Origin of the sequence: Streptomyces sp. 135, from assembly GCF_020026305.1 — a bacterium.
In the GTDB taxonomy this organism is placed as follows: domain Bacteria; phylum Actinomycetota; class Actinomycetes; order Streptomycetales; family Streptomycetaceae; genus Streptomyces.
The window spans coordinates 3,135,940-3,192,107 of sequence record NZ_CP075691.1 but is presented as its reverse complement, the minus strand read 5'-3'; the positions used below and the strand labels follow the sequence as shown (position 1 = coordinate 3,192,107).

Here is a 56,168-nt window from a genome sequence, read left to right as displayed (position 1 = left end):
TGGACACCGACGTCCTCGCCGGTCTCGAAGCGGGCATGGAGACGTTCCTGGTGCTCACCGGCCTGACGTCGCGGCGCGACATCGACAAGTACCCCTTCCGGCCGTCCACCGTCGTGGACTCCATCGCCGACCTGGTCGACCGCGTCTGACCCCCACGGCCCGCGACCCCGCCCCCTCGCCGGTGCGGGGCCCGGGCCCCCGCCCGTTTGGCCCCGTACCGGGATGCGAAGAGCGTCACCGCGCGTGAACCTCGAAGGACAGGAGGTTCACGATGTGTATACGATCCCTTGCTCTTCGTGGGGCGGGTGCGGCCGTCGTCCTGGCGCTCGCCCTGCCCGTCGGCGCGGCCCGGGCCCACGAGGACGGTGCCGTACAGGCCGAGGTCACCCCGGCCGACGCTCAGGCCGGCGCCACCGTCGAGGTGCGCGTCTCGGGCTGTGAGGGCAGCAGCGGGACGGCCGGGTCCGGTGCCTTCGAGGGGGACGCGAAGCTCACCGGCCGGGGCGGGAAGGACGCGCTGCACGGCAACGCCGAGATCCGGGGCGGCCTCTCCGGTTCGTACGACGTCACCGTCATCTGCGACGGCCACCCCCACCAGGGCACCGGCACGGTCCGGATCAACCAGCGGAACCCGGAGCCCGCCGCCCCGGTGCGCGCCGGGGGCGGCGGCACCGCCCACCTCACCTCGACGGTGTCCGCGGAGGCCGACGGGGCCGACGAGGCGGGACCCGGCACCCGGCACGCCGTGATCGGCCTGATCCTCGCGGGCGTCGCGGCGGTCGCCGTGGCCTTCCGCAGCGTCCGCCGGCGCCGCTCCGAGTGACGGGCGGGACGTGAGCGTGTCCGGCGGCGAACGCCCGTCCGGGTCCGGACGCCTGCTGACCGGCGTCGCCTGGGCGGTCCTCCTGGTGGGCCTCGCGCTGTGGGGCAGCGGCCTCACGAGCCTGCCCGGCGGCCTTTCGGGGCCCGCGACCGGCGACGTGGCGGCGGTCGGCCGCCCCCACGCGGTCGAACTGCCGCCCGCCCACGAGCCGTTGGCGCCCGCCCGGCGCGCGTCGAGTGCCGTCCCTGAAGATCGGCGCCCCGGTGACCGCCCGCGGCCTGGACGCCCGCGGCGCGATCGACCCGCCGCCGTTCGCCGAGGCGGACGCCGTCGGCTGGTACGGCGGCGGCACCCGCCCCGGCGCCCCCGGCGCGGCCCTCTTCGTCGGCCACGTCGACACCGAGACGGACCCGGCCGTCTTCTACGACCTCAGCGCGGCGCGCCCCGGCGAGAAGATCGAGGTGACCCGCGACGACGGCACCGTCGCACAGTTCACGATCGACGACGTCCAGGTCGTCACCAGCGACCGCTTCGACGCGAAGAAGGCCTACGGCCCCCACGAGGAGGGCCGCGCCGAACTGCGCCTCATCACCTGCGGCGGCACCTTCGACCGGGCCACCCGCACCTACACGGCGAACGTGATCGTCTCGGCGTACCTCACGGGAGTGCGGCGCTAGACCCGGCGCCGCCCCCGTCAGGCGACCCGCTGCCCGGCCGGTGACGGGGCCGGAGCGGTCACCTCGACGGCGCTCCGGGCCGCCGCGCGCACCCCCAGGGCGCCGAAGACCGCCGCGAACACCGCCCACAGCAGGGCGTGCGAGGCGAGCGACAGCATGCGGAACTCCCACAGCAGCGACGCCTCGACCGGCACCGGGTCGGGGTTGCCCGGCAGCAGGAAGAGCGCAAGGAGGACGGCGACCGCGGTGAGCGCCGTCGCGATGTGCCGCACCGGTTCGGGACGCGCGACGAGGCGCACGTACACCTGGCGCACGAGGAACATGCCGAGCACGCCGATGGCGACCGAGGCGAGCCAGAGCGCCTGGCGGTCGCCGACGGTGCCCGCGTCGCCGACGCCCGGCGGGTTCGCCGGATAGCGGATCCCGGGCAGGAGCGAGACCGCGAGGAAGGCCGCGCCGCAGAAGGCCAGCGCGCGCGGCCACGGCAGCGCGCGCGGATCCCGCCGGTGCACCGCGGCGTACGCGACGGCGACCAGCACGCCGAGGGCAAGGCCCGCGACGACCGCGGTCACGACCAGGCCGCCGTGCTGGGTGGAGCGGCTGAACAGCTCCTCGTGGTGCTGGATGGCCTGCGCCGCGCCGTGCGCGTGCTCCTCGGCGGCCGAGCGTCTCTCCTCGGCGCGGATCGCGCGGTCCATCAGGGGCTCGGCGAGCAGCAGGGAGAAGAGGCCGGCGGCGAGGCCCGCCGCTCCTCCCGCCACCAGGCCGCGTCCGAGCAGCGGGAGTACGGGTGATGTGGGCATGGTGCTCGTGTCCGTCCGCCCGGTCAGTGGCACGGGGCGCCGAAGAGGTGCCGGCCGTCGTGCGCGAACTCGTGGAGGTAGTCGCCGGTCGCCGAGATCAGCGAGCCGTTGTCCATGAACACGGCGTACAGCGCGATGAGCGCGATGACCGCGGCGGCCGATGCGATCAGCCAGTCGCGGGTCTGCGTCACGGCGGCCTGGCTCGCCGTGGTGTCGGTGTGCGGAGCTGCGGAGTGCAGGGACATACCGGTGGGCCTCCTTCTGGGGTTTCCACGCCCCATGGCAGGAGGACGACGGCTCAGTTCCTGACTTCCGCGTACGAGCGTGCGTACGCGGTCACAGTGGCGGGACCGTCCCGGATTCGCACCGGGTTCCTGTCAACCGTCGCCTCGATGTATGGACTTGTCGTCACGGAGAGTCCCAGCGCGTCGCGTCCCTGTCAACACCCCGCCGGGTCCGGGGCGGTTCCACCGGCCGCCGGGCTCACCTGGCCCGATCGGCGACCCGCTCCCCCCCCCGGGGAGCCGCCGACCGGGCTGGTCCTCGACCGCGCGCGCACGAGCTGCGGGAGGAACCCGGCGCCGGCGCGGGAGGTGCACGGGTGGTCCCGGATTCCGGAACGACCCGCAAGGCCAGGGGCTTGGGCCGTGCAAGAGACTCTAGGGCGAATGCGCGCGGCGGCCTAGAGGCGGCCCTGCGACGGACGGCGCCAAGTGGCCACGCGGTGGGCCCCGCACCCCTCCGTGGCCCGGCCCGCCCTCTCAGGACCGCCCGGGCCGCACCTGCCGCAGCTCCTCGACGCCGAGGGTTCCCTCGATCACCTGCGCGGCGACCACGTCGATGAGCCGGCTCTCCCTGCGCGCGTAACACCGCAGCGCCTCAAAAGCCTCGTCCACCCCCGTGTTCCAGCGCTCGGCCAGGACGCCTTTGGCCTGTTCGATGCGGATACGGCTGTCCAGCGCGCCCTGTAGCTGTGCGGACAGCGTGCGGTACCGCGTGTGCGTGCGGTGGTTGTGCAGGCCCACCGCCGCGGCGTCCGCGAGCACCCGCAGCAGCCGCAGCTCCCGCTCGGCGGGCTCCGTCCCGTGCGCCTGCGACACGAAGACGTTGAGTACCCCGAGGACCGGGCCGCGGTGCCGCAGCGGCACCGTGAACGTCGCCGTGACGCCGTGCTCACCGGCCCGTTCGGCGAACGCGGGCCACCGGGACGCCACTTCGGCGCGGTCGATCCGGACCGGCGGCACGGGCCTGCCCGTCCCGAAGCCCTCGAGACACGGACCGCCCCGGTGCTGCGCCGCCAACAGGGCGCGCACCGCCGCCGGCCGCCTGCTCCCGGTGATGAGGCGGACCCCGCCGCCCCCGCCGGTGTACATCACGCCCGCGCCCTGCGCGCCGAGCAGTTCCACGGAGTGGTCCGAGAGCCGCCGCAGATAGCCCTCGGGGTCGAAATCGTCGGCCAGCGTGTCCGCGCTCTCCACCAGGATCTCCGCGAGCCGCAGTTCGCATGGGTGGTCCCCCATGGCCCTCTCCTCCCCTCTCCGCACGCTCTGCCTACCCTGCCGACGCGCACGGTAACGGCCCTTGGTGACAGCACTCGTGGGGCAAAGGACCGTATGTCAGGATTGAGATACGGACAGTGCGCCCAAGGGGGAGTGGATGTACCGCAAAGACACCCGCCGCGGACATGGTCTCGCGGCCCGGGGGGTGCGGACGGGGGTGGCGCTCGCGGGGGCCGCGCTGCTCCTTTCCGCGTGCTCCTCCTCCGGTGGTGACCCGGAGGAGAAGACGTCGGGCCGGCCTCCGGAGCAGCAGCCGAAGAGCAAGGACCCGTACTGGGTCAACCCGGAGGGGACCGCGGCCAAGCAGGTCGCCTCGTACGAGAAGGACGGCAAGAAGGACGAGGCCGAGCTGATCCGGCGGATCGCCGAGCAGCCGGTGTCCGAGTGGATCGTCCCGGAGAGCGCCGAGGAACAGGCCCGCGGCTTCACCGAGGCCGCCGAGAAGGCGGATCGGGACGCCCTGCTGGTCCTCTACAACATTCCGCACCGCGACTGCGGCCAGTACTCGGGGGGCGGCGCGGCCGACGGCAACGCGTACCGCGCCTTCGTCGACCAGGTCGCCAAGGGCATCGGCGACCGGCGCGCCACGGTGATCCTGGAGCCCGACGCGGTGCTGCACATGGTCGACAACTGCACGCCCGAGCAGTTCCACGAGGAGCGCTACGACCTCCTCAAGGGCGCCATCACCAAGCTCAAGTCCCTGAAGAACACCAAGGTGTACCTCGACGCGGGCAACGCGGGCTGGCAGAACCCCGACTCGCTCTGGGAGCCCCTGAAGCGGTCCGGCGTCGAGCAGGCCGACGGCTTCTCGGTGAACGTCTCCAACTTCCAGACCACCGAGGCCAGTACGGAGTTCGGCAAGAAGCTCTCGGCGAAGATCGGCGGCAAGCCGTTCGTCATCGACACGGGCCGCAACGGCAACGGCCCTTACGACAAGGGCAAGGACCCCTGGTGCAACCCGCCGGGGCGGGCGCTCGGCGAGACGCCGACGACGAAGACGGCCGATCCGCTCGTCGACGCGTATCTGTGGGTCAAGCGGCCGGGGGAGTCCGACGGGACGTGCCGGGGTGGCCCGAAGGCGGGCGAGTGGTGGCCGGAGTACGCGCTCGGCCTGGCGAGGAACGCCTCGTAAGGGTCGCCTCCCTAGGGGCGCGGGGAACTGCGCGCTCAGCCCGCGAAGAGCCGCAGTCGCATCTGCCAGGTTGCTCGGCAGACGCGACTGCGGCTCTCGTGTGGTTGCTCGCGCAGTTCCCCGCGCCCCTTACGGGGCGGCTGCTCACCGGACGTGGACCCAGCGCGCCTTGCTCGGGACGCCCTGGTCGTCCGTCACGAAGAGCATGTACCAGCCCGATTCCACCAGGCTGCGATTCTTCGGAACCGTCACCGTCACCTCGCCCCTCGACTTCTCCAGGTCCAGCGCGATCGACGTCTGGTCGATGTCCGTGACGTGCGTGGACGCGCTGGGCCGGATGAGGCGGGCCGCCTTGATGGCCGAGGAGTGCGTGGTCGGGAAGGTCCCCGAGCCGCCCCGCGCGATGGTCTTCGGGCCCTTGCCGAGGGCCGGCCGCGGACCCTGGTAGAGGTACGGCGGGCTGTAGATCTCGATGCGCTGCTCGAAGACGCCCGGCTTGGTGTTGGCCTTGTCGGCGTAGAGCGAGTCGGAGCCGAAGAACATCACGCGGCCGTCGGGGAGCAGGACCGAACCGGCGTGGTAGTTGCGGCCCACCTCCGGGTCCGCGACCCGCCGCATCTCCCCGGTCCCGGCGTCGTAGATCCGCGCCTGGTGGATGTTGGAGTCGCCGCGCCCGCGGTAGTCCTCCGAGCCGCCGGAGATCAGCACGGTGTCGTCCGGCAGCGTGGACATCTGCGGGTAGCGCGTGCCCTTCTCCAGCGGGGGCCCGTCGACGAAGCGCGGCTCGTCCGCCTTCAGGTCGACGATGCGGGTCTTCTCGCTGGACCTCTTGGACTCGCCCACGCCGCCGCCGCCGACCACCAGGTACTTCTGGTCCTGGGCGGGCGGCAGCTCGACCGTGCCGGAGGTCTCCATGAGCCCCGGGTCGCTCAGGCCGGGGACGCCCCGCCACTTGTTGGTCCGCAGGTCCCAGATGCCGGGCTTGCGGCCGACGTCGGCGGGGCCGTAGCCCGCGTTGGAACCGGAGTAGAAGAGCCTGCCGTCGGTCATCTGGAAGATCGCCGGGTACGTCGGGAACTGCCGGATGCCCTTGGTGTACGTCCACTTCTTGGTCTTCGGGTCGTACACCTCGTTCTTGCCCGGCACCAGCTGGCCGATCTCGTCAAGGCCCGAGGTGGAGAGGATCCTGCCGTCGGTGAGCGTGGTCAGCGTGGGGTACCAGCGCGCCTCGTTCATCGGGTCGACCTTGATGTACCGCTCGGCCACCGGGTCGAACTCGAAGGCGTCCTTGATCCCCTGGAAGTCCTTCTTGTCCAGGGCGAGCTTCTGCGCCATGCCGTAGACGTTGCGCTTGTCGGAGCCCTTCACGCCCTCGACGCGGTAATTGTCCTGGGTCCCCGTCTCGTACTTGGCGCCGCTCCTGGCGGCTTCTACGTAGACCCGGCCGAGACCCGCCTCCGTGCGCAGGAACCTCCCGGTCCGCTTGTCGAAGACCTTCTTCGCCTTCTCCACGAGGACGTTGTCCTGGGAGACGAACGTCTTGCCGTTCTTCTTGCCGGTGAACTTCGTGCCGGCGGGAATCGTCTTCGGCTCGTCCGGGTCCTCGTTGTGGACGATCATCAGGCCGCCGGCCTTGGTGACGTCGCCCTTGAGCTTCTCGTAGCGCTGCGTGCCGCCGGCGATCAGCAGATTGCCGTTGCCGAGCTGGGTGTGACCCGTGCAGAACAGGTCGGTGGGCGTCGGGATCTTCTTGATGGTCTTCTTGACCGGGTCCCACAGCCGGGTGTCGAACTTCTTCTTGTCGAAGTTGTCCTGGTCGTTGCCGGAACCGGCGACCAGCAGGACCTTGCCGGTGTGCAGGAGCGCCGCGTGGATCGTGTTCTGCCGGTACTCCTCGGGGAATTCCACGATGTCCCAGTGGCCGTTGGCGGCCTTGTACTCCGGCTGGTTGATCTTGTAGTCGTGGTACTTCTCGGAGCCCACGCGCCACAGCCACGGGCCGTTCATCCCCGCCAGCGCGAGGACGACCGCCGCGCCAATCGCGATGCGGCGGGCGCGGCGGCGGCTCGAACGGTCATTCATTTCTCACGTCCCCCAAGGGAGATCCGCATCGTCTGCTCCGACGACGCCCAGCTGGGCTTCGGGCGCGGCGCGTGCGGGGCGGCGGTGTCGCGCTGCTGGTCGTACCGCTGGTCGTACCGTTGGTCGCGCTGCTGCGGGAACGTCGGACCGGCGCCCGGCGGGGGGCCCGAAGTGCCGCTCTCCCGCGGCGTCTCGGACTCCTTCCTTTCCTGCCGCATGCCCCAGCGCCACGCGAAGACCGGCGCCGCCGTGATCAGCAGGGCGAACGAGGCCCAGATGATCATCGCCGGGTGGGAGTGGCCGTACAGGAAGGAGGCGGCCATCGAGGCACCGAAGACCACGATGAAGAACAGGTGGATGCGGAAGGTCCCGAACAGCGTGTCCGGGCTCGCCGAGTCGCCCTTGGGGGTCACCACGAACTTGCTCTTGCGGCGCAGGGCCGCGTCGAGCAGGGAGCGCGCGTAGATCGGGGCGGAGAGCGCCGACATCACCATGCCCGCCACACCGCCGGAGCCCTCGGGTTCGTGCGGGGAGACGTTGTGCCTGCGGTTCCAGATGTAGAGGCCGATCTGGAGCGCCGAGGCGTTGCCGTACAGCATCAGCCAGATGGTCGGGTCGATGTTCACGCCGGACGCGCCGAGACCCAGGAAGAGCGCGCAGCTCAGCGCCGCGAGAATCCAGTTCATGGCGGACATCGGGTAGAAGATGACCATCATCGTGTAGTTGAAGAGACGGCCCGGCGGCAGCGAGAACGGCGCCTTCCAGAACTGCTTGAGGATCGTCTCGTACGTCCCCCGCGACCAGCGCAGCTGCTGGGTGAAGAAGTCCGTCCAGGCGTTCGGGCCCTCGCCGACCGCGAGCACGTCGGGCGTGTAGACCGACTTCCACTTCTTGCCGGTCGCCGGGTTCGTGGCGCGGTGGATCTCGAAGCCGGTCGCCATGTCCTCGGTGATCGAGTCGTACAGGCCCCCGATCTGCTTCAGCGCCTTGATGCGTACGGCGTTGGAGGTACCGACGAACATCGGGGCGCCGTAGGCGTTGCCGGCCCGCTGGATCAGCGCGTGGAAGAGGAACTGCTGCGACTCGGCGGCCTTGGTGACGAAGTTGTCGTAGTTGCCGTAGACCTGCGGGCCGATGACGAAGCCGACGTTCTCGTCGCGGAAGAAGCCGAGCATCCGCTCCAGGTAGTTCGGCATCGGGACGTGGTCGGTGTCCACGGAGGCGAAGTAGTCGTAGGCGTCGCCGTGCGCGTCCAGCCAGGCGTTGTAGTTGCCGTGCTTGGTCCTGGCGCGGTGCGGGCCCTTCGCCGTGTTCCACCTCGTCACGCCCTTGCGGGAGAAGTGGTGCACGCCGAGCCGCCGGCAGACCTCCTTGACCTCCGGGTCGTCACCCTCGTCGAGGAGCCAGACGTGCAGCAGGCCGCGGTGGCGGATCCTGACCGCGGCCTCCAGGGTCCTCGTCACCATCTCGATCGGCTCCTTGCCGGGCACGAACGAGGTGAGGAAGGCGACTCTGGTGCCGGTCTCGGGCACCACCGGGACCGGGTCGCGTGCCACCAGCGTCGCGTGCGCGTTGGAGAGCACGTTCATACAGCGGAAGAACTCGATCAGGCCGATCGAGACGAGCATGACGACGTCGAGGACAGGCAGCCAGTCGTTCGCGACGTAGTCCCGCTTCGTCCAGTGTTCGGGCTGGAGCAGCCAGCCGAGCAGGACGAGCGAGAGCAGTGGGGCCGCGCCCAGCATCAGCGCGGCCCGTACTCTGTGCGGCTCCTGCGAGAGCAGTGAGCGGTACCTCACCCGGTAGGGCTTGCCCGGGTCGGGCTGCGTCAGTGGCCCGGCGAGCCGGCTGTAGTGCTCGTAGTCGTACCGCGGCAGGGTCTTCTTGATGCGGCGGAAGCCACCGGTCCTGTGCGGTGGCACTCGCAGCCGGGTCGTTTCTGCCGGGTCGTTCTGCCGCGCCCCCGTCGGCGTCGACGTCATGGTCTTCCCCCCGCACGCGGTCACCCGCGTGTTCTTGGTTCCATCCGCCCGACGGGTTCCCCACGACCCCCACGGACGTGTCAATGGCAGGCCACCGTCCCCTCAGGCAGGGACCGGCACGCCTCCGGTCGCATTGATGCCCCCCTCGACATCGCTTCGTGAGCGGGGCCCCCAGCCCTGCCCCGCCGCGGACGCGGGAGCCCCCAACTGCCCCGTGCCGCCCGCCTCATGAGAGCCGATGACTCCCGAACAGGTTTCTACGCCCTCCAGCATGATCGCAAGGGCGAAACAAGGCGTTTACCGGTCAAACGAGCTATCTGAGGTGTCTCTTGGTGCAGGTGTGCCCAAACGTGTTCGAATGTTGCCGAAGTGTTCCCGTATGGCGCGCTCGGCCCGGAGGGCGTCACCCGAGCGCACGGCCTCCAGGATCTCGCGGTGCTGGCGGCAGGTGATCCTGGGATCCTGCGGTACGTCCACCAGATCCGTGCGGACCTTGTGAAAGGAGTCCCAGAACGCCTCCAGGACCTCGCCGAGGAGCGGATTGCCGAGCCCGCGGTAGAGCGCGGCGTGAAAGGCGCGGTCGGTCTCGGCGCGCACGGCGCCCCGAGGGGAGGCGGCCTCGGCGTCCATGCGGTCCACCAAGGCGTCGAGTTCGGCGAGGTCGGCCGCCGGGACGCGGCCCGCGAGGCGCGCGATCAGCCCGGTCTCCACGGCCTCGCGCAGCTCGAGGAGCTGGAGCAGGCTGTCCTCGCCGCGGTAGTGCCCGGCGACCGTGCGGAACGCGAGGCCCTCGATCATCGGCGCGACCGACATCGGGCCGACGTACGTCCCGAAACCGTGCCGGATCTCTACGATGCCCATGGCCTGGAGTGCCTTGAGGGCCTCTCGTACGGAGTTCCTGCTGACCCCCAGGCGCTCCATCAGTTCGGGCTCGGTGGGGAGCGAGGCCCCGGAGGGCAGCCGGGAATCGAGGATGAGCTTCTTGATCCGCTCCTGGATGTCGCGCGCCATGGCGCAACGGTAGCGGTAGGGGTGGCGTGCCGAGGGCACGGCGAAGGCCCCCGCATGCACGAAGGCCCCCCGCGTGAACGGGAGGCCTTCGCTGTCTGTGCGCCGCCAGGGACTCGAACCCCGGACCCGCTGATTAAGAGTCAGCTGCTCTAACCAACTGAGCTAGCGGCGCCTGCTGACCTGGAGAACTCTACCGGATGTGCCGGGGTGCTCCCGACCACCCCCCGTCTCCCGGCACACGTGGCGAGGGCCCCTGGCGGGCCGGATACATCATTCGGACCGTCAACATGCGGTATCCCCGGACAGTTGAGAAACTGACGGACGTGCAGATTCGCGGACATTCTTTTCAGGAGTGTGAGGGAAATCGCATGGAGGACGCTCCGGTATTCGTGGAATTCGATCCCGAGAGCGACTGCGACTGCCCCGGCTGTATCCACTGGCGGCGCTCGATGGCGCACGCGCTCCCGCTGCGCCTCGGGGGCCACCCGGCGGCGCACGGCGCGCGCCGCGCCCTCGTCCTCGTGGCGGCGGCACGGTCCTCGGCGGCCAGGCGCTGCCGGCCGTGGCCGTGGTGGACGCGGGTGCCCGTCCGACCAGGCCCGATCCCCGGCCGACGCCGGACGGACCGGACACGCCGCGGGGCGGACCGGACACGCCGCAGGGCGGGGTCAGCCCGCTGCATGGCGGCGCGGGCACGTCGGCGGGCTCGACCTACCGGGCGATCACCCGTACGGAGATCATCGAGCGGGCCCAGACGTGGGTCACCGCGCGGGTGCCGTACAGCATGAGCGAGTACTGGACCGACGGCTACCGCCAGGACTGCTCGGGCTTTGTCTCGATGGCCTGGAACCTGAGCGGCAACGAATGGACGGGCACCCTCGACAAGTACGGGACCCGTATTGCCAAGGAGGAGCTCCGGCCCGGCGACATTCTCCTCTTCCACAATCCGGCGAACCCCACCAACGGTTCTCACGTGACGATTTTCGGGGGCTGGACGGACAGTACGCAGACGTTTTACGTGGCGTACGAACAAGCCAGGCCGCATGCCCGTAAACAGGCGACGCCTTATGCCTACTGGGCGAACGCGAACCGCTATGTGGCCTATCGCTTCAAGGGGGTGGAGGGCGCCGCGGAGGACGTGGGGGCCGTGGAGGACCCGGCGGGCGGCAAGGCGAGCGGCGCGGGCTCCGCGGTGACGCCGTACCCGGGTGCCGGGGCCTTCGGGCCGGGGGCGGAAAACAAGTACGTGACGCGGCTCGGCAAGGCCCTGGTCGCCCGTGGCGGCAAGCGGTTCTACCGGTCGGGCCCCGGGCCGCGCTGGACCGAGGCGGACCGCAGGGCGACGCGGGCGTTCCAGCTGGCGCAGGGCTGGCGGGGCGTGGACGCGGACGGGCTGCCGGGGCCGACGACGTGGTCGTACCTGATGCAGGGGAAGGGACGGGACATTCCGGCGGCGGGCGCGGGGGCCGGCGGGAGCGGCGCGGAGGCTCGCCCTGCCTTTCCCGGCAGGGGCGTCTTCCGCCCCGGCCAGTCGCACACGGCGGTCGAGCAGCTCGGGAGGCAGCTGGTGCGGAAGGGCTACGGCAGGTACTACACGGGAGGCCCCGGCCCGGACCCGGTCTGGAGCGAGAGCGACCGACGCAACGTGGAGGCGTTCCAGCGCGCCCAGGGCTGGCGTGGCGCGGCGGCCAACGGCTATCCGGGGCCGGAGACGTGGCGGAGGCTGTTCCGGTGAGGGGCGTGGGCGGGGCCGGGGCCGTGCGGGGGAGGTGGGACAGGCGGGGGCGACGGCGAGCGGGATCGGCGTATGCACGGATGAGGTCGATGCGGGGGCGGGTGCGGGTGGATTCGGCGCGGGTGCGAGTGGATTCGGAGCAGGTGCGGATGAGGCCGCCGGCGGACGTGGGGACGTCGGTGACGCAGGAGGGATCGGCTCGGGGGCCGGTGGGGTCGGCGGACGCATGGGCGGGTTCGGCGCAGGGCCTGGTGGGTTCGGCGGACGTGTGGGCGGGTTCGGCGCAGGGGCAGGCGGAATCGGTTCGCGGGCAGGTGGGGTCGGCCCGCGGACAGGCGGGTTCGACGGACGCACGGACGGGCCCGGCGCACGGGCTGGCGGGCCCGGTGCAAGAGCGAGATCGAGGCACGAATGAGGCGGAGGCACGGATGAGCGCGACGGCAGCTTCACAATCCCAGGCCCAGTCCTTGGCTTCGGCCCAGTCCTTGGCTTCGGCCCAGTCCCTGGCTTCGGCCCAGTCCCCGGTCCCGGCCTCGTCCCAGCCCCCGGTCCAGGTCCAGGTCCAGGTCCAGTCTCCATCCCAGTCTCCGGCCCAGCCCCCGGTCCCGGCCTCGTCCCAGCCCCCGGCCCAGGTCCAGTCTCCATCCCAGTCCCCGGCCCAGGCTCAGCCCCAGTCCGAAGCCCAGGCCCAGTCTCCGGCCCAGGTCCAGTCTCCATCCCAGTCCCCGGCCCAGGCTCAGCCCCAGTCCGAAGCCCAGGCCCAGTCCCCGGCCCAGGCTCAGCCCCAGTCCGAAGCCCAGGCCCAGTCTCCGGCCCAGGCCCAGCCCCAGTCCGAAGCCCAGGCCCAGTCGCAGTCCCAAGCCCAGTCGCAGTCCCAGGGCCAGTCACCGTTCCAGCCCCAACCCCGGCCCCAGCCCAAAGCCCAGCCCAAAGCCCAGCCCCAATTCCCGCAGAGCGGTGCCGTGCGTGAAGCGGTTGCCGTGCGGGCCGGGCGGGTGATTCAGAGTGAGGCCACCACCGAGATCCCCGTCCACCTCCTCTTCCGCGACGACCCGGACGACGTGACGGGCGTCCCGCTGAGGCCCGCCGTGGTGCGGCGCAGGCAGGGCACGGGGGAGCAGCCGAAGGCGGTACGGCGCCCGGCGGCCGCGCCCGCCGAAGCCGTGGCGCGTCCGGCGCCCGACGTCGACCCGCGCTCGTGGAACGTCGGGCGCGGGTGCTGCCGGCCTCGTAAGCGTGCTCGGCAGGTGCGTGCGCCGCCGGGTGCGCGCTCTCGCTGTGGTGGGCGGGGTTCCTGCCGAGCCCGCGCTGCGCGTGACGGACTGCCCGGGCACGCGGGGGCCGGGCTCGGGGCCGCCCAGTGGGCCTCGCTCGCCGGCTCCGGGGCGCTCGGCCTCTTCGGGTTCGGCGGGCTGGCGCGGGGACGGGTCGGCCGGGCGTGGGTGCTGAGCCTCTTCGGCCGCTACCGGGGCACCGTCCGCCGCACCGGCCTGCTGTGGGTGAACCCTCTGCTCCTGCGCCGCCGCGTCGACGTACGCCTGCGGCACTGGCGGAGCGAGCCGATGCCCGCCGTGGACCGGGACGGGGTCGCGCTGCGCGTCGTCGTCCTCCTCGTCTGGCGGGTCAAGGACACCGCGCGGGCGACGCTCGCGGTCGAGGACCACCAGGAGTATCTGCGGGAGTGCGTGGAGGCGACGACCGCACGGGTGCTCTCGCGGCTGCCGGCCGACGCGTTCCACGACGACGCGCCCACTCTGCGCGACGCGGACGCCGTGGGCGCCGCGCTGACGCGGGCCCTCGCCGCCGAGGCGGAGGCGGTCGGCGTCGAGGTGTTCTCGGCCCAGCCGACCCGTATCGAGTACGCGCCCGAGGTCGCCGCCGCGATGCAGCGCAGCCGGGTCGCCGCGCTCGACGCGCGCCATCGCGACACGGTCCTGACCTCGGTGGTCGACTCCGTCGAGGACACCGTGACGCGGCTGACCACACGGGGCCTGGTGGAGCTGGACGACTACGAGCGAAAGGCGTTGGTGAAGGACCTGACGGTGGCGTTCTACACAGGACGCGTCGACCAGCGCTGACCGGGCACCGTGCACAACTGCCCGCCCGTGTCGACGGGTTGCCGTGCACGGCCCGGACGGATCCCCTCCCCGGTTGGTATGGACATGTTCAACTAACGGCAATAATCTGAACTTGGTCTAGACCGCAGTGCGCGCACGTCTCACGGAACTTCCCCATGTTCGGTCAGGAGCGGCACATGCGTAACAAGAAGGTGTACGCGGCCATGGTCGGCCTCACCACGGTCGGCGCGTTCGCGCTCTCCGCCGGTGGCGCCAGCAGCCACGGCTACACGGATCTGCCCGCCAGTCGGCAGATCAACTGCGCCAAGGGCGTGGTGTCCAACTGCGGTTCCATCCAGTACGAACCGCAGAGCGTCGAGGGCCTCAAGGGCTTCCCCGCCGGGGGCCCCGCGGACGGCAAGATCTGCTCGGCGGGCATAGCGGGCTTCAACCAGCTCAACTCGCCGAAGACGCCGAGCGGCGCCGCTTGGCCCGCGACGCAGGTGAGCGGTGGGCAGAACTACACGTTCCGCTGGCAGTTCACCGCCCGTCACCGCACCACCGACTTCAAGTACTACATCACCAAGCAGGGCTGGGACGACAGCAAGCCGGTGACCAGGGCCGCCCTGGACACCACGCCGTTCCTCAGCGTCCCGTACAACAGCCAGCAGCCGCCCGCGACGCTCTCGCACAGCGGCACGATCCCCGGCGGTCGCAGCGGTCACCACGTGATCGTCGCGGTCTGGACGGTCGCCGACACGGCGAACGCGTTCTACGCCTGCTCGGACGTCAAATTCTGAACCTTGCCTGAGGCGCTTCCCCGCACCCCACGAACAGGTTCCGCGTACGCCGTGCACGACCTCACGGCGTACGCGGAGCCGCACGTGGGCAACGGCCACAAGGCAGTGTCAGAGCCGCCACTCGCCCGCAACACCCTCCCGATCTGACGTGACGTCAACTATGGTGCGCGGCCATGGGGAGCACCGGGAGCACGGTCGCGGAACTCGTACAGGCGCGGTGGGAGGACCACCGCACCGGCCTGCGCTGGGCGGACGGCGCGCTGAGCCACCACGAGGTCACGGCGGGCGCCGCGGCCAGGGCCGCGCTCCTCGCCGACCTGCTGTCGAGCCGGGGTGAACCCCACATAGGCGTCCTGCTCGACAACACCCCCGAGTACTCCCTGTGGCTGAGCGCGGCGGCGCTCGCCGGGGTGGCGGTGGCGGGCATCACCCCACCCGGCGCGGCGCCGAACTGGCCCGTGACATCCTGCACACCGACTGTCGGCTGCTCGTCACCGAACAGGTTCGGCTGCCGCTGCTCGACGGCCTCGAACTGCCCGGCGTACGCGTACTGGTGACGGACACACAGGAGTACGGGGCCCTGCTCGCCCCCTACGCCGACGCGGAACCGGAGATCGCGCGGACCGTGGGCCCGGCGAGCCGCATGCTGCTCTACTTCACCTCCGGGTCCACAGGCGCCCCCAAGGCGGCGATCTGCAGCCAGGGCCGCCTCGCGGCGGCGGGCCGCTCCCTCGTCACCCACTTCGGGATCCGGCCGAGCGACACGCACTACATCTGCATGCCCATGTTCCACGGCAACGCGGTGATCGCGGACTGGGCGCCCGCGCTGGCGGCGGGCGCGGGGGTGGCGCTGAGCCGCCGCTTCTCCGCCTCGCGGTTCCTGCCCGACGTACGGGAGTTCGGGGCCACGTACTTCACGTACGTGGGGCGGGCCGTGCAGTACCTCCTGGCCACGCCCGAGCGGCCGGACGACCGGGAGAATCCGCTGCGGGTCGGGTTCGGGACCGAGGCGGGGGCCGTGGACGCGGCGCGCTTCGAGGAGCGGTTCGGGGTGCGGCTCGTGGAGGGCTACGGCTCGTCGGAGGGCGGGGCGGCGATCCAGCGTACGCCGGGGACGCCGCCGGGGGCGATCGGGCGGGCGGCGCCCGGGGACGACCTCGCGGTGGTCGATGCCGTGACGCTGCGGGAGTGCGAGGCGGCGCGGTTCACGGATGACGGTCAGCTGCTCAATGGGCGCGCCGCGATAGGGGAGTTGGTCAACCGGGGGCCGAATCCCTTCGAGGGGTACTGGCGCAACGACGAGGCGCAGGCCGAGCGGGTGCGGGGCGGCTGGTACTGGACCGGGGACCTCTTCTACCGGGACGAGCGCGGGTACCTCTACTTCGCGGGGCGTACGGATGACCGGCTGCGGGTCGACAGCGAGAACCTCGCGGCGGCGATGATCGAGAACATTGTCGCGCGGTACCCGGGGGTGGTGGCCGTCGCGGTGTACGCGGTGCCGGATCCGGTGGCGGGTGATCAGGTCATGGCGGCGGTGGCGACGCCGGAGGGGGTGGGTTTCGATCCGCTGGACTTCGCGGAGTTCCTGCTGGCGCAGCCCGATCTGGGGACGAAGATGATGCCCCGCTTCGTGCGTGTGGTGCGGCGGATGCCGGTGACGGCGACGAACAAGGTGGCGCGGGCGGTGTTGCGGGGGGAGGGGTTCTGCTGTGCGGACCCCGTCTGGTGGCGTCCCTCTGGTTCCGGGTACCGCAGGCTGACGGCTGCGGACGTGGCGGCCCTGCGGGGTCGCTTCCGCGAGCATGGCCGTGAGTCGTTACTGCACCTCTGACGTCCCGGCGGCCTTCCCGCCCCGCGGCGCCCCAAGCACTCGGCGGTATCCCCTCCCCCGCCGCTCCGCGCCGGGTATCTCCCACCCACCCGCCCGTAACTCGGCATCGAGACGCCGAGGTAGAGGCGGGAAGCGCCGCGCACCCGGCGGTATCCCCTCCCCCGCCGCTCCGCGCCGGACGTCTCCCACCCGCCCGTTACTCGGCGTCGAGATGTCGGGGTAGGGGCAGGGAGGGATGGGGCACCGCCCGCAGTCGAATGCGCCCCCCGAGGGAAACAGGGAAACAAGGGCCGATGACGCCCCGCAGCTGCTCGTGCGCGGCCGAGGGAAGACGCGAGCCGACGATGGCCCGCAGTCGTCCACGCACCTGAGGGAGGCATGAGCCGACGCCGGCCCGCAGTTGCGAGCGCGCCCGAGGGAGGACACGAGCCGACGACGGCCCGCAGGCGCTCGCGCGCCCGAGGGGACGTGGGGGTATGTGCGCGCGGAGCACAGTGGTGGTCATGAGGGCGGGCGAAGCAGCAAAGGCCCCGCGCCAAGATGGCGAGCACGGACATACCCCCGCGGCCCCGGCCCCACACGACGCCCCAAGGCGGCCCCCCGCGACCCCGCCCCGCGCCCCCGCCCCCGCCCCCAAGGACGCACCCCACGCCCCCACCCACCGGGCCCCAACCCCTACCGTAAAGCCCATGGTTCGGGACAGCGTGTGGGGCGGGTTGTGGCGGCGGGACTACCTCCTCAGCAGCGCGCCCTGGCGCAGCGCCGCCTACCTCCTCGGCGGCGCCCTCCTCGGCGCCGCCGTGCTCGTCATCGGCGCCGCCCTGACCGCCGTAGGGGCAGCCCTCGTGCTCGTACTGGTCGGCATCCCCCTCCTCACCGGCCTCGCCTTCTCCGGCGTCCCCGTCGCCGCCCTGGAACGCCGCCGCATGCTGCTCATCGACCCCGCCCCGGCGCCCACCCCCACCGCACCCCGGAAACCCCGGGCATCCAGGCCTGGTTCCGGCTCCGCCTGAAGGAGCAGGCGACCTGGCGCGAGCTGGCCCACACCGCCCTGCTCGCCCTCGTTCTGTGGCCCCTGGACCTCCTCGTCCTGGCCTGCACCGTCGCCTTCCCCGCCCTCCTCGTCGCCGCCCCCGCGCACCTCGCCCTCACCGGCGGCCCCGGCCACGACATCCGCCCCGCCAAGCTGTGGGTCGTCGACGCCTACCCGGCGGCAGGCGGCACCGCGCTCCTCGGCCTGCTCCTGCTAGCCGTCCTCGCGCACCCCCTCGGCGCGTACGCTGCCGCCCGCGCCGCGTTCACCCGCCTCCTGCTCGCCCCGCGCGAGGCGGAACTCGCCGCCAGCCTCGCCGAGGTCACCCGCTCCCGGGCCCGGCTCGTCGACGCCTTCGAAGCCGAACGGCGGCGGATCGAACGGGACCTGCACGACGGGGCACAGCAGCGGCTGGTCGCGCTCACGATGCGCCTCGGCCTCGCCCGGCTCGACGCCGCGCCCGGCAGCGCCCTCGCCGGGCAACTGGCCGCCGCGCACGACGAGGCGGGGCACGTCCTGACCGAACTGCGGGAACTGATCCGCGGCATCCACCCGCAGGTCCTCGCCGACTACGGCCTGGCGGCGGCCATAGAGGACGCCGCGGACCGCTCCGCGGTACCCGTGGAGACGGCCGGCGTGGAGACGGCCGGCATGGCGCTGCCGAGGCTTCCCGAATCCGTCGAGTCCGCCGGGTACTTCGCGGTCCGCGAGGCCCTCGCCAACGTCGGCAGGCACAGCGGCGCGACCAGGGCCCACATCACGGCCGCGCACACCGACGGAGTCCTCCGTGTCGAGGTGCGCGACGACGGCCGCGGTGGCGCGGACCCGGCCCGCGGTACGGGCCTGACCGGGCTCGCCGACCGGCTCGCGGTCCTCGATGGCACACTGACGGTCACCAGCCCGCCGGGTGGTCCGACAGTCCTGTCAGTGGAGATCCCGTGCCAACCCCAGCCCCAAGCCTGAGAGTCGTCCTCGCAGAGGACAGCGTGCTGCTACGCGAGGGCCTCATAGGCGTCCTCAGCCGCTTCGGACACGAAACGGTCGCCGCGGTCGGCGACGCGGAGGCGCTGCGGGACGCCGTATCGGCGTACGAACCGGACATCGTCGTCACCGATGTGCGGATGCCGCCCGGCTTCCAGGACGAGGGACTGCGGGCGGCGGTCGCGCTCAGGGCGCAGCGGCCGATGCTGCCGGTCCTCGTGCTCAGCCAGTACGTCCAACGGTCCTACGCCGCCGAGCTCCTGGACACCGGGGACGGCACCGGCGTCGGCTACCTGCTCAAGGACCGCGTGGGCCAGGTCGAGCAGTTCATCGAGGGACTCACGCGGGTCGCGCGGGGCGGCACGGTCGTCGACCCGGAGGTCGTACGGCAGTTGCTGCGGCGGCGGCGCGACCCGCTGGAGCAGCTGACGCCGCGCGAGCGCGAGGTGCTCGCGCTGGTCGCCGAGGGGAAGTCGAACGGGGCGATCGCGGCTGAACTGGTCGTCTCCGAGGCGGCGGTGGGCAAGCACATCGGCAACATCCTGGGGAAGCTGGACCTGCCGCCGGCGGACGGAATCCACCGCAGGGTGCTGGCGGTCCTGGCGTATCTGCGGGGGTGAGCCCCGCTCGTGAGGGACCCGTGGTGAAGGAAGACAAGTCCGCGGCCCCGCTCGTGTGAACGATTACGATCCACTCTCATGACCACGCCCGACCAGACCGACGCCGACGCCACGGCACAGAACGACGAGCCGCAGACGGCAACCCCGGAAAGCGCCACCGCAGGGCCCGAGGGAACCATGCCATCCGAGGGACCCAAGGGAGCTGAGGGACCCACCCCGGCCGCCCGCGCCCGCCGCGCCCGCATCGCCGCGGCCGGACTGCTGATGGCCGCGGCGGCGGTGGTCCTCGCACTGCGTCTGGCGAGCCGCTCGTCGGTGCTGGTCGTCGGGGTCTACGGGCTGCTGCTCATCCTCTGCGGCGTGGTCATCGAGCTGAGCCGCCGCGGCCGCACCAGGCTCGGCACCTGGCTCCTGGCCGCGGGGCTCGCGGCGGCGCTGGTCATGGACGGTGCGGTCCTGTCGTGAACCCCCGCGGCGCGACGGGCGGCGGTATGGTCTCCCGCGGTCCGTACCGCCGGTGGAGGCGGCGCAGCGGACGCGGCGCCCACCAGGCGTGCCGGCCGAGCAGGGCCATGGTGGCCGGCACCAGGAACATACGGACCACGGTGGCGTCGATGAGGACCGCGAGGGTCAGGCCGAGGCCGACCTGGAGGACCGGGGAGAAGCCGCCCGTCATGAACCCGGCGAAGACGAGGGCGAGGAGCAGCGCCGCGCAGCTCACCACGCGGCCGGAGCGGCGCAGTCCCTCGACGACGGCGGTGCGGTGGTCGCCGGTGCGGAGCCGGCTCTCCCGCATCCGGGACAGGATGAACAGCTCGTAGTCCATGGCGAGCCCGAAGGCGATCGCGATGATCAGCGGCGGCGCCGTCAGGCTGAGCGCCCCGAGGCCCTCGCCGCCGAGCAGCGAGGCGCCGTGCCCGTGCTGGAAGACCAGGGTGACCACGCCGAGGGCGGCACCGAGGCTGAGCAGGGTGGTGGCGAGGGTGCGCAGCGGGATCAGTATGGAGCCGGTGAAGGCGAAGAGCAGCGTGAACAGCCCGGCCAGGACGGTGAGCACGGCCCAGGGGGCGCGCTCGGCGAGCATCGAACGGAAGTCGACGAGCCGGGCGGCGTTGCCGGCCACCTCGACGGGTTCGGCGCCGCGCAGGTCGCGTACGCGCTCGACCAGGCGCGTGGCGGTCGGGCCGTCGGCGGAGCCGTGCGGGGTGAGTTCGAGCAGGATCGTGCCGTCGGAGAGGCGGTGGCGTTCGGACGCCGCGATGCCGGGCAGGGCACGGATCTTGCGTTCGCAGTCTGCGGGCGCGCCTGGCCTGATGAGTACCTCGACGGGGCTGGTGTCGGCCTCGGGCGGATAGTGCGCGCGCACGGTTTCGTACAGCTGCCTGGCTTCGGTGCCGTGCGGCAGCTGCCTGGCGTCGCCGATGGCGATCCGCATCCCGAAGGTGGGCGCGGCGAGGGCGACGAGCGCGACCCCGGCGACCATGAGGACGGCGAGCGGCCGGGCGGCGCAGAAGTGGGCGACTCGGGCGAAGACCGCGCCGTCACGCGCCTCGGGCGAGCCCTTGCGGAAGCGGGACCCCGCGCCTGCGTTGAAGCGGAGCCCTTCGTCACGCCCCGAGGCCGGCGCCATCTTCCCGCCGAAGCGGGTCAGCAGGGCCGGCAGCAGTGTCAGGGCCGCCAGCATGTCGACGACGACCACGGCGCCCGCCGCGAGCCCCATGCTGCGCAGGAACGGGCTGGGGAACCACACCAGCCCCGACAGGCTGATGGCGACGGTCAGTCCGGAGAACAGGACGGTGCGGCCGGCCCGGGCGACGGTCGCGTGCACGGCCTCGGCCACGCCCGCGTTCTCCGCGCGGGCGCGTTCCTCGCGGAAGCGGGCCACCATCAACAGCGCGTAGTCCACGGCGAGTCCGAGCCCCAGCATCGTGACGATCTGGACGGCGTACACCGAGATGTCGGTGAGCAGGCCGAAGCCGTACAGGATGAGGAACGCCCCGGCGACACCGCTGACGGTGACGAGCAGGGGGAGCGCGGCCGCGCGCAGTCCGCCGAAGATCAGCAGCAGGACGAGCAGGACGGCGGGCAGGGTGATCAACTCCGCCTTCGCGATGTCCTCCTGGGCCCGCGTCCCCATCTGCTCGCCGAGCAGCGGGCCACCGCTGACCGCCACGTCGGCGGCGTCGATGCCCCGGAGCAGGTCGGCGGCGTCACCGACCGTGTCCTCCTCCGCGTCGTCGTCGAGACCGCCCTTGAGCGTGACGGGGACGAGCAGCGCCCGGGTGTCCTCGGCGACCAGACCGCGCGTGGCGTACGGGTCGGGCACCTCCGCGACGCCGGGCAGGGCGCGCACCTCGGCGACGGCGCGGGCGACCTCGGCGCGTAACTCCGGCCGGTCGACGGCGCCGCCGCCCGAGACGACGGCGGTGATGGAGGCACCGGCCGGGTCGAGGTCCCCGAGAAGGTCGTCGGCGACGACCGACTCGCTGCCCGGCACGTCCTCCACGGTCGAGGTCAGGTCCCCGAAAACCCGGGGGCCGAAGCCGAATCCGAGGACGAGGAGACAGATCCAGACGGCGATCACGGTAAGCGGGCGGCGGGTCGCCGTCCGGGCGAAAGCGGTGAGCATGACGGCTCCTTGAGGACTCCGGGAGGAGCCGGTACGGCACCTCGGGGCGGGTCACATCTCAGAGTCACCGCGGAACACCCCCCACGGATCACCACGCGGAGCGGTCTTGCCCCCTCCCTCGCAAGAGCGATACCTCCCTCACCCGGGCGACGCCGCTCCGCACGGGCGACGCCCCACCCGGCGGGTGCCGCCTCCCCGCCCGGGTGCCGCCTCAGCAGGCGGGTGACCTCCCCGTATGGGCGGCGCCGCCCCAGGCGGGTGGCGCGTTACCGCATGAGTGACGCCTCTCCGCACGGACTATGCCTCCGGGCGCGGGCGACGCCTCCCCGCACAGGTCACGCCCCTCCGCAAGGGAGACGCCTCACCGTAGGAGCGACGCCTCACGGCATGGGCAGCGCCTTCCGGCACGGGTAGCGCCTTACCGGACGGGTCACGCCCCTCCGCACGGGCAACACCTCCCGGGCAGGTGACGCCTCCCCAGGCGGATGACGCCATGCCGCACGGTCACGCCCCCCCGCCCGCGCAACGCCCCCCGCTCACCCCCGGCGGCCCCATCACCTCACCCCCCGACAGGCCCGCCACCCCCCTCCAGCTCGCCGGGGGCCACAAGGCCCGTCTCGTACGCGCAGATCACCGCCTGCACACGGTCCCGCAGCGCCAGCTTGGACAGGACGTTGCTGACGTGGGTCTTCACGGTGTGCTCGCTCACCACCAGGGACGCCGCGATCTCCGCGTTGCTCAGGCCGCGGGCCAGGAGGCGCAGCGTCTCCTCCTCGCGGGCGGTGAGCACCGCCAGCCGCGCGGCGGTCGGTGCGCCGCCCGTGGCCCGCGTGGTGTGTCTGCGGCGCACGATGTCCTCGACCAGGCGCCGCGTCACCGTCGGCGCGAGCAGCGACTCTCCGGCCGCGACGACCCGCACGGCGTGCACCAGGTCGTCCCTGCGGACGTCCTTGAGGAGGAAGCCGCTGGCTCCCGCGTACAGCGCCTCGTACACGTACTCGTCGATGTCGAAGGTGGTCAGCATGACCACCCGGCAGCCGGACCGCGCGCAGACCCGGCGGGCCGCCTCGATGCCGTCCATGCCCGGCATGCGGATGTCCAGGAGGAGTACGTCCGGGTCGTGCCGGCGCACCGCCGCGACGGCCTGCGCGCCGTCACCCGCCTCCGCGACCACCTCGATGCCCGGCTGCGCGTCCAGGATCATCGAGAAGCCGCTGCGCACCAGCTCCTGATCGTCGGCGACCACCACCCGGATGCTCATCCCCCAAGGATGCCGTGGGCAGGCGCGCCGCGACGCGGAATCCGCCATCGGGTGCGGGACCGCTCTCCGCGTGACCCCCGCAGGCGGCGGCGCGCTGATGGATTCCGACCAGCCCGTGGCCACCGGCCTCGCTCGCCGTGCCGCCAACCCCGTCGTCGGTGACGGTGACGCTCAACCAGGCCTCCTGCCAGTCGAGTTGGACCACGACATGGTCGGCGCCGGAGTGCTTCACCGCGTTCGTCAGCGCTTCCTGGACGATGCGGTACGCGGCCACCTCGACGTCCCCGTGCAGCGCGCGCGGCGGCCCGGACCGCGTCAACTCCACGCCCATCCCTGTCCGTCGGACCTCACGGACCACGTCGGACAGGGCGTCGAGCGTGGGTGGCGGTTCGCGTCCGCCCGCGGCGCTCCCGGGCTCCCGGAGCACGCCCAGGATGCGGCGCAGCTGCACCATCGCGTCGCGGCCCGCGGAGGCGATCGCGTCGAACGCGGCCTCCGCGCGCGGCGGATCGGCGCGTACCACCACGGGCCCGGCCTCCGCCTGCACCACCATCAGGCTCACGGCGTGAGCGAGGATGTCGTGCATGTCCCGTGCGATGGTGGCCCGTTCGAGGGCGACGGCGCGCGCGGTCTCGCGCTCGCGCTCCCGCTCCAGACGCCGGGCCCGGTCCTCCAGGGCGGCCGTGTAGGCGCCCTGGACACGGCTCAGGGAGCCGAGGGCGTACGCGCTGACGAGGCTCAGCAGGTGGAAGGGGTATTCGTACGGCTCCGCGCGCTCCTTGAACGCCATGGTGACCGCCGCCCCGACGAGCCACGCGGTGAGCATGACCCGCCGCTGCCAGGGCTTCGCGAGGGCCGCCACGGTGTAGAGCGCGACGAGCCCGCCGTAGACGATGTCGGGCGGCGGCCGGTGGTGGACCGCCATGGCCGGCGTGAAGAACGCGAGGACGCACGCGACGAGGAACGGCGCGCGGCGCCGCCACACCAGCGGTACCGCCGTGCCCGCGCCGAGCAGGAAGCCCGGCAGGGACAGCGCGTCCCCGCCCTCGTCGGGGAAGAGGAACTGGAGCGAGACGGCGAACAGCACGACGGCGGCGACCGCGACGTCGACCACGTACGGATGGGCGGCGCGCAGCCGGGCGGCGGGCAGCCTGGCAGGCCGGGGCGGAGTGGGCATACGGCGGCTCCTCGGGGCGGGAGGCCGTGCCAGTATCGGGCGGGCCGGGCGCCGCCGTCCTCACCGGTGCGGGGGATATCCGTGCACCGGTACGGCGCGGGGGACCGGCTCAGGACTCCAGGTAGCGCAGCACCGCGAGGACCCGGCGGCTGTAGCCGGTCGTCCGGGACAGGCCCAGCTTGTCGAAGATGGCGTTCAGGTTCTTCTCGACCGCGCTCAGCGAGATGTGCAGCTTCTGCCCGATGGCCGCGTTGGTGTGCCCCTCGGCCAGCGCCTCCAGGACGGTGCGCTCGCGCGGGGTGAGGCGGGTCAGCGGGTCGGCGTGCGTGGTGCGGATGAGCAGCTGCCGGACGACCTCGGGGTCGATGGCGGCGCCCCCGGCGTGCACCCGCTCCAGCGCGTCGAGGAACTCCTCGACCTGGGCGACGCGGTCCTTGAGGAGGTAGCCGACCCGTTCGGCGCTCGACGTGAGCAGCTGCGCCGCGTAGTTGCGCTCCACGTACTGGGAGAGGACCACCACACCGATCTCGGGGCGCAGCTCGCGGATGCGCACCGCGGCGCGCAGGCCCTCGTCGGTGTGGTCCGGGGGCATCCGGATGTCGGTGACGACGACGTCCGGGGTCTTCGCCCCGACCTCGGCGAGGAGCGCTTCGGCGTCGCCGACGGCGGCCAGCACCTCATGGCCCTCCTCGGCGAGCAGCCGGACCAGGCCCTCCCGCAGCAGGGTCGAGTCCTCGGCGAGGATTACGCGCACGGCAACTCCGCGGTGATCGTGGTGGGTCCCCCGAGGGGGCTGTCGACACGCAGTGTGCCGTCGAGCGCGGCGACCCGGCTGCCCAGCCCGGTCAGGCCGCTGCCCGAGGGGTCGGCGCCGCCGGTACCGGTGTCCCGGACGAGGACGACGAGGGAGGTCCCGTCCCCGTGTACGCGGACGAAGACCTCGTCGGCCGCCGAGTGCTTGGCGGCGTTGTTCACGGCCTCCGACACGACGAAGTAGGCGGCCGTCTCGACGGCGGATGGCAGCGGTTGCGGTACGTCGTACTCCATGCGCACGGGCAGCGCGCACCGCTCCGACACCCCGCCAAGCGCCTCGCGAAGGCCCAGGCTGTCGAGGGCGGTGGGGTAGACCCGCCAGGCCACCTCGCGCAGTTCGGTGAGGACTTCCTGCGCCTCTTTGTGGGCCTGTTCGAGCAGGGCGTCGGCGCGCTCGGGGGTGCGGCCCCTGCGGGCTCTGCCGAGCAGCATGGCGAGGGCGACGAGCCGCTGCTGGACGCCGTCGTGCAGGTCGCGCTCGACCCGGCGCCGCTCGACGTCGACGGCCCTGACCACCGCGGCACGGCTGGTGGCCAGCTCGTCGATGCGGCGCTGGAGCAGCTCCCGCTCGGAGGGGCCGAAGCACTCGCGGGCCAGGCGCGCGTCCTGCTCGGTGAGGGCGCGCAGGCCCTGCACGGCGAGGAAGAGGAGGGTGCCGCCGAGGACGACCTGGCCGAGTATGTCCACCCAGGTCATGGAGGTGTGGGTGAGCGACGCGGCGAAGATCCCGGCGAGGACCGCGCCGAAGTCGACCAGGCCGACCACGACCGCGCAGAGCAGTCCGGAGTACGTACGGGCCGCGAGGTAGCGCAGGATCTGCTGGTCACAGGCGCGGTGCTCGGGGAAGGCGTCGCGGAAGAAGAGGGAGCGGCGGCGCCGCTCGACCCCGGTGAGCCTGCGGGCGCCCGCGGCGAGCAGGGCGTGGGCGCGGGGGCGGGTGCGCGGCCAGAGCAGGAAGGCGCCGAGGGCGGCTCCCGCGAGGACGAAGTAGAGCAGGTTGAGCACGGCGGTGAGGCAGCCGACGAGCACACCGGCGACCCTGAGCAGGAACGGGGCGGCCACGGGCTGCTTCACGTCGTCCGACACTAGCGGACCCCTAGTCGCGACGGGTGCCGCGGCGGTGGCGGGCCGCGGCACCCGCGGGTGCCCGGCGGCGGGACCGTACGCGCACCGTCACGTACACGGCGACGGCCGCGAGGGCGAGGGCCAGGACGACCTTGGAGAGGACGCCCACGTACGTCCCGACCGTGTCCCACTGATCGCCCAGCCAGTAGCCGGCGAGGACGAGCACGGAGTTCCAGACCAGGCTGCCCAGCGTGGTCAGGGCCAGGAAGACCGGCAGCGGCATGCGCTCGACCCCGGCCGGCACGGAGATCAGGCTGCGGAAGATCGGCACCATGCGGCCGAGGAGGACGGCCTTGGTGCCGTGCTTGGCGAACCAGGCCTCGGTGCGTTCCAGGTCGGAGGCCTTGACCAGCGGGAGCTTCGCCCACAGGGCGTGCATGCGCTCGCGCCCGAACAGCACGCCGATGCCGTAGAGGGCGGCGGCGCCGACCACCGAGCCGAGCGTGGTCCAGAACAGCGCGGAGAACAGGGTGATGACTCCCTGCCCGGCGGCGAAGCCGGTGAGCGGCAGGATCACCTCGCTGGGCAGCGGCGGGAAGAGGTTCTCCAGTGCGATGGCGAGCCCGGCACCGGGGCCGCCCAGGGTGTCCACGAGATCGGCGGCCCACCCGGCGATGCCGCCGGCGGGCTCCTGGGGGAGGGCGAGAGTCATGAGGTCCATAGGGGAGACGCTAGAAAGCGCAGGTCGGCGGCGGTATGGGGGTTGCCGTTGAGTGAGGGTGCGGTTTTCCGCACCCCGGGTGCGGCGGAGGTACGCGAAAGGGCGTCCCCGGAGACCGGGAACGCCCTTTCGACATTCGCAAGTGCGCCGCCAGGGACTCGAACCCCGGACCCGCTGATTAAGAGTCAGCTGCTCTAACCAACTGAGCTAGCGGCGCCTGCTGACACGAAAATACTACCTGGTCCGAAGGGGTGCTCCTGACCACGGCCCGCGGGCCGGTTCAGATGGCCAGCGACAGCAGGACCGGCGCCGCCCCGCGGTTCAGCGTGTCCGCCGCCTCCCGCAGCCGGTGCGCGTGCTCGACGGGCAGGGACAGGGCGAGGCAGCCGACCGAGGAGCCGGCGGTGATGGGCACGGCGGCGCAGACCGTGCCGACCGCGTACTCCTGGAGGTCGAGGACCGGGACCGTGGCGGGCTGGGCGGCGAGGCGGTTGAGCAGGACCCGTTCGTTGGTGATCGTCCGCGAGGTGAGGCGGGCCATCTTGTGGCGGGAGAGGTGATCGCGGCGGCCGTTCACGTCGAGCTGGGTGAGCAGGCTCTTGCCGATGGCGCTGGCGTGCGCGGAGGAGCGGAAGTCCACCCATTCGTTGACCGCCGGGGTGCGGGGCCCGGCTGCGATGTCGGTGACGCGGATCTCGCCGTCGACGTAGCGGCTGATGTAGACCGCGGCGCCGATGGAGTCACGCAGGCCGTCCAGGGTGTGCCGGAGCTTCTCGCGCAGCGCCTCGTCGTGGTGGTCGGCCGAGGCGAGGCGGCTGAGGCACTGGCCGGTGACGTAGACCCCGTCGGCCGTCTGCTCGACGTATCCCTCGCGGCGCAGCATGCGGAGCAGGGGTGCCAGCCGGGTGGCGGGCAGGCGGGTCTCGCGGGCGAGCTCGACGGTGGTCACACCGGAGCCGTGCCGGGCGACCATTTCGAGCACCCGCAGGGCGCTCTGGACGGAGTCGTGCGGCGTGGTCGCCTGGTGCTTCAACGCCACGGCTTCCCCCTGCGTGGAGCGGTTCCGGACGGTCGGGCCCGTCCCACGATAGCCGCCAAGTGGCGCACCAGGAGCGGCTGTTGACGAGATTGGCGGCGCGCTCCGGCCCGTCAGCAGGAACGCGCCACCCTGGCATATGCCAGCGTCATGCCCCAGGCGCGGGGCCTCGGCCGATGTCCCGCGCCTGGGGCCGACGGTCACAGCACCGCGCTGAGGAACTCGCGGGTCCGCTCGTGCTCGGGCTCGGTGAAGATCTTCTCCGGGGTCCCGGACTCGATGACCCGGCCCGAGTCGAACATCAGCACTTGGTCCGAGATGTCCCGCGCGAAGTTCATCTCGTGGGTCACGCAGAGCATCGTGATGTCCGTGGTGTGCGCGATGTCACGCAGGACGTCCAGGACGCCCGCCACCAGCTCGGGGTCGAGCGCGGACGTCACCTCGTCGAGCAGCAGCACCTGCGGGCGCATCGCGAGGGCCCGCGCGATGGCGACCCGCTGCTGCTGGCCGCCGGAGAGCTGCGTCGGGTACGCGTCGCAGCGGTCGCCGAGGCCGACCAGGTCGAGCAGTTCACGGGCGCGCTGCTCGGCCTCGTCCTTGGACAGGCCGAGGACGTTGACGGGTGCCTCGGTGATGTTCCGGAGCACCTTCATGTTCGGGAAGAGGTTGAACTGCTGGAAGACCATCCCGATGTTCTTGCGGACCTCGCGGACGTGCTTCTCGCCGGCCGGGACGAGCTTGCCGTTCTTCTCCTCGTGGGTGAGGTAGTTGCCGCCCACCTTGATCGTGCCCTGCTCCGGCCGCACCAGCGTCATCAGGAGCCGCAGGATCGTGGTCTTCCCGGAACCGGAAGGTCCGATGAGCGTCACGTGCTTGCCGGAGGCGACGGAGAAGTCCAGCTCGTCCAGGACGACGTTCGAGCCGTAGCGCTTGACGACCTTGTCGAAGCGGATCAGCTCGCTGCCGTCGACGGCGGGGTTGGGGATTTCCTGGGAAGTGCTGCTGTCAGCGGACAAGGCGACGCTCCAAAGCTCGCAGAAGGACAGAGGCCGGGTAGGCGATGACGATGAAGGCGACACCGACCACGCTGATCGCCTCGTAGGTGAAGGTCGCCTGGCTGTAGCCCTGGGCCTGGCCCAGCATGTCGAGCGCGCCGATGGCGGCCATCTGCGGCGACTCCTTCAGCATGATGATCACGTAGTTGCCGAGCGCCGGGATCACCCGGCGCACCGCCTGCGGCAGGATCACGGACGTCCAGGTGCGGCGCCTGGAGAGGCTGAGCGCGGTCGCCGCCTCCCACTGGCCGGCGGGCACACCCTCGATCCCGGCGCGGTAGACCTCCGAGGTGTACGTCGAGTAGTGCAGCCCGAGGCCGACGATGCCCGTGGTGAGGGGAGACATGGAGGGGCCCCACTGAGGCACCACGTAGAACAGGAAGAACAGCTGCACCAGCAGCGGGGTGCTGCGGATGAACTCGGTGACGGCGGTGACCGGCCACCGGATCCACTTCTTCTCCGAGCGCTGCGCGATCGCCCAGACCAGGCCCAGCGAGAAGGCGATCAGGGTGCCGAAGAACAGCGCCTGGAGGGTGAGTTCCACGCCGTCCCAGAAGAGCGGCATGAAGTCGTCGACATGCGACCAGTTCCAGTTCACTTGGCAGCCCCCGTACCGGCGACGACGTCGATCGACGACTTGGCGCGCATCCCGCTGAACAGGCCCGTCTTCTCGGGCGCCTGGCCGACCCGTTTCTTGGCGTGCCGCTCCAGGAGCCGCATGCCGCGCGTGAGGACGAACGCGAGGACGAAGTACAGGACGAGCAGCAGCGTGTAGATCGGCGCGCTCTCGTTCGTGACGAGTCGCAGCAGGTCACCGGCGAAGGTCATGTCGGCCACCGCGATGAGGGACACCAGTGAGGTGCCCTTGAGCAGCTCGATGAGCAGGTTGTTGAATGGCGGGATCATCTCCGGCCAGGCCTGCGGGAGTTCGATGCGGCGCAGCCGCTGGAACGGCGTGAAGTTCAGGGCGATGCCCGCCTCGCGCTGCGCGGGCGGCACCGCGGCGAGCGCGCCGCGCACGATCTCCGAGGCGTAGGCCCCGTAGGTGATGCCGAGTGCCAGCACGCCCGCGAACATCGGCTGGAAACTGATGCCGAAAACCGGCGGGACCGTGAACGCGATCCAGTACATGAAGACCAGTGACGACGTACTGCGGAAGATCTCGAAGTAGGCCCCGGCGAGGAACCGCACGATCCAGAGCCGGTTCGTGCGCAGCACACCGATCGGGAAGGCGATCACGAAGGCGAGGGCCGCGCTGAGGAAGGTGACCTGGAGGGTGATCCAGATACCGGGCAGGAACCAGTTCCCGAAGAACTCCGACGACATCATGAGGAGACGCCCTTCACCGGGGGACACAGCTTCCGCAGGGTCAGGTCCGTCATCTCGGCCTCGGTGAAACCGAACGGCTTGACGATCCGCAGCAGCTCGCCGCTCTTCTTGAGCTTGTGCAGCTCCTTGTTGAAGGCGTCCCGGAGGTTCTTCTCGGACAGCCGGAAGGCGAAGCCGCCCGCGCCGTAGGCCGGCTTGCCGTCGACCTCCGGCTGGAAGGGCTTCGTCGCCTCGACCCGCGGGTTCTTCCTGATCACCGTGCGTACGGTGACGTTGGTGCCGGCGAAGGCGTCGACGCGGCCCTGGGCCACGGCGTCGAGCCCCGCCACCTGGTCGGGCAGGACGAGGACGTCCTTCACACCCGCGGCCTTGGCGTAGTCGATCTCCGCGTAGGCGGTGCCGCTCGCCAGCTTCAGGCCCTTCTCCGCGATGTCCTCGTACGTCCTGATGCCGTGCGGGTTGCCCTTCTTCACGATGAAGGAGTCGAGCATGAGGTAGTCGGGGTCGGAGAAGAGGACCTGCTCGCACCGCGTGGGGTTGATGTACATGCCCGCCGAGACCACGTCGAACTGCCGTGCCTGCGTCAGCCCGGGGATCAGCGCCCCGAACTTGGTGGGAACGGCCTTGACCTCGGGCACGCCGAGGCGCGGGAAGATGACCTTGGCGATGGCCGGCGCCTCGCCGGTGACCTCGCCGTCCTCGTCGATGTATCCGAACGGGACCTCGCCCGCGACGCCGATCCTGACCGTGCCGCTGTCACGCAGCCGCTCCAGCAGGTCGCCCCCCTGAACCTTCCCCTCCTCGGGCACCCGGCTGCACGCCGAGAGCCCGAACGCGCCAAAAGCCGCCCCGCCCGCTCCGGTGAGCAGGGCGCGGCGGCGAACCGCTCTGCCAGTGATTCCCTCGTTGTTCCCAAGTGGTGGAGCCATGGGCGCGCGGCTACCCGACTCGACGCCACATATGCCGGTGAATTCCGGCCCCTGATGCGATCGTTGTGCTCCCGGCGTCTTGACCCGGGGAGGAACATGGGATTCATGGCAGACCGATTCATCGAAGTCTCCCTCGCCGAGCGGGGAGTCCAGTGCACGGCCAGGCTGCTGGACGACCGGGCCCCGGTGACCTGCGCGGCGGTGTGGGAGGCACTTCCGCTCGGGTCCGACGTCTACCACGCGAAATACGCGCGCAATGAGATCTACGCCCTCTTCCCGGCTTTCGCGGACCGCGAGCCGCCCCTGGAGAATCCGACAGTCACCCCCATTCCGGGCGATCTCTGCTATTTCTCCTTCTCCGGTACGGAATTGGGGACCCCGGCGTATGGCTACGAACCCGAGGCCGACGTGCGGGCCGGCACCACCGTCGTCGACCTCGCCCTCTTCTACGAACGGAACAACCTGCTCCTGAACGGCGACGTCGGCTGGGTGCCCGGCATCGTCTGGGGGCAGATCGTCGACGGCCTCGACCGCATGGCCGAGGCCTGCAACGACCTGTGGCGCGCGGGCGCGCAGGGCGAGACGCTGAACTTCCGCCAGGCCTAGGCCCCGCTCAGCCGAGCACGGGCGGCGCGACACCGACGCCGCCCGCCTCGTACAACGCGTGCGCAGCCCGCAGCACCACCGTGTCGGCATGCCGCGCGCCCACGATCTGCACCCCGATCGGCAGCCCCTCCTCGTCCACCCCGCAGGGCACGGTCGCCGCGGGCTGCTGGGTGAGGTTGAAGGGGTACGTGAACGGCGTCCAGCCCGTCCACCGCCGGTGCCCGGAGCCCTTGGGGAACTCGGCGCCCGCCTCGAACGCCGTGATCGGCAGCGTCGGCGTCACCAGCAGGTCGTACGCCGAGTGGAAGCGGCCCATGCGGCGCCCGAGATCCACGCGGACGTCGACCGCCGCGAGGTAGTCAAGCGCGCTGTACCGCGCGCCCTGCCCGCAGATCTCCCGCAGCCCCGGGTCGAGCAACTCCCGCCGGTCGGGCGCCAGCTGCTGCACGACGCGCGCCGCCCCGCTGAACCACAGGGTGTGGAAGGCCTCCACCGGTTCCGAGAAGTCGGGGTCGGCCTCCTCCACGTACGCCCCCTGCGCGGCGAGGGACTCCACCGCCCGCCGCACGGCCGCCGCGACGGCGGGCCGCACCGCGACCTGGCCGCCCAGCGAGGGCGAGTAGGCGACGCGCAGCCCGCGCACACCGCCGTCCAGGCCCGCGCGGAAGCTCCCGGCCACCGCCCCGAGCTGGGACCAGTCCCGCGGGTCGGGGCCCGTGATCACCTCCATCATCAGCGCCGCGTCCGCCGCGTCCCGCGTCATCGGCCCCACGTGGGAGAGCGTCCCGAAGGGGCTCGCGGGGTACAGCGGCACCCGGCCGTACGTCGGCTTCAGCGCGAAGATCCCGCAGAACGACGCCGGGATGCGCACCGAGCCACCGCCGTCCGTGCCCAGCGACAAGGGGCCCGCGCCGACCGCCACGGCCACCGCGCTGCCGCCGCTCGAGCCGCCCGAGGTGCGCGAGGTGTCGTACGGATTGCGGGTGATGCCGCTGCGGGGGCTGTCCGTCACGCCCTTCCAGCCGAACTCCGGGGTCGTCGTGCGGCCGATGAACACCGCGCCGTGCTCCCGCAGCCGCGCCACCGAAGGGGCGTCCTCGTCCCACTCGCCCTCCGCGCGGATGGTCCGCGAGCCCCGCAGGGTCGGGCCGCCGCGCAGCAGCAGGAGGTCCTTCACCGACACCGGTACGCCGTCCACCAGGCCCTGCGGCTCCCCGCGCCGCCACCGCCCGGCACTGGCCTCGGCCTGGGCCAGTGCGGTCTGGGCCTCGATCCGCACGAAGGCGTTCACCAGGGGCTGGGTCTCCTCGGCCCGCCGCAGCGCGGCGCGGACCACGTCGACCGGGCTGAATTCGCCCTTGCGGTATCCGTCGACGAGTCGTACGGCGGTGAGATCCGTGAGTTCGGACATCCGGCCTCCTAGTCGTGATCAGTGCCCCGGGACATACCCACGTTCCTTGTCGACCACGTTCCGCAGCGGCCGACCCGCCGCCCAGGACTCGTACAACTCGACGAACTGGGCGCCCAGTTCATCGCGCCAGCCGACCGTGTCGCCGCTCATGTGGGGGGAGACCAGCAGCCCCGGTGCCGTCCACAGCGGGCTGTCCCCGGGCAGCGGCTCGTGCGCGAAGACGTCGAGGGCCGCACCCGCGACCCACCGCTTCGACAGGGCGGCCACCAGGTCGTCCTCGACGACGAGGGGGCCGCGGCCGATGTTGATGAAGTGCGCCGAGGGCTGCATGACGCCGAAGCGCCGGGCGTCGAACATGCCGCGCGTGTCGTCGGTGAGCGGCGCCGCGCACACCACCCAGTCGGCGCGCGCGAGCAGCCGGTCCAGCTCCTCGGCGCCGTGCACCCCCGGGCGCGGCGCGCGGCCCACCAGGGCGGTGGTGACGCCGAGCGCCTTGAGGGTCCGCGCGACGGCCCTGCCGATCGGTCCCGAGCCCACCACGCACGCGCGCGTGCCCGCGACCCGCCGCGACTCGCGGTGGCGCCAGGAGCGCTCGCGCTGGAGCTCCAGGGTGCGCGGCAGGTCCTTGGCCAGGGCGAGGACGAGCGCGGCGACGTACTCCGCGATGGGCTCGTCGAAGACGCCGCGCGCGTTGGTCACCACGGTGTCGCAGGCGGCGAGTTCGGGGCACATCAGGTGGTCCACGCCCGCGCTCGCGGTGTGCACCCAGCGCGGCCGGGAGCCCTCGCCCGGCCAGGCGCGGCGCACCGCGTCCGAGGCGAAGTCCCACACCAACAGCACGTCCGCGAGCGGCAGTCGGGCGGCGAGGCCGGCCTCGTCGGTGTGCAGGATCCGGGCGCGGCCGGTCAGGCTGCCCAGGCGCGGCGGCGGCGTCGGGGGAGCGGCGTCAAGGACGAGCACGGTGGTGGTGGCCAAGGGGGTTCCGCTTCCCTGAAGAGGTACGGCGCAGCCGTCTGAAAGGTGCGGATTGACCACGCTCGCACCCGAACCTACCTTCGTCAACAGAGGCACCGTGGCAGCGGTGCCGCACCCATCCGCTCCTTTCTCCGTGCGCGCGTGCGCACCGCAGGTCCCGGCGCCCTCGCCGGGCAGCTCGTCCCGGCCCCCGGCCGGTCCCTGATCCCACGCACGAACTTGGGGCCTGCTCATGGACGTCTCCTTCCTCGGCGGACCGCACCCACAACGAGGTGTGGGTGTCGTCGCCCCCTTCGACTTCGCCCTCGACCGCGAGCTGTGGCGCTGGGTCCCGGACGAGGTCTCCCTCCACCTCACCCGCACCCCGTACGTGCCCGTCGAGGTCAGCCTGGACCTGGCGCGCCTGGTCAGCGAGCACGAGACGCTCGCCGACGCGGTCCGCGCGCTGACCGTCGCGGAGCCCGAAGTCCTCGCGTACGCCTGCACGTCGGGCAGCTTCGTCGGCGGCACCGCCGGGGAGCGGGCGATGTGCGAGGCCATGACCCGCGAGGGCGCGGTCGCCTCCGTGACCACCTCCGGCGCGCTCCTCGAAGCCCTGGCGGAACTGGGCGCCCGGCGCGTCGCCCTCGTCACGCCCTACACCTGGTCGGTGACGCAGGCCCTGGAGGAGTACCTGGCCGAGGCGGGCGTGGTCGTCACGGCCCGCGCCTACCTGGGGCTGACCCGGCACATCTGGAAGGTCCCCTACCGGGACGTGGCCGACATGGCGCGCCGCGCGGTCGAGGGCGGGGCGGACGCCCTCTTCATCAGCTGCACGAACCTCCCCACGTACGACGTGATCCCGCAACTGGAAGCGGAACTGCGCATGCCGGTGATCTCGGCGAACCAGGTGACGATGTGGTCGGCCCTGCGTCGGCTGGGTACGCGTGCGGTAGGGCCTTATCAGGCACTGATCGACCCGGGGGCACGGCCGGGCGCGAGTCCGCTGAATCCGCCGCCCCCACAGGGCCTGCCCGAAGGACCACCCGCGGGACCACCCGCAGAAGGAGGAGGCTGGACGTGACGGCACTCGGATTTCTCTACCCGGGGCACTCGGCCGAGGACGACTACCCCCGCATGGAGCAGATGCTCGGCAGCGATGTCCGGCTTCAGGTCGTCCACACGGACATCGGCGAGGACGCGCACCGGGTCGACGCGCTCCTGGAGATGGGCTCGGCCGCGCGGCTCGCCGCCGGCGTCGAGGAGCTGCGGCTCTCCGGCGCGGAGGCGGTCGTGTGGGCGTGCACCAGCGGCAGCTTCGTCCACGGCTGGGAGGGCGCGCACGAGCAGGTGCGCGGCCTCGCCCTCGCGGCGGGCCTGCCCGCCTCGTCGACGTCGTTCGCCTTCGCCCACGCCGTACGCGAGGTGGGCGCGGCCCGCGTCGCGATCGCGGCGACGTACCCGGACGACGTGGCCGCGCACTTCACGGCGTTCCTGAAGTCGGCGGGCACGGAGGTCGTCTCGACACGGGGGAGCGGCATCATCACGGCGGCGGAGGTCGGCACCTGGGGCCGCGAGGAGGTCCTCGCGCTCGCCCGCGACGGCGACCACCCGGACGCGCAGGCGCTGCTCCTGCCGGACACGGCGCTGCACACGGCGGCGCACGTCCGCGAGCTGGAGGCGGCCGTCGGCAAGCCGGTCCTGACGGCCAACCAGGTCACGGTCTGGGAGGCGCTGCGGCTCGCCGAGCGCCGGGTGAACGCCCCGGAGCTGGGCTCGCTGTTCACGAGGGAACCGGTGGTCCAGGCCGACGGCGGCACTCCCTAGGGGGCAGGGGCGTCAGGGGCTGAGGATCAGTCTGACCACCGTTAACGTCTGGACCGACCCGGAGACGTAGTACAGGACGATGGCACCCTCGACGGTCGCCTCCCTGCGGTCCTGCTCGCCCCGTACGGGCGTCGAGCCGTGGCCGTACGGGTCGCGGCCGATCGTGCGTGTCAGCGCGGCGCGGAACGCCTCGGGGTCGCCCATCTTGGCGAGGGTGTCGTCCGCGGGCGGCGCGTAGGTGATCCGGTGGGCCCGGCGGTGGCGGGGGCTCACGCCGTTCCCCGCCGCTCGGCCTCGTCGGAGGCGAGCCGCGCGAGCCGCGCCTCGGCGTCCGGATCGGGCACGGCCTCCAGCATCCAGTGCCGCATCACGGCGTGGATCTCGTCGACCCCGGCGGCGTTGATGGCCCGGTCGAACTCCGCGCGCCGGTCCTCGGGCAGGGCGGCGCGGATGTCCGGGATGGTGTTGGGCACCTCGACCTCGACTCCGTCGACCAGTGTCTTCAGGGGATCAGCCATGGCGGCACGGTACTGGTACGAGGCGCCGGCCGGGGCGCGGCCATGGCCCCGGAATAAAACGGAGTGTGCCTCCTGTTGTGCTCTCCCGTACCCACGTGACGTACATACGCAGTGCAGGAGGCACCCCAGTGACAGTGGACCCGACCGGCGACGGCACCCGCGACGACGGCACCCGCGGTGACGGTATCCGGGGTGAGCGGCAGGGCACCGCGCCCGTTCCCCTGTCCGTCCTCGACCTCGTCACCGTCGGCGCCGGGCGCACCGCTACCGACGCGCTGCGCACCAGCGTCGAGATCGCGGGGCTCGCCGAGGCCCGCGGCTACCACCGCTACTGGGTGGCCGAGCACCACTCCATGCCGGGCGTCGCGTCCTCCTCACCGGCCGTGATCCTCGCCCACCTCGCCGCCCACACCGACCGCATCCGGCTCGGCTCCGGCGGCGTCATGCTGCCCAACCACGCCCCGCTCGTCATCGCCGAGCAGTTCGGCACCCTGGAGGCGATGGCCCCCGGCCGCGTCGACCTCGGCCTCGGCCGCGCCCCCGGCACGGACGGCGCCACCGCCGCCGCGCTGCGCCGCTCGGACCGGCTGAGCGAGGGCGCCGACGAGTTCCCGCAGCAACTGGCCGAGCTGACGCGCTTCTTGGACGACGACTTCCCGGACGGCCACCCCTACCGGCGCATCCACGCCGTGCCGGGACCGATCCAGGCGACCTCGCCCGGCGGTGTCCAGTCCCCGCACCGGCCGCCGCTGTGGCTGCTCGGCTCCTCCGGTTTCAGCGCGCGCCTCGCCGGTGTCCTCGGCCTGCCGTTCGCCTTCGCGCACCACTTCTCGGCGCAGAACACCGTCCCGGCGCTGGACCTCTACCGCGAGTCGTTCAAGCCCTCCGCGGTGCTCGACGCCCCCTACGCCCTCATCGGCGTCTCGGCGCTCGCCACGGACGACGAGAACGAGGCCCGCCGCCAGGTCATGGCCGCCGCCCTGAACATGGTCCGCCTGCGCACCGGGCGTCCCGGCCTGGTCCCCACCCCGGAGGAGGCGGAGGCGTACGAATTCAACGAGATGGAGCGGGAGTTCGTCGCGAGCTGGAACGCCAACGTCATCCATGGCACCGCCGACCAGGTCCGCACCGGCCTCGACGACCTCGCCAAGCGGACGGGGGCGGATGAGCTGATGATCACGGGCAACGCGCACGGTGGTGACATCCGTCTGCGGTCGTACGAGCTGATCGCGGACGCGTACGGGTTGCCCCGGGCGTAGCCCCGTAAGGGGCGCGCTCAGCCCCTTGCGGGCCGCACCGGCTGGTGTGCGGGATTGCGCAGACGCGTCTGCCTGTGACGGTGCGCCTGCGTGTGCGGGTGGGACGGGGGTTGCTCGCGCAGTTCCTCGCGCCCCTGGGGGGCGGTCGTCGGCCGTAGGGCCCCGTAAGGGGGCGCGGGGAACTGCGCGCTCAGCCCCTTGCGGGCCGCAGCGGCTGGTGTGCGGGATTGTGCAGACGCGTCAGTTCCTCGCGCCCCTGAAACCACCGCCCCGTAAGGGGCGCGGGGAACTGCGCGAGCAACCCCGCTCGGTCCGCACCCGCGCGCGGCGGGCTGTGGGCAGATGCGTCCGCGTGGTCCCCTGCGGCTCTCAGTGGGCTGGGCGCGCAGTTCCTCGCGCCCCTGACGGGGCGGCGGTCGTGGTGCGCAGCAGTAGGGAGATGCGGTCCGCCGGGACCGGGCGGGAGTAGAGCCAGCCCTGCCCCGTGTCGCAGCCGATCCGCCGCAGCCGCGCGGCCTGCGCCGCCGTCTCCACGCACTCCGCGGTGACCGTGATCCCCAGGCGGTGGGCCAGCTGCACCAGCGCCTCGACGATGACCTCGTCGGCGGGGTTGGTGTGCGTCTCCCCCTCCCCGTACTGGAAGCCCCGTACGAAGGACCCGTCCAGCTTCAGGACCGACACCGGCAGCCGGCTCAGGTAGGCCAGGTTCGAGTACCCCGTGCCGAAGTCGTCGATGGCGATCCGCACCCCCATGTCACTGAGCGCCTGGAGGGCCTGGAGGGGACGGCCCGCCGAGCCCATGACGGCGGACTCGGTCAGCTCCAGCTGGAGCAGCCGGGCCGGCAGGCCCGTCTCGGCGAGGATCTCCGCCACGTCCGCGACCAGGTCGGAGTCCCACACCTGCCGCACCGCCACGTTCACGCTCACGAACACGGGCTCCCGCTCGGGGTGCGCGACCTGCCACCGCCGGGCCTGCCGGCAGGCGGTCCGCAGCACCCAGCGGCCGAGCTGCACGATCGAACCGTCCTCTTCCGCCAATCCGATGAACCGATTCGGCGTCAACAGACCGAACTGCGGATGCCGCCACCGCACCAGCGCCTCGACGCCCCGCAGGCCCTCGTCGTCCAGACCCACCAGCGGCTGGTAGTCCAGGACGAACTCGTCGCGCTCCACGGCGGGCCGCAGCGAACTGGAGAGCGTCTGGCGGGTCATGCGGTGGGCGTTGCGCTCCGGGTCGAAGAGCGTCCAGCGGGCCTTGCCGTCCGTCTTCGCCCAGTACAGCGTGGTGTCGGCGGCCTGCATGAGCCCCGTCGTGGTGGTGCCCGCGGCCCGCCGCTCCACCACGCCGATGGAGGCGGAGACGGAGAGCCGCTGACCGGCGAGGTCGAACGGCTCCTGGAGAGCCTTCAGCGCCGCCTCGGCGAGGTCCGCCAGCTGTTCGGTCCCGGTCGAGTCCTCCACGAGCAGCGCGAACTCGTCACCCCCGAGGCGCGCCACCAGCGGCGCCGTCACCGCGCCGTACCCGGCCCGGTCGGCGCAGCGCGTGAGCCGCTCCGCGACGGCGGCGAGCAGCCGGTCGCCGACCCGGTGGCCGAGGGTGTCGTTGACCGCCTTGAACCCGTCGAGGTCCAGGTAGCACAGGCCGACCCGGCCGGTGCTCGTGTCGTCGTACGCGCCCGCTTCGAGGGCGGCCGCCAGGCGTTCGAAGAAGAGGTTGCGGTTGGGCAGTCGCGTCACCGGGTCGTGCATCTGCACATGGCGCAGCCGGGCCTGCAACTCGCGGCGCGCGCTGATGTCGGCGGCGGAGAGCAGGACCGTCCTGCCCTCGCGCCGCTCGGCGGACTCCGGCATCGGCGTGACCGTGATCTGCACCCACAGCGAGTGCCCGTCGGGATGTTTCAGCCGTCGCGTGCAGCGCAGCTTCGCCTGCCGGCCGCGGAGCACCTCGCGGTACGCGTGCCACGTACGGGCGTCGGAGGCGAGGTCGACCAGATCGGCGGCGACGCACCCATCGAGCCCTCCGGGGCCTGCGCCGAGGAGCGTGCCGAGGGCGTCGTTGGCGCAGACGACCAGTCCCTCGCCGTCGACAACGGCCAGCGGGAGGGGGGCGTGCGCGAAGGCGCCGCGGTAGTCGGCCCGTTCCGGGCCGCGACGTTCTGTGACGACAGGACGGGCTCGGCCGGGTGCAGTGGCCGCCATGGGGGTGGGCCCTTGGGACGTTCCGTTCACCGCTTGCTCCCGCAGTGCAGTTGTTCTCGAACAGGTCTCGTCGGGCGGCGGGCAGGGGGCGGACGGCGGTGTGGGGGCCGGGCCCGCGCTGGAAAGTGTGCCGATCATAGAGGCCCGCCTGAGGGGCTATCCAGCCATGTGACCGGACCGGGTGGGGCCCGTCGGCGATGGCAGATCGTTTCTGCTCGGCAGTGAACTGGTTCCTGCAAGGCCCGATCGCTTGTGGCGTTCCGTGAGCGGTCGGGGTGTCGCCCCGCTGCCCGCCGCTCACCCGGAAGGGCCAGACAAACAGGGCGAAGTTCAACAAAACATCACAAGGTGGGTGGGGTGTCCCGCATTCCGCACCCGGAGGTCGACGTGCCGCGTCAGCTCCCCCCCAGGGGACTCACCCGTGGAGGGAGGAACCCCAGGCCAGGAGGGAACCACCGGCTGCGCAGCACCGCGGCGATGCTCACCTCGCTGACCGCCCTCGCCGCCACCTCGCTCGTCGCGGGGCCCGCCATCGCCGAGTCCGTCGCGGGACCGTGCGCCCTGCGCCGCACCGCCGCGCATCACTCGGAGGGCCTCGACACCTGGAACGCCGCCTATCCGCGCCCGGCCAGGACCCTGGACGCGGTCATGGTCTTCCTGTCCTTCCCGGACTCCCCGCCGCTGACCACGCCCGAGGAGCTGGCCGCCGACCACTTCCCCGCCACCAGCCGCTTCTTCGAACAGGCCTCCTACGGAAAGTTCAGGCTCCAGCCGCATCCGCGGCCCGAGTGGGTGCAGATGCCGCGGAACTCCCTCGCGTACGCGATAAAGCGCGACTGGAACGCCCAGCGCCGCGCCGCCTACCTGCGGGACGCGCTGGCCGCCGCCGATCCGCACGTGGACTTCTCCGGGTACGACATCGTCTACTTCGTCGCGGACCCGGACGCGCCCGGCGTCGACTCGGACGCCACGAAGGTCGTGAACTTCGACCGGCCGATGCGGGCCGACGGCACGGACATCCGGCGCATCGTCACCGTCTTCGAGCGCCACCCGCCGGACCGCAACGTCCTGGCCCACGAGACCGGCCACGTCTTCGACCTGCCCGACCTCTACCACCGGCCGACCGACGGCAAGGGCGACTGGGACACCCACGTGGGCGACTGGGACGTCATGGGCAGCCAGTTCGGCCTCGCCCCCGACCTCTTCGGCTGGCACAAGTGGAAACTGGGCTGGCTGGAGCCGCGGCAGGTGCGCTGCGTGGCGGCGGGCACCGGGCGGCTGACCCTGGAGCCGCTGGCGGCGGAGCCCGCGCGGGGGGCGCTCGGCGGCACCAGGCTGGCCGTGCTCCGTACGGGCCGGGACTCCGCGATCGCACTGGAGGCGCGGACCGCCGCGGGCAACGACCACGCGACGTGCACGGAGGGCGTGCTCGTCTACGAGGTGCGGGGTGAGACGGCCTCGGGGGACGGCCCCGTGAAGGTCGTCGACGCCCATCCGGAGTCGGAGTCCTGCTGGGGCGACTCGGTGTATCCGCAGCTGGCGGACGCCCCGGTGCGGGAGGGGGAGACCTTCACGGTGCCGGGGGAGGCGATCCGCGTCGAGGTGGAGGGGCGGACGGCTTCGGGGGCCTGGACGGTGAAGGTCACGGTGGGCTGACGCCCTCCGGCGCGGGCGAGGCCCCGGCAACGCAAGAAGCCCCTCGCTCTCGCGAGGGGCTTCTTGCTGTCTGTGCGCCGCCAGGGACTCGAACCCCGGACCCGCTGATTAAGAGTCAGCTGCTCTAACCAACTGAGCTAGCGGCGCCTGCTGACGTCGTAGACCTTAGCATCCTGATCGGCGCCAGGAAAAATCGATATGCGGACCGTGGAGGAGGCCACCGAGCGGGCCGCCCGGACGCAGGCCCAGAGCATCACGTCGGGGCCGGGCAGCCAGGGATGGCGGGTGTCGGGGGCCACCAGCCAGCGCGAATCGAGACGGGCGTTCTCGGGTGCGGCGTCCTCGGCGGTGATGTCGGCGGCGGTCGTGAGCGGGGGCACGGTGATGGCGTCGCCCGTGCCGTGGCAGAGCACGGAGGGGACCGCACGGCCCCACTCCTCCCACTCCAGGAGCGAGGGCAGGCGCGGCGCGGTGCCGGGGGCGGCGAACAGGAGCATGCGGCCGCGGTGGGCGGCGACGGGGCCCGAGCCCGGGCCCTCCTCCCATAAGCGGTCGAGCATCCGCCGGCCGAAGACCGCGGGGACGCTCACCACGTCGAAGGCGGACCCGCAGGGCAGGACGGCGGGCGCGGTCGGCCGGGCGCGCCAGTGGCTGAGCGCGCTGCGCGGGTACGTCTCGGCCGAGGCGAGCCAGGCGGCGCCCTCGGCGGTGACGCGGCAGGCGTCGCGGGAGGTCCGGGCGGGGGTGAGGGTGCGGGTGCGGGCGCTCATGACAGGAACGTCTACCGGTAGTGAGCGTCCCCGTTCGGAGAGTTGCCGAAAGCCGGGACAGTGCCGGGCGAAGTGGAGTACCTTGCCCCCGGGCATATGCCGTTCGCACTAACCCTGCCGGTCGGCTCCTCCGCGCAGGAGGTCACGGCCGAACTCGACCATCTTCTTCGCGTAGTCCTCGGTCCACTCGGCGCGCTCCGCGATCGTCGCGGTCGTCAGCCGGTCGAAGCGGCGGGGATCGGCGAGCTGCGCGGCCGCCATTGCCTGGAACTCGACGGACCGGTCCGTAGCGGCGCGGAACGCGTGCGTCAGCTCCGTCGCGCGGTCCAGCAGCTCCCGGGGGTCCTCGATCGACTCCAGGTCGAAGAAGTGCTCGGGATCCGCCGCCGCCTCCGCCGGCTCGAAGAGCAGGGGCGCGGGGCGCATACGCTGCTCGGTCCGGGGCCGCTCGGGCTCCGCCATGGTGTTCCTCCTCGTACGGTGCGTGCCGCCCGCGCGGCGTTGGGCCATCTCCCATTCTCCCCCGCGGCACAAGGGGGCGGCGGCCCCGCCGCCACCAGGGGCGCGGGGAACTGCGCGCTCAGCCCCCGCAGAGCCGCAGCCGCGTCTGCGCGGGGCCCGGCAGATCCGGCGGCGGCGGCTTCCCTTGGGCTCGGCGGCGCCTCCGTCTCCCGCCACCCCCGGCGGGCGCCGCACCCTCACACCGGCCACCTCACCCTGTGCTCCGACAGCCGCGCGAGCACCGCATGGTTCGCCTCCCAGCCGTCCGGGAACTTCACCGTGACGCCCAGCTGAACCGGCTCCGTGGACGGGTGGTCGTCGAGGAGCGCGTCGACGCCCGCACGGCACACCACGATGCACGCGTGCCGGTGCCGCGAGGCAAGGACGCACAGCCGCCCCGTCTCCAAGTGGAACGCCGTGGCGTCCGGGCGCCCCGACAGCGGATGCAGGACGACCGTCACGTCGTACTCACGGCCCTGGAGGCGGTTCGCCGTGTCCACCGTGACGTCCGTGACGCCGAGCTCCGCGAGGGCCGCGCGGACCGCCGCCGCCTGGTCGCGGTGGGCGGTGCCCACCGCGATCCGGTCGGCCGTCAGCGGGGCGGGCTCCGGCCCGCGCTCCGACGTGGCCGCACCGCCCCGGTCCAGCAGGCGCCGCACCACCCGCGCCAGCGCCCGCACGGCCTCCGGGTCCGTACGCGGCGTGTTCCGCGCGGGCAGCTCCAGCAGACCCCAGCCCGCCCGCGCCGCCTCGTCGATCACCCGGTCCGCCGCCGAACCGTCCGACGCCACCGCGAAGTTCAGCGCCCGGTCGCCCGGGCCCGTGCCGCTGCGGAAGGGCGTGTACGGATAGAACGCGCCGGACACCAGCGGCGCCGCCGACGCCGGCAGCCGCCAGGACACCGGAAGGCGGTGCTGCGGCAGCTCGGGGTTGTGGGTCAGCAGCGTCGCCACGGCGGAGGCCGAGGGGTCGTACGACAGGCCCGCCCACTGCTCCGCGCCGACGATCGAGAACGGATCCAGCTGGCCCGGGTCGCCCACGAACAGCGCCCGCTCGAAGAGGCCCGCGACGGCCAGCAGCGCGTCCGACCGCATCTGGTACGCCTCGTCGACAATCGCGTGCCCCCACGGCGCGTCGAGCTGGTCCACCTTGACGTGCGCCCACTTCGCGGCCGTCGAGATGACCACGTCCAGACCGGCCAGGTCACCCGCCTTGGTGGACTTGCGGACGTTCGGCAAGTCGTCGAGCGCCTTGTCGTACGGGTCCGGGTCACTGCTGTGCAGGCGGCCAACCGGAAGCTCCGGGTCCTTCTCGGCGAGGCGCAGCACCAGGTCGTCCACCTGCGCGTTCGTCTGCGCGATCACCATCAGCGGGCGGCCCGCCGCGGCCAGTTCCCGTGCCGCGCGGACCACCAGCGTCGACTTCCCGGCACCGGGCGGGGAGTCGACGACGACGCCGCGGTGCGTGCCGTGCAGCGTGTCGTGGAGGATCGCGTCCGTGGCGCGCGCGGCCTCGGCGCCGGGGTCGAAGGCGTGGCCCGCGGGCGGGGCGAGCTGCATCACAGGGTGTCCTCCGCGGTGACGGGGTCAGGGCTCTCCGCGGCGCCCGACGGCGGGCCGCCGTGGGTCCACGGGGTCGCTTCCGGGTCCGGCAGCTTCGGGCCACCGCGCTGCTCGTGCTCGAACAGCGTCCAGCAGATCCGCTCGCCCTTCTCGGGGACCGACCCCGCGTCGGGCTCCTTGCCGCGGCCCATCTTGTCGACCAGGCGCAGCACGATCGCGTGACCGGGGCCCTCACCCTCGTACGCCACGAACTCGGCCGTCTGCGGCTTGCCCTGGAGCGAGCGGTACACCTTCGTGCGCTCACCGAGGTGCGGGTGGTCGTCCGTGCGGACGGTGACCAGCGGGCGCGGCCTCGGGCTCTTGGCCTCGCTGTACGCCATGACGACCTCGGTCACCTCACCCGCGAAGGCCTCGCCCGCCAGGCGGCGGCCCGCCATCACCAGCGGGTCGTCGAGGGCCTCCTGGGCGTCGAGGCGGGCCTGCTCGCGCTCGCGCGTGGCCAGTTTGTTCGCCGCGGTGATCGCGTCGTCCACGCGGGGCTGCGGGGGCTCGCCCGCCGTCACGCGGTCGCGGTGGCCGGTGAACGACCAGCGGTCGCGGGTCCACCGGTCGGCGTCGTGCGCGGCCACGGGCAGCGTGCACAGGGCGTCCAGGCCGCGCCACACGGCGTCCCAGGTGGGGCGGGTCCTGCTCTCGATCAGGGCGTGGATCTCCCGCTCGGCGGCCGTCAGCCCGGCCAGCCGCGCGTCCGCCTCGACGCCGTCCTGCGCGGCGGCCAGGGCGGTGCGCGCGCGGTCGTAGCGCTCGATGGCGGGGGCCAGCAGGTCGTTGTCGAACGCCGGGTCGGTGGCCGGGCCCGCGGGCGGACACAGCAGCTGGCCGTCCTTGTCGCGCGCCAGTTCGGCGCGGAGCGCGGCCTCGGCGCCCGAGGTGCCCTCCGGGGCCTCGATCCAGGCGAGCAGGGCGCCCAGGTGCTGGTCCTCCAGGCTGGACTGGCCCGTGGCCCAGTGCCGCGAGAGCAGGTCGGTCATGGCGACGAGCAGGGACGAGCCGGGGACGCGGGCACGCTCTCCGAAGTGTGTCAGCCAGCGGCCGAGGAGGGGCACGCGGGGCGGGGCGGGATAGGGCGCGTCGGGGTCCTGCTCGGCGGTGCGGCGAAACCGCATGGAGCGGCCGAGGAGCCGCACGAACTCGATGCCGGCACGGCTCGGGACGATCAGCTGCGGGGCGTCCGCGCACAGTTCGACCTCGACCTTGACGCGCTTGCCGGTCTCGGGGTCGGTCTCACTGCGCTCGGCCGCCTCGACGTCGTCGGCATACGCGTCGATGTACGGCAGGACGGTCTCGGCGAGCCGGGCGAGGAACACGAAGCGCAGGTCGCGGTCGCGGGGCTGCGGTACGACGAGGAGGCGGGGCGCGGTGCGCTCCGTGCCGACGAGCGCGCCCAGCGGTGCGCCCGCCTCGCCGGCGGTGGTCAGCGGGACGAGGACCAGCGGCCGCTGGGAGATGTGCCGGTGGCGCACCGTCGCGCGCGGCTGCGCGCGTCCGGTGCTCACGGCCTCCAGCCGGGCGAGGCTGTCGATCAGCGACACGAGCGGCCTTTCTTCGTCTGCGGGGCGTGGGGGCGCACGGCGGGCGGCGTCAGCGTCACGAAGCCTCCCGTGCACCGGCGCAGCCGCGGCGCCCGCACCCGCCAGCGCCTCGGACCGCAGCGCCGCCGCCCTGCGCAACGTCGCCACCGCCGGGTCGTCCGGGTCGCCCGAGGTGCCCGCGGCCGCCGCGAGGATCTCGCCGATCGTGGTCAGGCCGCCCAGCTCGCCGCGGATCGAGCGGCCCAGGGACGTCACCTCGCCCTCCTCGCGGGCGCGGGTCCGGCAGTGGAAGGCCAGCTCGCAGGCGGCCAGGCACTCGGGGGCGTACGTCGCGGGGACCGCCTCGACCGCCGCCGCCAGCTCGGCGGCGGGGCGGCGCACATCGAAGGTCGTGCCCTCGGGCAGCTGAGCCGCGATGTCCTCGACCCGGGTGAGGCGGGCCAACTGGCGCCTGGTCACCGCCAGTTGCTTGCGGACGTCGATCGCCGACGCCGTGGGGAGGTTCGAGAAGTCCTTGGGGCAGACCAGCAGGACGTCGTGCCGGATGCGGGGCGCCGGGTCCAGGCGCGCGGCCACCCGCTCCAGCGCCAGGGCGTACACCGCGGCCTGGCGGGCCGCCGCGCCCACCTTCGCCGCGTCCGCCGAACCGTCGATCATCGGGAAGGACTTGATCTCCACGACCGTCCAGCCGCCGTCCGGATGGACGACCACCGCGTCCGGCTCCAGGAAGGCGAGGGTCCCCGCGACGTCCAGCGCCAGCATGGGATGGTCGAGGAGCGTCCAGCCGCCGGACTCCGTGGCCTCGCGCAGCGCCAGCGCCGTGCGTGCCGCCCGGCCCTCGGGGCCCGCCGCCGCGAGGTCGGGGACGGCGGACTCACCCGGCACCGGCTCAAAACCGCCGCCGAGGCGCCCGTGCGTCAGCCGCAGCAGCTCCGCGCCGCCGTCCGCCTTGACCCGCGCCTCGAAGGCGTTGCCCCGCATGAACGCGAACTGGGACTGCCCGAAGCCGGAGGGCGCGCCGAGCGACCGGGCGAGCGCCGTCTTGTCCACGCCCGCCCCGTCGAGCAGCGCGCGCCGTCTGCAGCCGGGATTGGCCGCGAGCGCGGCGAGCGCGCGGGCGTCCAGCGGCAGTGCGGGTACGTCACCGCCGCGCAGCTCAGCGAGCCGGTGCCGCAGCGCTGTCCGCCGCGTCGACGGCGTGGACGCTCGGCTCGGCGCCGGGGACGGCACTGTGCTTGCGCTGTCGGGGAAATCGCTCACCCGGCGAAGTCTGGCACTCGCCACTGACAATTGAGGACTCTGGGGCGGACGCGACCGCAGCGGCCCGCGTGAACCGCTCCCGCAGCCGCTCCATCACCGGCCCCGTGAGCCGCTGCACGGGCCGTACGAGCAGCAGCCCGACGCCCATCACGGCGGCGCCCGCGACCGCGTCGAAGAAGTAGTGGTTGGCGGTGCCCATCACGACGAGCGTGGTGATGAGCGGATAGGCGACCGCGGCGGCCCGCACCAGCGGCGAGCGCCCGTGCCGCCACAGCATCACGCCGCACCACAGCGCCCACCCCACGTGGAGGCTCGGCATGGCCGCGTACTGGTTGGTCATGCCGCCGAGCCCGCGCGGCGCGCTCGCCTCGGCTCCCCACCAGCCGTAGTCGCTGTACTGCGCCATGGTGTCGATGAAGCCGTGGCCCGCGCTCAGCAGCCGCGGCGGACACGTCGGCAGGAGCGTGAAGCCGACCAGGCCGATCAGGGTGGAGATCATCAGCCACGCGCGTGCCGCGCGGTAGTGCACCGCGCGGCTGCGGAAGAGCCAGACCAGCACGGCGGGCGTGACGAGATAGTGCAGCGAGGCGTACCAGAAGTCGGCGGGGACGCCGATCCAGGCGTGGGCGGTGAAGAGACGGTTCAGCGGGGTCTCCGCGTCGAGCCGCAGGAACTGCTCGGCCCTGAGGATCCCGACACCGTGGTCGACGGCGCTGGAGACGTCCCCCCGCGCGAGCAGCCGCCCCGCCGAGTACGCGGCGTACACCAGCACGATCAGCGGCAGCTCGGTCCACCAGCGCAACTGGTGCCCGTTTATGCGGCCGGTGCCTGGTACGTCCTTCTTCGGCATCCGGTCGGTCCCCCATCATCTCTGTTCACTCGGTGTGGCCCGGCGCGTCACTTTACGGCGTACGCGAGGACCGCGGGGGTGCCGTCCCCCGGAGGTAGGGGACGCAGGGACCGGCCCAGGGGTTGCCGGGCCGGACGAGGCGTCGATCACGGGTGGGTGATGATGGAGGGGCGGACGCGCCCTGTCCGCGGAGAGCACGAAAAGCTTGGAGAGTCCCCCCATGGCACCCCGCATCCTGCTGGCCCGGCACGGACAGACGGAATGGTCACTGTCCGGGAAACACACCGGCAGGACGGACATCCCGCTCCTCGACGAGGGCCGGCGGGGCGCGAAGCTCCTGGGCGAGCGGCTGCACCGCGCGCCCTACGACGGCCTCCCGGACGTCGAGGTGCGCACGAGTCCGCTCGCCCGCGCGCGGGAGACCTGCGAGATCGCCGGCTTCGGGGACCGCGCCCGCCCGTGGGACACGCTCATGGAGTTCGACTACGGCGACTACGACGGCTTGACCCCGGCCGACATCCAGGCGATGCGGCCCGGCTGGCTCATCTGGCGCGACGGCGTCCCCGGCGGCGAGACGCTCGCACAGGTCTCCGCCCGCGCGGATGAGGTGGTCGAGTGGGCCAGGAGCGCGGACCGCGACGTGCTGGTCTTCGCGCACGGCCACATCCTGCGGGTCATCGGCGCGCGCTGGCTCGGCCTCGACATCGGCTTCGCGGCCCGCATCCGCCTCAACCCGACGTCCCTCTCGGTCCTCGGCTGGGCCTATGGAGAGCCCGCCATCGAGTCGTGGAACGAGACGGGCCACCTGGCCTAGCGGTCCGGGCCTTCACCGGGCGTACGCCTACACGGCCCGCGGCAGCGCGGCGTGCCGCTCCAGGAAGCCGCCCACCCCGGTGGCCCTGCGGTGCGGCAGCAGCACCCGCGCGGTCGCGGCGAGCATCGACTGGATGCGGGACGACTGCACCTCGTCGAGGAGCGCCAGCACCCGCAGGCCCGCCGTCGCCGCCTCGTCGGGGCGTCCCGCGCGCGCCAGGTCGTCGGCCAGCTCGGCGGTGTAGAGCGCGATGTTCCGGGTGAACTGGGGGGTCTGCGCGGAGGCCGTGGCCGCCGCGCGCCGCGCGTGCCGGGCCGCCCGTTCCCAGTCGCCGAGCGCCGACCAGCACTGCGCCTCCAGGCCTTCCAGCTCGGCCGGGCCGTAGAAGCTCATCCACTCCGGGTCGGCGTCCGAGGCCCCCCGCTGGAAGAGGGCGTGCGCACGGGCCAGCGACTGCTCGCAGCCCACGCGGTCGCCGAGCCCCGCCCAGCCCCCGGCCTCACGCAGCGCGAGCAGCGAGAGCAGCCGGTGCGAGCCGCCGTGCCGCGCGGCGTGGGTGCCCGCCTGCGCGGCACGCACGGCCTCCCGGGGGCGCCCGGCGTCGCGCGCGAGGAAGGCGGTGTTGCAGAAGGCGTGCGCCTCCAGGCCGGGGTCTCCGGCGACCCGGGCCGTGGCGAGTGCCTCGGCGTAGTGCGAGCGGGCGTCGTCGAAGCGACCCGAGTCGTGCGCCAACCAGCCCACCGAGATGGCCAGTTCCCCGGCGCAGGCGTGCAGCCGGTCCGAGGCGGACTGCCGGGTGGTGCCCGCGTCGAGCAGGGTGTAGGCGGTGCGCAGCGGGGCGGCGGCGCGCCGGTAGAGGCCGTCGGCGCCGTGCCGGTCGTCGAGCAGCCTGATCTTGCGCACGGCCTCCTCGACCGCGTCTGCCTCGGCCTCGCCGATCCTGCGGCCGCGCCGGGCGGCGGCCTCGGCCGGTCCGCCCAGGGCCAGCCCGATGGGTGCCAGGGACGCGGTGGCCACGGCGGCGGTGGAGCCGGTCATGAATGCGCGACGTTGCACGTCGCTCTCCTCGTGAGTCTGGATCGCGTACGGATCGCAGGCGCGGGGGTCGGACCCGGACGGATGGGACTCGTACAACTGGATCGTGGTGTGCGGCTTGTTCGTGGTGCTGGATCGGTCCGTGGTGCTGGGCCGGTCCGTAATGCTGGGCCGGTGGGGCCCGTGCGGACGGATCACGGCGGGGACGGGCGGCGCCTTGGCGTCGGCGCGCGCTCCCCTGCCGCGGACCTGCGCACGGGGCGCGAACCCCAGGTCGGCCAGCGTCCGGCCCGGGAACATGTGCAGGAACACACGCTCGTAGGCGTAGTTGGGGCAACGGATCTCGCCCGCCTCCACGCGTCCGACGTAGCGCGCGTCGCAGCTGACACGCTCACCGATCTCGCGCGCGGCCCGCCGGACCGCCGCGGCGAACTCGCCGGGCGAGCGCGGTCCGCGCAGCTGCCGGAAGGCAAGGTTCGGTCGCGGGGACTGAGTTGACGATGCCATCGGTGACGACGCCATGGCCGGACCCTCTCGTGCGGAGCGTGCCGGACCGCGCACACGCTGGCGCACTGGACGCGGCACCCGCGCACGGGATTCTCGCGGGGCTGCCCCCTGTTCCGGCGGAGCACGAACGTACCCGCTGTGATGGGTTCGACACACGGTGTTTGGCTACAAACCGGATATCTCACCCACGATCTGCCATGAACTGCCATCCTTTGCGGCGGCGTGCCGCAGTGCCTGTTGACGCAGAGTCGCGTTGAACCATGTGGAGTGGGAGATCCGAACAGCTCCCGCACTCGCGCGGAGGGGTCCCCCTTGTTGGAGATCGGCATGCAGAACAGCGACTCCCGTACGGACAGCGGCACGTCCGCGGCCTCGCAGACGACGGCACGGCACCGGCCCACCCAGGACGGCAGCGCGCCACCCCGCGACGCGGGACCCTGCGACGACGAATGCTGTGACCTCGTCACCGTCCCGGCCCGGCAGGGCCTCGAAGCGGTCGACATCCTGCGCCGCGGCGCGGGCGACACCATCGGCCCCGTCCTGCACGACGGGAGCTGCGACACCCTCGGCTTCCTGGTGCCGCCCGGCACCGCCGACGGCTGGGACCTGCCGGGCAGCGCCTGCACACAGACCTCCGGACGCGGCGCGCGCCTCGTCCCTGAGCCGGACCCCGGGCCCGCCGTCCCCGAACCGCCGGTCGCGGGCACCGGCTGGCTCCTGCCGCCGGGCGGCGAGACCGACCCCGTCACGGACCCCACCGTCCTGCGGGCCGCGCTCGGCCAGGCGGCCCGCACCATCGAGGCCGCCGACAACTGCCGCTGACCGGTCCCCCCACCGCCGCCGGGCCGCTTCGTCCGCGTACGCCGATAATGGTCTGATGGCAAGGAACAGGCGATCCCGGGAAGGGTCCGAGGCCGTCGTCGAGAAGGTGGACGGCGGGCTCGCCGAACTCATGCCCGACCGGGACAGGCCGCGCGCGTGGACGCTGCTCGTGGACGGCGCCCCGCAGTCCCACGTGGACCTCGACGACCCCATGTACCTCGACTTCGAGTACCAGCGCAGGATCGGCCACATCGCCGACCTCGTCGCGCCCGCGGGCAGGCCGATACGGGCGGTGCACCTCGGCGGCGGCGCCTTCACCCTCGCCCGGTACATAGCGGCGACCCGGCCCCGCTCCACCCAGCAGATCGTCGAGCGCGACACCGCGCTCATCCAACTCGTCCGGCGCGAGCTGCCGCTGGATCCGCAGGCCCGCGTCCGGGTGCGCGGCACCGACGCCCGCGAAGGCCTCGCGAAGATCGCCGACGGCTGGGCGGACCTCGTCATCGCCGACGTCTTCAGCGGCGCCCGCACCCCCGCGCACCTCACCAGCACGGAGTTCCTCACCGATGTACGCCGGGTCCTGGCGCCCGGCGGGTACTACGTGGCCAACCTCGCCGACGGGCCGCCGCTCGCACATCTGCGCGGCCAGCTCGCCACCGCCGCCGCGCTCTTCCCCGAACTCGCGCTCGTCGCCGACCCCGCCGTGCTGCGCGGCAAGCGGTTCGGCAACGCCGTGCTCCTCGGCTGCGACCAGGAGCTGCCCGTCGCCGAGCTGACCCGGCGCAGCGCGAGCGACCCGCACCCCGCCAGGGTCGAACACGGGCGCGGGCTGCGGGACTTCAGCGGAGGGGCGGCCGTCGTGACGGACGCCGGCGCGGTCGCCTCGCCGGCGCCGCCGCCGTCCGTCTTCAGGTGACGTCGCGCGTCAGTACGAGTTGATCTCGACCCGGGGCGCGGTGTCGTGCCAGGTGCAGAACACCGAGACCCTGTCCGCGCCCGAGGTGAACTGCACGCGGATCCACGTGTCCTGCTTCCACGTCCGCACCGACCAGCCCGCCGCCGGGGTCGCCGAGACCAGCGTCGCGGACTCCTTGCCGAGGTCGAAGGCGACCCGGCCGCCGTCGGTGCGGTAGCTCCGCACCGTGCCCGTGCCCGTGTCGGTGCCGGTGCCCATGTCTTTGCCGGTGCCGACGGGTGGCGGGGGCGTGTCGCCGCGCGTCGCCTCGGTGCGGGTCTTGGCCGGCGCGGAGGACTTCGGGGCTCGCGGGGGCTTCGTGGGCTCAGCGGACCGGGGCGGTTTCGCGGCCGGTGACGGGTCGGGACGGTGCGTCGAGGACGACAGCGCCTCCGCGCGGTCCTGGCCGCCGCCGTCGGCCGCGAGCGGCAGGGCGCGCGGCGGGTCGTAGGCGGTGCCCGTCAGCACCGTGTGGACGCCCCACCACGACAGCGTGACCGCCGCGCCCGTGGCCAGCGACCATGCGATTGCGTGTACGAATCCTCTGCGCATCGCGGGCCATACTGCACCACGCGGCGCGGCGCTGTCCCCCGAGGACCGCGTTCCTCCGTATGGCGTACGGTGCCGCCCATGGCAAGTGTGCTCGTCGTCGAGGACGACCAGTTCGTGCGCTCCGCCCTCATCCGGCACCTGACCGATGCCTCGCACACCGTGCGCAGCGTCGGCACGGCCCTGGAGGCGCTGCGCGAGGTCGCCCATTTCCGCTTCGACGTGGTGATCCTGGACCTCGGCCTGCCCGACCTCGACGGGTCGGAGGCGCTGAAGATGCTGCGCGGTATCACGGACGTACCCGTGATCATCGCCACCGCGCGGGACGACGAGGCGGAGATCGTACGGCTCCTCAACGACGGCGCCGACGACTACCTCACCAAGCCCTTCTCGGTCGAACACCTGTCGGCGCGGATGGCGGCGGTGCTGCGCCGCGCACGCGGCACGGCCGGTGAGGCGCCGCCGAGCGACGTCCTGCGGGTCGGCGGGCTCCACATCGACCCGCTGCGCCGCCAGGCCGAGCTGGACGGGGCGCGGCTCGACCTGACCCGCCGCGAGTTCGACCTGCTCGCCTTCCTCGCCGGGCGGCCCGGCGTCGTCGTACCGCGCAGGGAGCTGCTCGCCGAGGTGTGGCAGCAGAGCTACGGCGACGACCAGACCATCGACGTACACCTGTCCTGGCTGCGGCGGAAGCTGGGGGAGACCGCCGCCCGGCCCCGCTATCTGCACACCCTGCGCGGCGTCGGCGTGAAGCTGGAGCCGCCGGCCGCGGACTCGCCGCTGTGAGGTGGGCCCTCGTCAAGGTCTGCCTGGCCGTCACGACGATGGTCGTGGTGGCCTTCGCGGTACCGCTCGGCCTCGTCGTCAAGGAGATGGCCAGGGACCGCGCCCTCTCGAACGCGGAGCGGCACGGCGCGGGCATGGGCCCCACGCTCTCCATCACCACCGACCGCGCGGAGCTGACCCGGGCCGTCGCCACGTCCGAGGCGGGCGGCGAAGGGCGGATGGCCGTCCACGTACCGGCCATCGGCGACGCCCCCGCCTTCGAGGTCGGTGACCCGAGGGCCGACGCGCGGGCCGTGGCGGCCACCCGCGAGGAGGGTCGGGCCAGGACCACCGGGGTGCCCGGCGGCTTCGTGGTCCTCCAGCCGACCGCGCTCAGCTCCGGGACGGCGGTCGTGGAGATCTACGTTCCCGAGGCCGAGGTCAGCAACGGCGTGACCACGGCATGGCTGGTGCTCGCGGGCGTCGGCGTCGCGCTCGTCATCGGCTCGGTGGCGGTCGCGGACCGGCTCGGCGTACGCATGGTCCAGCCGGCGAAGCGGCTGGTGGGCGCCGCGCACGACCTCGGGGAGGGGAAGCTGGGGGCGCGGGTACCGGAGGAGGGGCCGACCGAACTGCGGCTGGCGGCGGTCGCGTTCAACTCCATGGCCGACCAGGTCGTCCAACTCCTCACAGGCGAACGGGAGCTGGCGGCCGACCTCTCCCACCGGTTGCGCACGCCGCTCACCGTGCTGCGGCTGAACGCGGCCTCGCTCGGCGACGGTCCGGCGGCCGAGCAGACCCGTACGGCCGTCGAGACGCTGGAGCGCGAGGTCGACACGATCATCCGCACGGCGCGGGACGCGAAGCCGCGGACCGGGGCGGCGGTCGGTGCCGGGGCGGGCTGCGACGCCGCCGAGGTGATCCGGGAGCGGATGGCGTTCTGGTCGGCGCTGGCGGAGGACGAGGGGCGGGAGGTGCGGCTCGCGGGGGTGGAGCGGCCGGTCCGCATACCGGTGGCGCGGGCCGAGCTGGTCGCCGCGGTCGACGCGTTGCTCGGCAACGTCTTCCGGCACACGCTTGAGGGCACGGCGTTCTCGGTGGACGTGCACAGCGGTGAGGACGCGGTGATCGTCCTCGTCTCCGATGCCGGGCCGGGGATCGCCGACCCCGAGGCGGCGCTGGCGCGGGGCGCGGGTTCGGGGGAGGACGGCTCCACGGGGCTCGGCCTGGACATCGTGCGGCGCCTGGCGGAGTCGACGGGCGGGGATGTGCGGGTCGGTGGCTCGGTGCTTGGCGGGGCGGAGGTCCGGGTGTGGCTTCAGCGGGGTGGGCGTGAGCGGGGGCGTGGGGGTGCGGTGGGTCGGCGTAGGCGGGGGCGGGGGCGGGGCTGAGCGCCCCTTAGGGGCGCGGGGAACTGCGCGACCAGCCCCCGCCCACCCGCACCGGTTCAGTCCAGCACCAGCTCCCGCGGCAGCGCCCCCGCGCCGGCGACCGTCGCGTACCAGTGGGCGCTGGACTTCGGGATGCGGGCCTGCGTCTCGTAGTCGACGTAGACCGCCCCGAAGCGCTTGCTGTAGCCGTACGCCCATTCGAAGTTGTCCAGGAGCGACCAGAGGTAGTAGCCGCGGACGTCGGCGCCGTCGGTGATGGCGCGGCGGACGGCGGCCAGATGGCCGTGGAGGTAGGCGATGCGCTCCGGATCGTGGACGCGGCCGTCCGGATCGGGCTTGTCGTCGCAGGCCGCCCCGTTCTCCGTGATGTACAGCGGCAGCCCCGGCGCCTCCCGCGTGTACCGCATGATCAGCTCGTGCAGCCCCGTCGGGTCGATGGTCCAGCCCATCTCGGTGCGCTCGCCCGGCGTCTGGTGGAAGGCCACGTCCTCGGCCGAGGGCCAGGGGGAGTGGTCGCTCGCGCCATGCCCGTCGGCGCTCGAGCTGCCGCCTTCGGGGGCGGCCGACACCAGCGCAGGCGTGTAGTAGTTGAGGCCCAGCGCGTCCAGCGGCTGGTGGATGGCGGCCAGGTCGCCGTCCTTGACGCAGGACCAGTCGGTGATCCGGGCCGTGTCCGTCAGCAGATCCGCCGGGTAGGCGCCGTGCAGCATCGGCCCGTGGAAGACGCCGTTGGCGAGGTTGTCGATGCGCCGCCCGGCGTCCAGGTCCTGCGCGGAGCCGGAGACCGCCCTGACCACCGCGGAGTTGAGGCTCACCGCGACACGGGCGCGAGCCGGCAGGGCGGCGCGCAGCGCTTGCGTACCGAGCCCGTGCGCGAGGTTGAGGTGGTGCGCGGCGTGGAGGGCGGCCGCGGGGTCGGTGCGGCCGGGGGCGTGCACGCCGGAGCCGTAGCCGAGGAAGGCGCTGCACCACGGTTCGTTGAGCGTGATCCAGGACTCGACGCGGTCGCCCAGCGCCTCGGCGACGAAACCCGCGTACTCGGCGAAGCGGTACGCCGTCTCGCGCGCCGGCCAGCCGCCCGCGTCCTCCAGCTCCTGCGGCAGGTCCCAGTGGTAGAGCGTCACGGCGGGCGCGATGCCCTTGGCGAGCAGCTCGTCGACAAGGCGCCGGTAGAAGTCCAGGCCGCGCTGGACGGCGGGGCCGCGCCCGGTGGGCTGCACCCGC

General features: G+C 72.9%; 46 protein-coding genes, 3 tRNA genes, 5 pseudogenes and 1 riboswitch (2 of these 55 only partly in view). Of the genes and pseudogenes, 21 read left to right on the top strand and 33 right to left on the bottom strand.

The annotated features are described in order from the left end of the window. The 3 genes and pseudogenes from KKZ08_RS14295 to KKZ08_RS14285 form a co-directional block, all read left to right on the top strand. A protein-coding gene (locus tag KKZ08_RS14295; RefSeq protein WP_223774811.1) for an HAD-IIA family hydrolase crosses the window boundary here: on the top strand, window positions 1–149 show its final stretch. The gene continues 631 nt to the left of window position 1, outside the view; the window shows 149 of its 780 coding nt (coding positions 632–780); the start codon falls outside the window, past its left edge; it ends in the stop codon at window positions 147–149. Window positions 150–271: 122 nt separating this feature from the next. Then, window positions 272–823, top strand: a complete 552-nt coding sequence (locus KKZ08_RS14290) for a hypothetical protein (protein WP_223774810.1) — start codon at window positions 272–274, stop codon at window positions 821–823. 16 nt (window positions 824–839) lie between these two features. Continuing rightward, window positions 840–1,500 (top strand): annotated as a pseudogene (locus tag KKZ08_RS14285) (class F sortase). Window positions 1,501–1,517: 17 nt separating this feature from the next. Here the strand turns inward: KKZ08_RS14285 and KKZ08_RS14280 are convergent. The 3 genes from KKZ08_RS14280 to KKZ08_RS14270 all read right to left on the bottom strand — a co-directional run bounded on the left by KKZ08_RS14280 (window position 1,518) and on the right by KKZ08_RS14270 (window position 3,823). Continuing rightward, window positions 1,518–2,303, bottom strand: a complete 786-nt coding sequence (locus KKZ08_RS14280) for a CbtA family protein (protein WP_223774809.1) — start codon at window positions 2,301–2,303, stop codon at window positions 1,518–1,520. Window positions 2,304–2,326: 23 nt separating this feature from the next. Further along, a complete protein-coding gene (locus KKZ08_RS14275; protein ID WP_223774808.1) occupies window positions 2,327–2,548 on the bottom strand; it encodes a CbtB-domain containing protein in 222 nt (73 codons plus the stop codon). 32 nt (window positions 2,549–2,580) lie between these two features. Beyond that, window positions 2,581–2,704: riboswitch (cobalamin riboswitch) on the bottom strand. 360 nt (window positions 2,705–3,064) lie between these two features. After that, the gene (locus KKZ08_RS14270) at window positions 3,065–3,823 is read right to left on the bottom strand and encodes a GAF and ANTAR domain-containing protein (protein ID WP_223774807.1); all 759 of its coding nucleotides are present in this window, start codon (window positions 3,821–3,823) and stop codon (window positions 3,065–3,067) included. Between the two features lie 136 nt (window positions 3,824–3,959). Between KKZ08_RS14270 and KKZ08_RS14265 the strand changes: the two genes are divergently transcribed. Continuing rightward, the gene (locus tag KKZ08_RS14265) at window positions 3,960–4,994 is read left to right on the top strand and encodes a glycoside hydrolase family 6 protein (protein WP_223774806.1); all 1,035 of its coding nucleotides are present in this window, start codon (window positions 3,960–3,962) and stop codon (window positions 4,992–4,994) included. A gap of 144 nt (window positions 4,995–5,138) precedes the next feature. Here the strand turns inward: KKZ08_RS14265 and KKZ08_RS14260 are convergent, their stop codons facing one another. The 4 genes from KKZ08_RS14260 to KKZ08_RS14245 form a co-directional block, all read right to left on the bottom strand. Then, on the bottom strand, window positions 5,139–7,076 hold the full coding sequence (locus KKZ08_RS14260; protein WP_223774805.1) for a kelch motif-containing protein: 1,938 nt from the start codon (window positions 7,074–7,076) through the stop codon (window positions 5,139–5,141). Then, entirely contained in the window at window positions 7,073–9,058 is a 1,986-nt protein-coding gene (locus tag KKZ08_RS14255; protein WP_223774804.1) for a cellulose synthase catalytic subunit, read from the bottom strand. Before KKZ08_RS14255 ends, KKZ08_RS14260 begins: the two co-directional genes overlap by 4 nt. A 297-nt stretch (window positions 9,059–9,355) precedes the next feature. Then, window positions 9,356–10,069, bottom strand: coding sequence for a FadR/GntR family transcriptional regulator (locus tag KKZ08_RS14250; RefSeq protein ID WP_223774803.1), 714 nt, complete (start codon window positions 10,067–10,069; stop codon window positions 9,356–9,358). 98 nt (window positions 10,070–10,167) lie between these two features. Next, window positions 10,168–10,241: transfer RNA gene (locus tag KKZ08_RS14245), tRNA-Lys, on the bottom strand. Window positions 10,242–10,437: 196 nt separating this feature from the next. On the opposite strand from KKZ08_RS14245, the pseudogene KKZ08_RS14240 reads away from it, so the two are divergent. The 7 genes and pseudogenes from KKZ08_RS14240 (at window position 10,438) to KKZ08_RS14210 (ending at window position 19,591) form a co-directional block, all read left to right on the top strand. After that, window positions 10,438–11,804, top strand: a pseudogene (locus KKZ08_RS14240) (peptidoglycan-binding protein). A gap of 962 nt (window positions 11,805–12,766) precedes the next feature. Further along, window positions 12,767–13,882 (top strand): annotated as a pseudogene (locus tag KKZ08_RS14235) (SPFH domain-containing protein). Between the two features lie 176 nt (window positions 13,883–14,058). Next, window positions 14,059–14,661, top strand: a complete 603-nt coding sequence (locus KKZ08_RS14230; RefSeq protein WP_223774802.1) for a lytic polysaccharide monooxygenase — start codon at window positions 14,059–14,061, stop codon at window positions 14,659–14,661. Window positions 14,662–14,834: 173 nt separating this feature from the next. Further along, a pseudogene (locus tag KKZ08_RS14225) lies at window positions 14,835–16,492 on the top strand (AMP-binding protein). 689 nt (window positions 16,493–17,181) lie between these two features. Beyond that, window positions 17,182–18,488, top strand: a pseudogene (locus KKZ08_RS14220) (sensor histidine kinase). Continuing rightward, window positions 18,464–19,126 (top strand): response regulator transcription factor, encoded by a 663-nt coding sequence (locus KKZ08_RS14215; protein WP_223774801.1) that lies wholly within the window; start codon window positions 18,464–18,466, stop codon window positions 19,124–19,126. Before KKZ08_RS14220 ends, KKZ08_RS14215 begins: the two are co-directional and overlap by 25 nt. Window positions 19,127–19,204: 78 nt before the next feature. Beyond that, complete coding sequence (locus KKZ08_RS14210; RefSeq protein WP_223774800.1) at window positions 19,205–19,591, top strand: hypothetical protein; 387 nt, start codon at window positions 19,205–19,207, stop codon at window positions 19,589–19,591. Here the strand turns inward: KKZ08_RS14210 and KKZ08_RS14205 are convergent. The 12 genes from KKZ08_RS14205 to ehuB form a co-directional block, all read right to left on the bottom strand. Then, on the bottom strand, window positions 19,566–21,755 hold the full coding sequence (locus KKZ08_RS14205; protein WP_223774799.1) for an MMPL family transporter: 2,190 nt from the start codon (window positions 21,753–21,755) through the stop codon (window positions 19,566–19,568). The genes KKZ08_RS14210 and KKZ08_RS14205 overlap by 26 nt on opposite strands. A gap of 559 nt (window positions 21,756–22,314) precedes the next feature. Beyond that, window positions 22,315–23,016: a response regulator transcription factor gene (locus tag KKZ08_RS14200; protein WP_223774798.1), complete on the bottom strand. Its 702-nt coding sequence runs from the start codon at window positions 23,014–23,016 to the stop codon at window positions 22,315–22,317. After that, complete coding sequence (locus tag KKZ08_RS14195) at window positions 22,910–24,193, bottom strand: sensor histidine kinase (protein WP_223774797.1); 1,284 nt, start codon at window positions 24,191–24,193, stop codon at window positions 22,910–22,912. The genes KKZ08_RS14200 and KKZ08_RS14195 overlap by 107 nt, the downstream gene beginning before the upstream one ends. 109 nt (window positions 24,194–24,302) lie before the next feature. Further along, window positions 24,303–24,947 carry a response regulator transcription factor gene (locus tag KKZ08_RS14190; RefSeq protein WP_223774796.1) on the bottom strand — a complete coding sequence of 215 codons (645 nt, stop codon included), beginning with the start codon at window positions 24,945–24,947 and terminating at the stop codon, window positions 24,303–24,305. Next, window positions 24,938–26,080: a sensor histidine kinase gene (locus KKZ08_RS14185; protein WP_223774795.1), complete on the bottom strand. Its 1,143-nt coding sequence runs from the start codon at window positions 26,078–26,080 to the stop codon at window positions 24,938–24,940. The genes KKZ08_RS14190 and KKZ08_RS14185 overlap by 10 nt, the downstream gene beginning before the upstream one ends. Window positions 26,081–26,102: 22 nt before the next feature. Further along, window positions 26,103–26,792, bottom strand: a complete 690-nt coding sequence (locus tag KKZ08_RS14180) for a DedA family protein (protein WP_223774794.1) — start codon at window positions 26,790–26,792, stop codon at window positions 26,103–26,105. A gap of 143 nt (window positions 26,793–26,935) precedes the next feature. Further along, window positions 26,936–27,009, bottom strand: a tRNA-Lys gene (locus KKZ08_RS14175). 63 nt (window positions 27,010–27,072) lie between these two features. Beyond that, on the bottom strand, window positions 27,073–27,831 hold the full coding sequence (locus KKZ08_RS14170) for an IclR family transcriptional regulator C-terminal domain-containing protein (protein WP_223774793.1): 759 nt from the start codon (window positions 27,829–27,831) through the stop codon (window positions 27,073–27,075). 197 nt (window positions 27,832–28,028) lie between these two features. Next, the gene (gene ehuA / locus KKZ08_RS14165; protein WP_223774792.1) at window positions 28,029–28,844 is read right to left on the bottom strand and encodes an ectoine/hydroxyectoine ABC transporter ATP-binding protein EhuA; all 816 of its coding nucleotides are present in this window, start codon (window positions 28,842–28,844) and stop codon (window positions 28,029–28,031) included. After that, entirely contained in the window at window positions 28,834–29,481 is a 648-nt protein-coding gene (gene ehuD / locus KKZ08_RS14160) for an ectoine/hydroxyectoine ABC transporter permease subunit EhuD (protein ID WP_223774791.1), read from the bottom strand. The genes ehuA and ehuD overlap by 11 nt, the downstream gene beginning before the upstream one ends. After that, the gene (gene ehuC, locus KKZ08_RS14155) at window positions 29,478–30,209 is read right to left on the bottom strand and encodes an ectoine/hydroxyectoine ABC transporter permease subunit EhuC (RefSeq protein ID WP_223779048.1); all 732 of its coding nucleotides are present in this window, start codon (window positions 30,207–30,209) and stop codon (window positions 29,478–29,480) included. The genes ehuD and ehuC overlap by 4 nt, the downstream gene beginning before the upstream one ends. After that, window positions 30,209–31,141 carry an ectoine/hydroxyectoine ABC transporter substrate-binding protein EhuB gene (gene ehuB, locus KKZ08_RS14150; RefSeq protein WP_223774790.1) on the bottom strand — a complete coding sequence of 311 codons (933 nt, stop codon included), beginning with the start codon at window positions 31,139–31,141 and terminating at the stop codon, window positions 30,209–30,211. The genes ehuC and ehuB overlap by 1 nt, the downstream gene beginning before the upstream one ends. Before the next feature lie 105 nt (window positions 31,142–31,246). On the opposite strand from ehuB, the gene KKZ08_RS14145 reads away from it, so the two are divergent. Then, complete coding sequence (locus KKZ08_RS14145) at window positions 31,247–31,747, top strand: DUF3830 family protein (protein WP_223774789.1); 501 nt, start codon at window positions 31,247–31,249, stop codon at window positions 31,745–31,747. A 7-nt stretch (window positions 31,748–31,754) separates the two neighbouring features. On the opposite strand, the gene KKZ08_RS14140 is transcribed toward KKZ08_RS14145, so the two are convergent. After that, a complete protein-coding gene (locus KKZ08_RS14140; RefSeq protein ID WP_223774788.1) occupies window positions 31,755–33,158 on the bottom strand; it encodes an amidase in 1,404 nt (467 codons plus the stop codon). A gap of 18 nt (window positions 33,159–33,176) precedes the next feature. Then, window positions 33,177–34,133: a D-2-hydroxyacid dehydrogenase gene (locus KKZ08_RS14135; RefSeq protein ID WP_223774787.1), complete on the bottom strand. Its 957-nt coding sequence runs from the start codon at window positions 34,131–34,133 to the stop codon at window positions 33,177–33,179. A gap of 232 nt (window positions 34,134–34,365) precedes the next feature. On the opposite strand from KKZ08_RS14135, the gene KKZ08_RS14130 reads away from it, so the two are divergent. Both KKZ08_RS14130 and KKZ08_RS14125 read left to right on the top strand, forming a co-directional pair. Next, entirely contained in the window at window positions 34,366–35,196 is an 831-nt protein-coding gene (locus KKZ08_RS14130) for an aspartate/glutamate racemase family protein (RefSeq protein ID WP_223774786.1), read from the top strand. Next, window positions 35,193–35,939 (top strand): decarboxylase, encoded by a 747-nt coding sequence (locus KKZ08_RS14125; protein WP_223774785.1) that lies wholly within the window; start codon window positions 35,193–35,195, stop codon window positions 35,937–35,939. The genes KKZ08_RS14130 and KKZ08_RS14125 overlap by 4 nt, the downstream gene beginning before the upstream one ends. A gap of 12 nt (window positions 35,940–35,951) precedes the next feature. On the opposite strand, the gene KKZ08_RS14120 is transcribed toward KKZ08_RS14125, so the two are convergent. Beyond that, the gene (locus KKZ08_RS14120; RefSeq protein WP_223779047.1) at window positions 35,952–36,143 is read right to left on the bottom strand and encodes a hypothetical protein; all 192 of its coding nucleotides are present in this window, start codon (window positions 36,141–36,143) and stop codon (window positions 35,952–35,954) included. A gap of 65 nt (window positions 36,144–36,208) precedes the next feature. After that, window positions 36,209–36,457, bottom strand: a complete 249-nt coding sequence (locus KKZ08_RS14115) for a hypothetical protein (RefSeq protein WP_223774784.1) — start codon at window positions 36,455–36,457, stop codon at window positions 36,209–36,211. Window positions 36,458–36,642: 185 nt separating this feature from the next. On the opposite strand from KKZ08_RS14115, the gene KKZ08_RS14110 reads away from it, so the two are divergent. Further along, window positions 36,643–37,716: an LLM class flavin-dependent oxidoreductase gene (locus tag KKZ08_RS14110; RefSeq protein ID WP_223779046.1), complete on the top strand. Its 1,074-nt coding sequence runs from the start codon at window positions 36,643–36,645 to the stop codon at window positions 37,714–37,716. A gap of 369 nt (window positions 37,717–38,085) precedes the next feature. On the opposite strand, the gene KKZ08_RS14105 is transcribed toward KKZ08_RS14110, so the two are convergent. Then, window positions 38,086–40,053, bottom strand: a complete 1,968-nt coding sequence (locus KKZ08_RS14105) for an EAL domain-containing protein (protein WP_223774783.1) — start codon at window positions 40,051–40,053, stop codon at window positions 38,086–38,088. A 219-nt stretch (window positions 40,054–40,272) separates the two neighbouring features. Between KKZ08_RS14105 and KKZ08_RS14100 the strand changes: the two genes are divergently transcribed. Beyond that, window positions 40,273–41,571, top strand: coding sequence for a M6 family metalloprotease domain-containing protein (locus tag KKZ08_RS14100; protein ID WP_223774782.1), 1,299 nt, complete (start codon window positions 40,273–40,275; stop codon window positions 41,569–41,571). 73 nt (window positions 41,572–41,644) lie between these two features. On the opposite strand, the gene KKZ08_RS14095 is transcribed toward KKZ08_RS14100, so the two are convergent. The 6 genes from KKZ08_RS14095 to KKZ08_RS14070 all read right to left on the bottom strand — a co-directional run bounded on the left by KKZ08_RS14095 (window position 41,645) and on the right by KKZ08_RS14070 (window position 48,106). After that, window positions 41,645–41,718: transfer RNA gene (locus KKZ08_RS14095), tRNA-Lys, on the bottom strand. Beyond that, entirely contained in the window at window positions 41,709–42,341 is a 633-nt protein-coding gene (locus KKZ08_RS14090) for a bifunctional DNA primase/polymerase (protein ID WP_223774781.1), read from the bottom strand. The genes KKZ08_RS14095 and KKZ08_RS14090 overlap by 10 nt, the downstream gene beginning before the upstream one ends. Window positions 42,342–42,449: 108 nt before the next feature. Beyond that, a complete protein-coding gene (locus KKZ08_RS14085) occupies window positions 42,450–42,803 on the bottom strand; it encodes a hypothetical protein (protein WP_223774780.1) in 354 nt (117 codons plus the stop codon). 236 nt (window positions 42,804–43,039) lie between these two features. Then, a complete protein-coding gene (locus tag KKZ08_RS14080) occupies window positions 43,040–44,401 on the bottom strand; it encodes an AAA family ATPase (protein ID WP_223774779.1) in 1,362 nt (453 codons plus the stop codon). Further along, entirely contained in the window at window positions 44,401–45,996 is a 1,596-nt protein-coding gene (locus KKZ08_RS14075) for a hypothetical protein (RefSeq protein WP_223779045.1), read from the bottom strand. Before KKZ08_RS14075 ends, KKZ08_RS14080 begins: the two co-directional genes overlap by 1 nt. Before the next feature lie 1,156 nt (window positions 45,997–47,152). After that, on the bottom strand, window positions 47,153–48,106 hold the full coding sequence (locus KKZ08_RS14070; RefSeq protein WP_223774778.1) for a phosphatase PAP2 family protein: 954 nt from the start codon (window positions 48,104–48,106) through the stop codon (window positions 47,153–47,155). A gap of 220 nt (window positions 48,107–48,326) precedes the next feature. Here KKZ08_RS14070 and KKZ08_RS14065 point away from each other — a divergent pair, with 220 nt between their 5' ends. Next, a complete protein-coding gene (locus KKZ08_RS14065) occupies window positions 48,327–48,920 on the top strand; it encodes a histidine phosphatase family protein (protein ID WP_223774777.1) in 594 nt (197 codons plus the stop codon). Window positions 48,921–48,947: 27 nt separating this feature from the next. Here KKZ08_RS14065 and KKZ08_RS14060 read toward each other — a convergent pair whose 3' ends face one another. Next, window positions 48,948–50,477 carry a hypothetical protein gene (locus tag KKZ08_RS14060; RefSeq protein ID WP_223774776.1) on the bottom strand — a complete coding sequence of 510 codons (1,530 nt, stop codon included), beginning with the start codon at window positions 50,475–50,477 and terminating at the stop codon, window positions 48,948–48,950. Between the two features lie 312 nt (window positions 50,478–50,789). On the opposite strand from KKZ08_RS14060, the gene KKZ08_RS14055 reads away from it, so the two are divergent. Continuing rightward, a complete protein-coding gene (locus KKZ08_RS14055) occupies window positions 50,790–51,284 on the top strand; it encodes a hypothetical protein (protein ID WP_223774775.1) in 495 nt (164 codons plus the stop codon). Window positions 51,285–51,339: 55 nt separating this feature from the next. Further along, window positions 51,340–52,200, top strand: coding sequence for a fused MFS/spermidine synthase (locus tag KKZ08_RS14050; RefSeq protein WP_223774774.1), 861 nt, complete (start codon window positions 51,340–51,342; stop codon window positions 52,198–52,200). 9 nt (window positions 52,201–52,209) lie between these two features. On the opposite strand, the gene KKZ08_RS14045 is transcribed toward KKZ08_RS14050, so the two are convergent. Continuing rightward, window positions 52,210–52,791 carry a hypothetical protein gene (locus KKZ08_RS14045; RefSeq protein WP_223774773.1) on the bottom strand — a complete coding sequence of 194 codons (582 nt, stop codon included), beginning with the start codon at window positions 52,789–52,791 and terminating at the stop codon, window positions 52,210–52,212. A 78-nt stretch (window positions 52,792–52,869) separates the two neighbouring features. Here KKZ08_RS14045 and KKZ08_RS14040 point away from each other — a divergent pair, with 78 nt between their 5' ends. Both KKZ08_RS14040 and KKZ08_RS14035 read left to right on the top strand, forming a co-directional pair. Continuing rightward, window positions 52,870–53,574 (top strand): response regulator transcription factor, encoded by a 705-nt coding sequence (locus KKZ08_RS14040; protein ID WP_223774772.1) that lies wholly within the window; start codon window positions 52,870–52,872, stop codon window positions 53,572–53,574. After that, window positions 53,571–54,944, top strand: a complete 1,374-nt coding sequence (locus KKZ08_RS14035) for a HAMP domain-containing sensor histidine kinase (protein ID WP_223774771.1) — start codon at window positions 53,571–53,573, stop codon at window positions 54,942–54,944. The genes KKZ08_RS14040 and KKZ08_RS14035 overlap by 4 nt, the downstream gene beginning before the upstream one ends. Before the next feature lie 56 nt (window positions 54,945–55,000). Here KKZ08_RS14035 and KKZ08_RS14030 read toward each other — a convergent pair whose 3' ends face one another. After that, window positions 55,001–56,168, bottom strand: the 3' portion of a protein-coding gene (locus KKZ08_RS14030) for a GH1 family beta-glucosidase (RefSeq protein WP_223774770.1). The gene runs 278 nt beyond the window's last position; 1,168 of the gene's 1,446 nt are visible here — the last part of the coding sequence; the start codon falls outside the window, past its right edge — the gene reads right to left on this strand; the stop codon is at window positions 55,001–55,003.

What these genes read in the sequence shown, in the direction of transcription:
- KKZ08_RS14255 (WP_223774804.1), bottom strand. Translation starts at nt 9,058, where the DNA reads ATGACGTCGACGCCGACGGGGGCGCGGCAGAACGACCCGGCAGAAACG.
- KKZ08_RS14060 (WP_223774776.1), bottom strand. Translation starts at nt 50,477, where the DNA reads ATGGCGTCGTCACCGATGGCATCGTCAACTCAGTCCCCGCGACCGAAC.
- KKZ08_RS14205 (WP_223774799.1), bottom strand. Translation starts at nt 21,755, where the DNA reads ATGCTCACCGCTTTCGCCCGGACGGCGACCCGCCGCCCGCTTACCGTG.
- KKZ08_RS14065 (WP_223774777.1), top strand. Translation starts at nt 48,327, where the DNA reads ATGGCACCCCGCATCCTGCTGGCCCGGCACGGACAGACGGAATGGTCA.
- KKZ08_RS14275 (WP_223774808.1), bottom strand. Translation starts at nt 2,548, where the DNA reads ATGTCCCTGCACTCCGCAGCTCCGCACACCGACACCACGGCGAGCCAG.
- KKZ08_RS14105 (WP_223774783.1), bottom strand. Translation starts at nt 40,053, where the DNA reads ATGATCGGCACACTTTCCAGCGCGGGCCCGGCCCCCACACCGCCGTCC.
- KKZ08_RS14080 (WP_223774779.1), bottom strand. Translation starts at nt 44,401, where the DNA reads ATGCAGCTCGCCCCGCCCGCGGGCCACGCCTTCGACCCCGGCGCCGAG.
- KKZ08_RS14040 (WP_223774772.1), top strand. Translation starts at nt 52,870, where the DNA reads ATGGCAAGTGTGCTCGTCGTCGAGGACGACCAGTTCGTGCGCTCCGCC.
- KKZ08_RS14210 (WP_223774800.1), top strand. Translation starts at nt 19,205, where the DNA reads ATGACCACGCCCGACCAGACCGACGCCGACGCCACGGCACAGAACGAC.
- KKZ08_RS14070 (WP_223774778.1), bottom strand. Translation starts at nt 48,106, where the DNA reads ATGCCGAAGAAGGACGTACCAGGCACCGGCCGCATAAACGGGCACCAG.
- KKZ08_RS14270 (WP_223774807.1), bottom strand. Translation starts at nt 3,823, where the DNA reads ATGGGGGACCACCCATGCGAACTGCGGCTCGCGGAGATCCTGGTGGAG.
- KKZ08_RS14230 (WP_223774802.1), top strand. Translation starts at nt 14,059, where the DNA reads ATGCGTAACAAGAAGGTGTACGCGGCCATGGTCGGCCTCACCACGGTC.
- KKZ08_RS14120 (WP_223779047.1), bottom strand. Translation starts at nt 36,143, where the DNA reads ATGGGCGACCCCGAGGCGTTCCGCGCCGCGCTGACACGCACGATCGGC.
- KKZ08_RS14195 (WP_223774797.1), bottom strand. Translation starts at nt 24,193, where the DNA reads ATGCCCACTCCGCCCCGGCCTGCCAGGCTGCCCGCCGCCCGGCTGCGC.
- KKZ08_RS14050 (WP_223774774.1), top strand. Translation starts at nt 51,340, where the DNA reads ATGGCAAGGAACAGGCGATCCCGGGAAGGGTCCGAGGCCGTCGTCGAG.
- KKZ08_RS14280 (WP_223774809.1), bottom strand. Translation starts at nt 2,303, where the DNA reads ATGCCCACATCACCCGTACTCCCGCTGCTCGGACGCGGCCTGGTGGCG.
- KKZ08_RS14260 (WP_223774805.1), bottom strand. Translation starts at nt 7,076, where the DNA reads ATGAATGACCGTTCGAGCCGCCGCCGCGCCCGCCGCATCGCGATTGGC.
- KKZ08_RS14130 (WP_223774786.1), top strand. Translation starts at nt 34,366, where the DNA reads ATGGACGTCTCCTTCCTCGGCGGACCGCACCCACAACGAGGTGTGGGT.
- KKZ08_RS14265 (WP_223774806.1), top strand. Translation starts at nt 3,960, where the DNA reads ATGTACCGCAAAGACACCCGCCGCGGACATGGTCTCGCGGCCCGGGGG.
- KKZ08_RS14085 (WP_223774780.1), bottom strand. Translation starts at nt 42,803, where the DNA reads ATGGCGGAGCCCGAGCGGCCCCGGACCGAGCAGCGTATGCGCCCCGCG.
- KKZ08_RS14180 (WP_223774794.1), bottom strand. Translation starts at nt 26,792, where the DNA reads ATGGACCTCATGACTCTCGCCCTCCCCCAGGAGCCCGCCGGCGGCATC.
- KKZ08_RS14200 (WP_223774798.1), bottom strand. Translation starts at nt 23,016, where the DNA reads ATGAGCATCCGGGTGGTGGTCGCCGACGATCAGGAGCTGGTGCGCAGC.
- KKZ08_RS14140 (WP_223774788.1), bottom strand. Translation starts at nt 33,158, where the DNA reads ATGTCCGAACTCACGGATCTCACCGCCGTACGACTCGTCGACGGATAC.
- KKZ08_RS14045 (WP_223774773.1), bottom strand. Translation starts at nt 52,791, where the DNA reads ATGCGCAGAGGATTCGTACACGCAATCGCATGGTCGCTGGCCACGGGC.
- KKZ08_RS14250 (WP_223774803.1), bottom strand. Translation starts at nt 10,069, where the DNA reads ATGGCGCGCGACATCCAGGAGCGGATCAAGAAGCTCATCCTCGATTCC.
- KKZ08_RS14055 (WP_223774775.1), top strand. Translation starts at nt 50,790, where the DNA reads ATGCAGAACAGCGACTCCCGTACGGACAGCGGCACGTCCGCGGCCTCG.
- ehuB (WP_223774790.1), bottom strand. Translation starts at nt 31,141, where the DNA reads ATGGCTCCACCACTTGGGAACAACGAGGGAATCACTGGCAGAGCGGTT.
- KKZ08_RS14145 (WP_223774789.1), top strand. Translation starts at nt 31,247, where the DNA reads ATGGCAGACCGATTCATCGAAGTCTCCCTCGCCGAGCGGGGAGTCCAG.
- ehuC (WP_223779048.1), bottom strand. Translation starts at nt 30,209, where the DNA reads ATGTCGTCGGAGTTCTTCGGGAACTGGTTCCTGCCCGGTATCTGGATC.
- KKZ08_RS14290 (WP_223774810.1), top strand. Translation starts at nt 272, where the DNA reads ATGTGTATACGATCCCTTGCTCTTCGTGGGGCGGGTGCGGCCGTCGTC.
- KKZ08_RS14115 (WP_223774784.1), bottom strand. Translation starts at nt 36,457, where the DNA reads ATGGCTGATCCCCTGAAGACACTGGTCGACGGAGTCGAGGTCGAGGTG.
- KKZ08_RS14090 (WP_223774781.1), bottom strand. Translation starts at nt 42,341, where the DNA reads ATGAGCGCCCGCACCCGCACCCTCACCCCCGCCCGGACCTCCCGCGAC.